The 44,662-nt window shown below is 63.9% G+C and carries 39 protein-coding genes and 2 pseudogenes; 19 read left to right on the forward strand and 22 right to left on the reverse strand.

Annotated elements, in window-relative coordinates:
- The first annotated feature begins 54 nt into the window (after nt 1–54).
- The 5 genes from K675_RS0108990 (at nt 55) to K675_RS0109010 (ending at nt 6,009) form a co-directional block, all read left to right on the forward strand.
- Nucleotides 55–435: a gamma-butyrobetaine hydroxylase-like domain-containing protein gene (locus tag K675_RS0108990; RefSeq protein WP_017903186.1), complete on the forward strand. Its 381-nt coding sequence runs from the start codon at nt 55–57 to the stop codon at nt 433–435.
- 244 nt (nt 436–679) lie between these two features.
- Nucleotides 680–2,359, forward strand: coding sequence for a class II poly(R)-hydroxyalkanoic acid synthase (phaC, locus tag K675_RS0108995; protein WP_017903187.1), 1,680 nt, complete (start codon nt 680–682; stop codon nt 2,357–2,359).
- Nucleotides 2,360–2,495: 136 nt separating this feature from the next.
- A complete protein-coding gene (phaZ, locus tag K675_RS0109000) occupies nt 2,496–3,353 on the forward strand; it encodes a poly(3-hydroxyalkanoate) depolymerase (RefSeq protein WP_017903188.1) in 858 nt (285 codons plus the stop codon).
- A gap of 128 nt (nt 3,354–3,481) precedes the next feature.
- Nucleotides 3,482–5,164: a class II poly(R)-hydroxyalkanoic acid synthase gene (phaC, locus tag K675_RS0109005; protein WP_026145049.1), complete on the forward strand. Its 1,683-nt coding sequence runs from the start codon at nt 3,482–3,484 to the stop codon at nt 5,162–5,164.
- A gap of 224 nt (nt 5,165–5,388) precedes the next feature.
- Nucleotides 5,389–6,009 carry a TetR/AcrR family transcriptional regulator gene (locus K675_RS0109010; RefSeq protein ID WP_017903190.1) on the forward strand — a complete coding sequence of 207 codons (621 nt, stop codon included), beginning with the start codon at nt 5,389–5,391 and terminating at the stop codon, nt 6,007–6,009.
- 198 nt (nt 6,010–6,207) lie between these two features.
- Here the strand turns inward: K675_RS0109010 and K675_RS0109015 are convergent, their stop codons facing one another.
- The 3 genes from K675_RS0109015 to K675_RS0109025 all read right to left on the reverse strand — a co-directional run bounded on the left by K675_RS0109015 (nt 6,208) and on the right by K675_RS0109025 (nt 7,994).
- Nucleotides 6,208–7,095 carry a phasin family protein gene (locus K675_RS0109015; protein ID WP_017903191.1) on the reverse strand — a complete coding sequence of 296 codons (888 nt, stop codon included), beginning with the start codon at nt 7,093–7,095 and terminating at the stop codon, nt 6,208–6,210.
- Nucleotides 7,096–7,105: 10 nt separating this feature from the next.
- Nucleotides 7,106–7,528, reverse strand: coding sequence for a phasin family protein (locus tag K675_RS0109020; RefSeq protein ID WP_017903192.1), 423 nt, complete (start codon nt 7,526–7,528; stop codon nt 7,106–7,108).
- A 190-nt stretch (nt 7,529–7,718) separates the two neighbouring features.
- On the reverse strand, nt 7,719–7,994 hold the full coding sequence (locus K675_RS0109025; RefSeq protein WP_017903193.1) for a polyhydroxyalkanoic acid system family protein: 276 nt from the start codon (nt 7,992–7,994) through the stop codon (nt 7,719–7,721).
- Between the two features lie 157 nt (nt 7,995–8,151).
- On the opposite strand from K675_RS0109025, the gene ubiE reads away from it, so the two are divergent.
- The 10 genes from ubiE (at nt 8,152) to K675_RS34355 (ending at nt 16,342) form a co-directional block, all read left to right on the forward strand.
- A complete protein-coding gene (gene ubiE / locus K675_RS0109030; RefSeq protein ID WP_017903194.1) occupies nt 8,152–8,922 on the forward strand; it encodes a bifunctional demethylmenaquinone methyltransferase/2-methoxy-6-polyprenyl-1,4-benzoquinol methylase UbiE in 771 nt (256 codons plus the stop codon).
- Nucleotides 8,922–9,539 carry a ubiquinone biosynthesis accessory factor UbiJ gene (locus K675_RS0109035; protein ID WP_017903195.1) on the forward strand — a complete coding sequence of 206 codons (618 nt, stop codon included), beginning with the start codon at nt 8,922–8,924 and terminating at the stop codon, nt 9,537–9,539. Before ubiE ends, K675_RS0109035 begins: the two co-directional genes overlap by 1 nt.
- Nucleotides 9,536–11,140 (forward strand): ubiquinone biosynthesis regulatory protein kinase UbiB, encoded by a 1,605-nt coding sequence (gene ubiB, locus K675_RS0109040; RefSeq protein ID WP_017903196.1) that lies wholly within the window; start codon nt 9,536–9,538, stop codon nt 11,138–11,140. The genes K675_RS0109035 and ubiB overlap by 4 nt, the downstream gene beginning before the upstream one ends.
- 80 nt (nt 11,141–11,220) lie before the next feature.
- Nucleotides 11,221–11,613 carry a phosphoribosyl-AMP cyclohydrolase gene (gene hisI, locus K675_RS0109045; RefSeq protein WP_017903197.1) on the forward strand — a complete coding sequence of 131 codons (393 nt, stop codon included), beginning with the start codon at nt 11,221–11,223 and terminating at the stop codon, nt 11,611–11,613.
- A 2-nt stretch (nt 11,614–11,615) separates the two neighbouring features.
- Nucleotides 11,616–11,948 carry a phosphoribosyl-ATP diphosphatase gene (locus K675_RS0109050; protein ID WP_017903198.1) on the forward strand — a complete coding sequence of 111 codons (333 nt, stop codon included), beginning with the start codon at nt 11,616–11,618 and terminating at the stop codon, nt 11,946–11,948.
- A 25-nt stretch (nt 11,949–11,973) separates the two neighbouring features.
- Nucleotides 11,974–12,243, forward strand: a complete 270-nt coding sequence (locus tag K675_RS0109055) for a twin-arginine translocase TatA/TatE family subunit (RefSeq protein ID WP_017903199.1) — start codon at nt 11,974–11,976, stop codon at nt 12,241–12,243.
- A 10-nt stretch (nt 12,244–12,253) separates the two neighbouring features.
- Complete coding sequence (gene tatB, locus K675_RS0109060; RefSeq protein ID WP_017903200.1) at nt 12,254–12,742, forward strand: Sec-independent protein translocase protein TatB; 489 nt, start codon at nt 12,254–12,256, stop codon at nt 12,740–12,742.
- A complete protein-coding gene (gene tatC, locus K675_RS0109065; protein ID WP_017903201.1) occupies nt 12,739–13,530 on the forward strand; it encodes a twin-arginine translocase subunit TatC in 792 nt (263 codons plus the stop codon). The genes tatB and tatC overlap by 4 nt, the downstream gene beginning before the upstream one ends.
- A complete protein-coding gene (locus K675_RS0109070; protein WP_017903202.1) occupies nt 13,527–14,234 on the forward strand; it encodes a 16S rRNA (uracil(1498)-N(3))-methyltransferase in 708 nt (235 codons plus the stop codon). Before tatC ends, K675_RS0109070 begins: the two co-directional genes overlap by 4 nt.
- A 191-nt stretch (nt 14,235–14,425) precedes the next feature.
- On the forward strand, nt 14,426–16,342 hold the full coding sequence (locus K675_RS34355) for a methyl-accepting chemotaxis protein (RefSeq protein ID WP_017903203.1): 1,917 nt from the start codon (nt 14,426–14,428) through the stop codon (nt 16,340–16,342).
- Nucleotides 16,343–16,353: 11 nt separating this feature from the next.
- Here K675_RS34355 and K675_RS0109080 read toward each other — a convergent pair whose 3' ends face one another.
- The 5 genes and pseudogenes from K675_RS0109080 to pip all read right to left on the reverse strand — a co-directional run bounded on the left by K675_RS0109080 (nt 16,354) and on the right by pip (nt 23,423).
- A complete protein-coding gene (locus tag K675_RS0109080; protein WP_017903204.1) occupies nt 16,354–17,151 on the reverse strand; it encodes a transporter substrate-binding domain-containing protein in 798 nt (265 codons plus the stop codon).
- Nucleotides 17,152–17,365: 214 nt separating this feature from the next.
- Nucleotides 17,366–19,936, reverse strand: a complete 2,571-nt coding sequence (gene mdoH / locus K675_RS0109085) for a glucans biosynthesis glucosyltransferase MdoH (protein WP_017903205.1) — start codon at nt 19,934–19,936, stop codon at nt 17,366–17,368.
- Nucleotides 19,929–21,752 (reverse strand): glucan biosynthesis protein G, encoded by a 1,824-nt coding sequence (locus K675_RS0109090; RefSeq protein ID WP_026145050.1) that lies wholly within the window; start codon nt 21,750–21,752, stop codon nt 19,929–19,931. The genes mdoH and K675_RS0109090 overlap by 8 nt, the downstream gene beginning before the upstream one ends.
- Nucleotides 21,753–22,018: 266 nt before the next feature.
- A pseudogene (gene dtd, locus K675_RS30525) lies at nt 22,019–22,455 on the reverse strand (D-aminoacyl-tRNA deacylase).
- Nucleotides 22,452–23,423, reverse strand: coding sequence for a prolyl aminopeptidase (pip, locus tag K675_RS0109100; protein ID WP_017903207.1), 972 nt, complete (start codon nt 23,421–23,423; stop codon nt 22,452–22,454). The pseudogene dtd and the gene pip overlap by 4 nt, the downstream one beginning before the upstream one ends.
- A 262-nt stretch (nt 23,424–23,685) precedes the next feature.
- Here pip and K675_RS0109105 point away from each other — a divergent pair, with 262 nt between their 5' ends.
- Nucleotides 23,686–24,606, forward strand: coding sequence for a hypothetical protein (locus tag K675_RS0109105; RefSeq protein WP_017903208.1), 921 nt, complete (start codon nt 23,686–23,688; stop codon nt 24,604–24,606).
- 68 nt (nt 24,607–24,674) lie between these two features.
- Here the strand turns inward: K675_RS0109105 and hutG are convergent, their stop codons facing one another.
- From hutG to hutC, 12 genes are all read right to left on the reverse strand, one after another.
- On the reverse strand, nt 24,675–25,478 hold the full coding sequence (gene hutG, locus K675_RS0109110) for an N-formylglutamate deformylase (protein WP_017903209.1): 804 nt from the start codon (nt 25,476–25,478) through the stop codon (nt 24,675–24,677).
- A 10-nt stretch (nt 25,479–25,488) separates the two neighbouring features.
- Nucleotides 25,489–26,694, reverse strand: coding sequence for an imidazolonepropionase (hutI, locus tag K675_RS0109115; protein ID WP_026145051.1), 1,206 nt, complete (start codon nt 26,692–26,694; stop codon nt 25,489–25,491).
- Nucleotides 26,695–26,710: 16 nt separating this feature from the next.
- Nucleotides 26,711–28,120: an amino acid permease gene (locus K675_RS0109120; RefSeq protein ID WP_026145052.1), complete on the reverse strand. Its 1,410-nt coding sequence runs from the start codon at nt 28,118–28,120 to the stop codon at nt 26,711–26,713.
- A gap of 335 nt (nt 28,121–28,455) precedes the next feature.
- Nucleotides 28,456–29,994, reverse strand: coding sequence for a histidine ammonia-lyase (hutH, locus tag K675_RS0109125; RefSeq protein WP_017903212.1), 1,539 nt, complete (start codon nt 29,992–29,994; stop codon nt 28,456–28,458).
- 112 nt (nt 29,995–30,106) lie between these two features.
- A complete protein-coding gene (locus tag K675_RS0109130) occupies nt 30,107–31,630 on the reverse strand; it encodes an HAL/PAL/TAL family ammonia-lyase (RefSeq protein ID WP_017903213.1) in 1,524 nt (507 codons plus the stop codon).
- A 176-nt stretch (nt 31,631–31,806) separates the two neighbouring features.
- Complete coding sequence (locus K675_RS30530) at nt 31,807–32,637, reverse strand: quaternary amine ABC transporter ATP-binding protein (RefSeq protein WP_017903214.1); 831 nt, start codon at nt 32,635–32,637, stop codon at nt 31,807–31,809.
- On the reverse strand, nt 32,634–33,485 hold the full coding sequence (locus K675_RS0109140) for an ABC transporter permease (RefSeq protein ID WP_017903215.1): 852 nt from the start codon (nt 33,483–33,485) through the stop codon (nt 32,634–32,636). Before K675_RS0109140 ends, K675_RS30530 begins: the two co-directional genes overlap by 4 nt.
- 71 nt (nt 33,486–33,556) lie before the next feature.
- Nucleotides 33,557–34,525: an ABC transporter substrate-binding protein gene (locus tag K675_RS0109145; RefSeq protein ID WP_017903216.1), complete on the reverse strand. Its 969-nt coding sequence runs from the start codon at nt 34,523–34,525 to the stop codon at nt 33,557–33,559.
- 103 nt (nt 34,526–34,628) lie between these two features.
- Nucleotides 34,629–36,101, reverse strand: a complete 1,473-nt coding sequence (locus K675_RS0109150; protein WP_017903217.1) for a purine-cytosine permease family protein — start codon at nt 36,099–36,101, stop codon at nt 34,629–34,631.
- Nucleotides 36,102–36,289: 188 nt separating this feature from the next.
- Entirely contained in the window at nt 36,290–37,990 is a 1,701-nt protein-coding gene (hutU, locus tag K675_RS0109155; RefSeq protein ID WP_017903218.1) for a urocanate hydratase, read from the reverse strand.
- Nucleotides 37,991–38,510: 520 nt separating this feature from the next.
- Nucleotides 38,511–39,089, reverse strand: a complete 579-nt coding sequence (locus tag K675_RS0109160; RefSeq protein ID WP_017903219.1) for a HutD/Ves family protein — start codon at nt 39,087–39,089, stop codon at nt 38,511–38,513.
- Entirely contained in the window at nt 39,086–39,796 is a 711-nt protein-coding gene (hutC, locus tag K675_RS0109165) for a histidine utilization repressor (RefSeq protein ID WP_198291627.1), read from the reverse strand. The genes K675_RS0109160 and hutC overlap by 4 nt, the downstream gene beginning before the upstream one ends.
- A 181-nt stretch (nt 39,797–39,977) precedes the next feature.
- Here hutC and K675_RS0109170 point away from each other — a divergent pair, with 181 nt between their 5' ends.
- Nucleotides 39,978–41,342 (forward strand): formimidoylglutamate deiminase, encoded by a 1,365-nt coding sequence (locus tag K675_RS0109170; protein WP_017903221.1) that lies wholly within the window; start codon nt 39,978–39,980, stop codon nt 41,340–41,342.
- Between the two features lie 185 nt (nt 41,343–41,527).
- Here K675_RS0109170 and K675_RS0109175 read toward each other — a convergent pair whose 3' ends face one another.
- Nucleotides 41,528–42,085, reverse strand: coding sequence for a lipocalin family protein (locus K675_RS0109175; protein ID WP_026145054.1), 558 nt, complete (start codon nt 42,083–42,085; stop codon nt 41,528–41,530).
- A gap of 30 nt (nt 42,086–42,115) precedes the next feature.
- Nucleotides 42,116–42,370, reverse strand: a complete 255-nt coding sequence (locus K675_RS0109180; RefSeq protein WP_017903223.1) for a hypothetical protein — start codon at nt 42,368–42,370, stop codon at nt 42,116–42,118.
- Nucleotides 42,371–42,642: 272 nt separating this feature from the next.
- On the opposite strand from K675_RS0109180, the pseudogene K675_RS34090 reads away from it, so the two are divergent.
- Nucleotides 42,643–43,677 (forward strand): annotated as a pseudogene (locus tag K675_RS34090) (HAMP domain-containing protein); the annotation flags it as partial.
- 93 nt (nt 43,678–43,770) lie between these two features.
- Nucleotides 43,771–44,535 (forward strand): methyl-accepting chemotaxis protein, encoded by a 765-nt coding sequence (locus K675_RS34095; RefSeq protein ID WP_420066331.1) that lies wholly within the window; start codon nt 43,771–43,773, stop codon nt 44,533–44,535.
- Nucleotides 44,536–44,662: the final 127 nt, after the last annotated feature.

Consider the following 44,662-nt stretch of genomic DNA (forward strand, 5'->3'; position numbering starts at 1 on the left):
CCGCTCCCACAAAAAAGAGGGGAAGGTTCTTACAACGACAGGTCCGCGCTCGTCATGACTACCCGAATTCCTACCGCCATCAACCTGCACAAGGCCTCGAAAACCCTGACCCTCAAGTACGGTCCGGGCGAGGAATATCACCTGCCCGCCGAGTTCCTGCGGGTGCACTCTCCCTCCGCCGAGGTCCAGGGCCACGGCCAGCCGATCCTGCAATTCGGCAAGCTCAACGTCGGCCTGAGCAAGATCGAACCCGCCGGCCAGTACGCACTGAAACTGACCTTCGATGACGGTCATGACAGCGGCCTGTTCACCTGGGATTACCTCTACCAGCTCGCCTGTCGTCAGGATGACTTGTGGGCCGAGTATCTTGCCGAACTCAAGGCAGCCGGAAAATCCCGCGACCCTTCCGAGTCGATCGTCAAGTTGATGCTCTAAACCGGGCATCTTGCCATTTGGGGCGTATTTTCTAATCTGTTCTGATCCAATACCCGGAAGCAGCGGCTGACGTTCGGCCCGCTTGCGAAAAAAATTAAACTCGGGTAACCAATGGACTTGGCAAGTCCCGTGCATTTAACGATGCGCAATCAACCGGTCACCCGAGCAGCAGTACTTGGCATTCGTTGTGCCTGGTCGCACAGTGTTTACCCGGTACTCGTCTCAGGACAATGGAGCGTCGTAGATGAGTGACAAGAACAGCGATGACCTCAAGCGTCAGGCCTCGGAAAACACCCTGGGCCTGAACCCCGTCGTCGGCTTGCGTAGAAAGGATCTTCTGACTTCGGCACGAATGGTACTGGCCCAGACCATCCGGCAACCCATCCACAGCGCCAGACACGTCGCCCATTTCGGCCTCGAACTGAAGAACGTGCTGTTCGGCAAGTCCGAACTGCAGCCAGACAACGACGACCGGCGCTTCGCCGACCCGGCGTGGAGCCAGAACCCGCTCTACAGGCGCTACCTGCAGACCTACCTGGCCTGGCGAAAGGAGCTTCATGACTGGATCGACGACAGCTCGCTCCCGGCCCAGGACATCAGCCGCGGACACTTCGTCATCAACCTGCTGACCGAAGCCATGGCCCCGACCAATACCGCGGCCAATCCGGCGGCGATCAAGCGCTTCTTCGAGACCGGCGGCAAGAGCCTGCTCGACGGCCTGTCGAACCTGGCCAAGGACCTGGTGCACAACGGCGGCATGCCCAGCCAGGTCAACATGAGCGCCTTCGAGGTCGGCAAGAACCTCGGCACCAGCGAAGGCGCCGTGGTGTTTCGCAACGACGTGCTGGAGCTGATCCAGTACGGGCCGACCACCGAGCAGGTGCACGAACGCCCGCTGCTGGTGGTGCCACCGCAGATCAACAAGTTCTACGTCTTCGACCTCAGCCCGGACAAGAGCCTGGCGCGCTTCTGCCTGCGCAGCCACCAGCAGACCTTCATCATCAGCTGGCGCAACCCGACCAAGGCGCAGCGCGAGTGGGGCCTGTCGACCTACATCGAGGCACTCAAGGAAGCCGTCGACGTGGTCTGCGCGATCACCGGCAGCAAGGACGTCAACATGCTCGGCGCCTGCTCCGGGGGCATCACCTGCACCGCCCTGCTCGGCCACTACGCGGCCCTGGGCGAGAAGAAGGTCAGTTCGCTGACCCTGCTGGTCAGCGTGCTCGACACCACCCTGGACACCCAGGTCGCGCTGTTCGTCGACGAACAGACCCTGGAAGCCGCCAAGCGCCACTCCTACCAGCAGGGCGTGCTGGAGGGCAGCGACATGGCCAAGGTGTTCGCCTGGATGCGCCCCAACGACCTGATCTGGAACTATTGGGTCAACAACTACCTGCTGGGCAACGAACCGCCGGTGTTCGACATCCTGTTCTGGAACAACGACACCACCCGCCTGCCCGCCGCGTTCCACGGCGACCTGATTGAAATGTTCAAGAACAACCCACTGGTACGCGCCGACGCCCTGGAAGTGTGCGGCACGCCCATCGACCTGAAAAAAGTCGACGCCGACATCTTCGCCCTGGCCGGCACCAACGATCACATCACGCCGTGGAAGTCCTGCTACAAATCGGCGCAACTGTTCGGTGGCAAGGTCGAATTCGTGCTGTCGAGCAGCGGCCACATCCAGAGCATCCTCAACCCGCCGGGCAATCCCAAGTCACGCTACATGACCAACGAGGAGATGCCGGCCAAGGCCGAGGACTGGCAGGAAAACTCCACCAAGCATACCGACTCCTGGTGGCTGCACTGGCAGGCCTGGCTGGCGGCTCGCTCGGGCAAGCTGAAGAAATCGCCGACCAGCCTGGGCAACAAGGCGCACCCACCGGCCGAGGCGGCGCCGGGCACTTACGTGCACGAGCGCTAGACCGATGTCCTTCTGGTAGGCGCGTGGCTTGCCCGCGAAGCTTTCAGCGCTTTCGCGGCCGCATTCGCGGGCAAGCCATACTCCCACAGAGGGCAGTGTCGAAGCAGAAAGCCGACTCAACCACAGGGCCCGCAGTATGCCGCAACCGTTCATTTTCAAAACCATCGAGCTGGACGGCCAGACCATCCGTACCGCGGTTCGCCCCGGCAAACCACACCTGACGCCACTGCTGATCTTCAACGGCATCGGCGCCAACCTGGAGCTGGTGTTCCCATTCGTCCAGGCGCTGGACCCGGACCTGGAGGTCATCGCCTTCGACGTCCCCGGCGTCGGCGGCTCGTCCACACCCAGTCGCCCCTATCGCTTTCCCGGCCTGGCCAAGCTCAGCGCGCGGATGCTCGACTACCTGGACTATGGCCAGGTCAACGCGGTTGGCGTGTCCTGGGGCGGCGCGCTGGCCCAGCAGTTCGCCCACGATTACCCGGAGCGTTGCAAGAAGCTGATCCTGGCGGCCACCGCCGCCGGTGCGGTCATGGTTCCGGGCAAGCCCAAGGTGCTCTGGAACATGGCCAGCCCACGCCGCTACATCCAGCCATCCCACGTCATCCGTATTGCCCCGACCATCTACGGCGGCGCCTTCCGCCGCGATCCGCACCTGGCCGCCGAACACGCCGCCAAGGTGCGCTCGGCCGGCAAGCTGGGCTACTACTGGCAACTGTTCGCCGGCCTCGGCTGGACCAGTATCCACTGGCTGCACAGGATCCGCCAGCCGACCCTGGTCCTGGCCGGCGACGATGATCCGCTGATTCCGCTGATCAATATGCGCCTGCTGGCCTGGCGTATTCCCAATGCCCAGCTACACATAATCGATGACGGCCATTTGTTCCTGATCACCCGGGCCGAAGCCGTGGCGCCCATCATCATGAAGTTCCTCGACGAAGAACGGCAGCGTGCCGTCATGCACCCGCAACCGGCGCCGTTCAAGAGCACCTGAGGCGACCGATTCGCCACGTGCCCTGCGCCAGGACGTCGACAGGGCACAACAGCGCCGGGGAGAAAGGACAGCCCCGGCCTGGCGCGAAGTATCGGTTGATCCGCCTGATGACGAAGGAGTGTTGATTCATGCCAGAAAAATCAGCAACGGGGACGCTCCCCGCCCCCGCTGCCCCCATCAACGCACAGAATGCGATTACCGGTCTGCGCGGCCAGGATCTGTTTTCCACCTTGCGCAACGTTGCCACCCACGGCCTGCGTAATCCTCTACACACGGCCCGACACGCGATGGCCCTGGGCAGTCGGTTGGGCAAGGTGCTGCTTGGCGAAACGCCGCACCAACCCTGTCCGCGCGACTCGCGCTTCACCGACCCGGCGTGGAGCCTGAACCCCTTCTACCGACGCGGCCTGCAGGCCTACCTGGCCTGGCAGACCCAGGTCCGGCACTGGATCGACGACAGCCGGATGAACGACGACGACCGTGCCCGGGCACACTTCGTCTTCAACCTGCTCAACGATGCCGTGGCGCCATCCAACACGCTGCTCAACCCGGTGGCGATCAAGGAGCTGTTCAACTCCGGTGGCAACAGCCTGGTACGCGGCATCAGCCACCTCGTCAACGACCTGCTGCACAACAACGGCCTGCCCAGCCAGGTCACCAAACACTCATTCGAGGTCGGCAAGACCGTGGCCACCACCCCGGGCTCGGTGGTGTTTCGCAACGAGGTGCTGGAACTGATCCAGTACCGGCCCATGAGTGAAAGACAATATGCCAAGCCGCTGCTGATCGTGCCGCCGCAAATCAACAAGTACTACATCTTCGACCTCAGCCCGGCCAACAGCCTCGTGCAGTACGCACTGAAGAACAGCCTGCAGGTCTTCATCATCAGTTGGCGCAACCCCGACATCCGCCACCGCGAGTGGGGCCTGTCGACCTACGTAGAAGCGGTGGAAGAGGCCATGAATGTCTGCCGGAGCATTACCGCCAGCCGCGAGGTCAATCTGGTCGGCGCCTGCGCCGGAGGCCTGACCATCGCCGCGTTGCAGGGCTACCTGCTGAGCAAGCGGCAGTTGCGCCGGATCGCCAGTGCCACCTACCTGGTCAGCCTGCTCGACAGCCGACTGGACACCCCGGCGACCCTGTTCGTCGACGAGCAGACCCTGGAGGCCGCCAAGCGCCGCTCCTACCAGCAAGGCGTGCTGGACGGTCGCGACATGGCCAAGGTGTTCGCCTGGATGCGGCCCAATGACCTGATCTGGAACTACTGGGTCAACAACTACCTGCTGGGCAAGGAGCCGCCGGCTTTCGACATCCTCTACTGGAACAACGACCACACCCGCCTGCCGGCCGCTCTGCATGGCGACCTGCTGGATCTGTTCAAGCACAACCCGCTCAGCCATCCCGGCGGGCTGGAAGTCCGCGGCACGCCGATCGACCTGCAGAAAGTCACGGTCGACAGTTTCAGTGTCGGTGGCATCAACGACCACATCACGCCGTGGGACGCGGTCTATCGCTCGACGCTGCTGCTGGGGGGAGAGCGCCGCTTCGTGCTGTCCAACAGCGGCCATATCCAGAGCATCCTCAACCCGCCAGGCAACCCCAAGGCCAACTACATCGACAACCTCAAACTGAGCAGCGACCCGCGTGCCTGGTACTACGATGGCAAGCAGGTACAGGGCAGTTGGTGGCCGCAATGGCTGGAATGGCTCCAGGCCCGCTCCGGCGCCCTGAAGGACAGCCAACTGGCCCTCGGCAATGCCAGGTACCCCACCATGGAGGCTGCACCCGGCACCTATGTGCGGGTGCGTTGACTATCACCGGACACGGCTGCCCGGCAGCCGTGGCAAATGGACGGCTAGCGGCCTGTGTGGCTAATTCGCATACTCCACTTCGGCCCACGTCTTTGCCAGGCTGCGTTGCCATTCCTCGCCGTAGCCCGGCTACGACTTGTCATGGCGCCTTGCCTGGCAAACCCTTGGACTCGAATCTGAGTATCCGAATTAACCGTACAGGCCACTAGACCTAAGAAGACTGGATGAAAACCCGCGACCGGATTCTTGAATGCACGCTGCGACTGTTCAACCAGAAAGGCGAACCGAATGTCTCGACCATGGAGATCGCCAATGAAATGGGGATCAGCCCGGGCAACCTGTACTACCACTTCCATGGCAAGGAACCCCTGGTGCTCGGTCTCTTCGAGCGTTTCCAGGCGGAGCTGACCCCGTTGCTCGACCCGCCGGCGGACGTCGAGCTGGCGCCCGAGGACTACTGGTTCTTCCTGCACCTGATCGTCGAGCGTCTGGCCCAATACCGCTTCCTGTTCCAGGACCTGTCCAATCTGGCCAGCCGCCTGCCCAAGCTGGCCCGGGGCATTCGCAACCTGCTCAACGCCCTCAAGCGCACCCTGGCCTCACTGCTCGCGCGGCTGAAAGCCCAGGGGTTCATCCTCAGCGAAACCCAGGCACTCGGGCAACTGGTCGAGCAGATCACCCTGACCCTGCTGTTTTCACTGGACTACCAACGGATCCTGGGGCGCGAGGGCGAGGTGCGGCTGGTGGTGTACCAGATCATGATGCTGGTGGCGCCACACCTGCTGCCACCGGCACGGCTGGCGACCGAGCGGATGGCCCTGCGTTATCTCGAAGACCACGAATAGAACACCGTCCCGTGAGAGCCGGATTCATCCGCGAAGACGTTGCTGCCCACTCCGACGTCCTCGCGCGCATACACGACCATTGCATGCGACTCGCCTCTGTAGGAGCCGGGCTTGCCCGCGAAGAGGCCAGACCTGAGCCCCCCAAACAAAAAAGCCCGACCTTCACAGGCCGGGCATTTTCATGACACCAGGCGCCACTCAGGACTGAGAGGTCGGCACCGATGGAGCTGGGGTCGCAGCCGGAGCGGCGGCGGCCGGAGCCACCGAGTTGGTGCTGGCTGGGGCCACTGCCGGTTTTGCGGCGGCGGGGGCCGCAGGCTTGGCTACGGCTGCCGGCTTCGCCGCCGCCGGTTTTTTCGCAGCGGCTGGCTTCGCGGCAGGTTTGGCCGCCGGTTTTGCAGCAGCGGGTTTTGCCGCGGGCTTGGCTGCCGGTTTCGCCGCAGGCTTGGCCGCAACCGGTTTGGCTGCAGGCTTCGTGGCAGGTTTGGCTGCCGCCGTCTTGGCAGCGGGTTTTGCGGCCGGCTTGGCCGCAGTTTTCGCTGCAGGCTTGGCCGCCGCGGTTTTGGCCGCTGGCTTGGCGGCTGGTTTAGCGACGGCGGCCTTGACCAGCGGTTTGGCCGCCGTCTTCGCCGCGGGCTTGGCTGCCGCCGTCTTCGTCGCCACCGGCGTCACTTTCTGACCGGTGAGTTGCTCGATCTGCTTGGTCAGGGTGTCGACCTTGCTGTGCAGCGCCTTCACCTCATGACGGCTGGGCACGCCCAGGCGCGAGATGGCGCTGTTCAGACGCTTGTCGAACGCCTCTTCCAGCTCGTCCCACTTGCCCAGCGCGCGCTCCTTGACGCCAGTGATGCGCGACTTGGCGGAACCGGCAGAGTCCTTGGCCGCCTCGACGGTCTTGCCAACGGCGCTCTTGGTCAGTTTCTCGGCCTTCTCGCCATCCTTGACCAGGCTCTCGAACAGCTTGCTGCCGTCACTGTCGATTTTCGAGTACACGCCTAAACCGGCCAGCCAGATCTTGCGGGAATATTCCTCAACCTTCCCGATCCACGAGCTGCCTTCTTTCTCAGTATTCTTTTTGCCAGCCATCCCGTTCTCCTTAATGTTTACGCGCGACACGTTCGAGCAATGCCGTCAACTCATCGAGCTTAGCAGAGAGTGCCTCAACGTCATGTTTAGACGGAATCCCGATGCGATTCAAGGCACTGGCGACACGGCTGTCGAAAGCCTTCTCGACCTTGTCCAGTTGCCCTTCGACCCGGCCCTTGAGACCACTGACATCGCCCTTCACGTTGTCGATCTGGCTGTTGGCGGCTTCGAGCTTCGCCTCGACAGCTTTTTTACCTTCCTTTTCAACGGATTGGCCGGCCTTGACGAGTTCCTGGAAGTACTCGCTGCCTTCCTTGCCGACCTTGGCGTAGGCGCCCAGACCCGCCAACCAGATCTTGCGGGCGTAGAGTTTCACTTCAGCCAGGGCGGTGGGCTGAACGTCGGTTTTTTTCTTCAGACTGACTTTGGCCATGCTGCACCTCACACGAGAACGGTTGGAGGAACTGCCCGCGCAAGCGGGGACTGGAACACAAAGTAGTGACAAAAATTAGAATGGGCACCCTAACCGATGTGGCCAAGGTTCACTTTTGGGAACCGCACTCACCCGTGGGAGCCGGACTCCCACAAGGTTGACCATCCGTGCCGGGTCGGCTCATGCCGATTCAGGCCAGCGCCTTGTCCAGCGCCTTCTCGATCTCGCTCCTGATGGTGCCGCTCATGGCCGACATCAGCATGCCCAGCTCGACATCCACCCTGATCCGGTCCTCGGCGATCGTCACCTCGCCACTGACGCCGGAGCGCTTGAGACTCACGGTATCCCCCGACCAACGCGGCGCCAGGCCATACTGGTCGGCCAGTTTCTGCACCAGCGCCTCGGCTTTCTCCCGCGCACCTGCCAAGCCGAGATGATGGGCACGCTCGACACTAATCCGGGCCATCGATTGACTCCTGTTCCATGAATGTAGGCCGGGCCGGCCTTGAACCGCGCTGCGTCAATCCGCCCCGGTCGCCCACTATACTTACATTCCGCCTTTGCCAAGACAAAGCCGGCTACCGGGATTAGAATGGCCCGCATTCTCTTCTGGTGACAGCGATATGACTGATCAGCGCAAAGGCAGCGATGCCGAACCCACCACCCACTTCGGCTACAAGAACGTGCCGGAAAGCGAAAAGGCCGGCAAAGTCGCCGAGGTCTTTCACTCGGTGGCCGCCAAGTACGACCTGATGAACGACGTCCTATCCGGTGGCATGCACCGCCTGTGGAAGCGTTTCACCATCGAACTGTCGGGCGTGCGCACCGGTAACCGGGTACTGGACATCGCCGGCGGCACCGGCGACCTGGCGGCGAAGTTCTCACACCTGGTGGGCCCCACCGGCCAGGTGGTGCTGGCCGATATCAATGCCTCCATGCTCAAGGTCGGTCGTGACCGCCTGCTCGATCGCGGCGTGGCCGGCAATATCGAATTCGTCCAGGCCGACGCGGAAAAGCTGCCGTTCCCGGACAATCACTTCGACTGCGTGACCATCGCCTTCGGCCTGCGCAACGTCACCCACAAGGAAGACGCCCTGCGTTCCATGCTGCGGGTGCTCAAGCCCGGCGGCCGCCTGCTGGTGCTGGAGTTCTCCAAGCCGACCAACGCGCTGATGTCCAAGGTCTACGACGCCTATTCGTTCGCCTTCATGCCGCTGGCCGGCAAGCTGATCACCAACGACTCGGAAAGCTATCGCTACTTGGCCGAATCGATCCGCATGCACCCTGACCAGGAAACCCTCAAGTCGATGATGGTGGACGCCGGCTTCGACCGCGTGACCTACCACAACATGACGTCGGGCATCGTTGCCCTGCACCGCGGCATCAAGCCCTGATGCTGCTCAGCGGCCTTCTCGCCGGCGTCGAACACGGCCTCAACCGTGTCCTGCGCATGGACAGCACCGCCCTTGGTCGCCTCGGCCACCTGACGGGCAAGGTCATCGAGGTCGACAGTCCGGCCTTGAAGCTGTTCATCCTGCCCAGCGACGAAGGCCTGCTGCTGGCCGCCCACTGGGCCGCCGAAGCCGACTGCATCCTCCGTGCGCCCACCTCCAGCCTGCTCAACCTGGCTCTGAGCAAGGACAAGAGCGCCGTGCTGCATGGTCCGGAGGTGCACCTGGAAGGTGACAGCGCGGTGCTGCTGGACCTCGCCGGCGTGCTGCAGGACCTGGAACTGGACTGGGAGTACGAGCTGTCGCGCTGGCTCGGCCCAGTCGCCACGCAACTGGTCAGCGGCCACCTGCGCAGCCGCGCCGGCTGGTACCGCCAGGGCTTTGCCAGCCTCAACCAGAACCTGGCCGAGTACCTCAGCGAAGAGTCGCGGACACTCGTCGGCAAACACGAGGCCGAAGCCCGTTTCGCCGAACTCGACCGGCTCAAGCTCGATCTAGAACGACTGGAGGCACGTTTCGAACGCCTCTCCCGATCCCTCAATTCCAGCGATAACGCATGAAGCTGCTTGCCGTCCGCCGCCTGTTGCGCATCCTGCGCGTGGTGATCCGCTACCGTCTCGATGACCTGCTGTTCGACCTGCCCCTGCCCTGGTTCCTCCTGGCACTGCGCTTCGCCCTGCCATGGCGCTGGTTCCCGCGCAAGCCGCTGGAGCTGAGCCGTGGAGCGCGGCTGCGCCTGGCCCTGCAGGACCTGGGACCGATCTTCATCAAGTTCGGGCAGATCCTCTCGACCCGCCGCGACCTGCTGCCCGAGGATATCGCCGACGAACTGATGCTGCTGCAGGACCGCGTGCCGCCATTCGACCCACAGAAAGCCGTGGAACTGATAGAGGCGCAGTTGGGCCGCAAGATCAGCGAAGTCTTCAGCCGCTTCGACATCGAGCCGCTGGCCTCGGCCTCGGTGGCCCAGGTCCATGCCGCGCAGCTCAAGAGCGGCGAGGAAGTCGTGGTGAAAGTCATCCGCCCGGGTCTCAAGCCGGTGATTGCCCAGGACCTGGCCTGGCTGTTCCTGCTCGCCCGCGCGGCCGAACGGCTTTCCGCCGATGCACGCCTGCTGCACCCGGTGGACGTGGTCAGCGACTACGAAAAGACCATCTACGACGAGCTCGACCTGCTGCGCGAAGCGGCCAACGCCAGCCAGCTTCGACGCAACTTCGAAGGCTCGGACATGATGTACGTGCCCCAGGTCTACTGGGACTGGTGCCGACCGAAGGTGCTGGTGATGGAGCGCATCTACGGTATCCAGGTCACCGATCTCGCGACCTTGGCCGACCAGCGCACCGACATGAAGATGCTCGCCGAACGTGGCGTGGAGATCTTCTTCACCCAGGTGTTCCGCGACAGCTTCTTCCACGCCGACATGCACCCTGGCAACATCTTCGTCAGCACCGTCAAGCCATGGAGCCCGCAATACATCGCCATCGACTGCGGCATCGTCGGCAGCCTGACCCCGCAGGACCAGGACTACCTGGCCCGCAACCTGTTCGCCTTCTTCAAGCGTGACTACCGCCGCGTCGCCCAGTTGCACATCGACTCGGGCTGGGTGCCGGCCGACACCCGGCTCAACGAGTTCGAAGCGGCGATTCGCACCGTCTGCGAACCGATCTTCGAGAAGCCACTGAAGGACATTTCCTTCGGTCAGGTGCTGATGCGCCTGTTCCAGACCGCGCGGCGCTTCAACATGGAGGTCCAGCCACAGCTGGTACTGCTGCAGAAGACCCTGCTCAACATCGAAGGTCTGGGCCGCCAGTTATACCCGGAACTGGACCTGTGGAGCACCGCACAGCCCTTCCTCGAGCGCTGGATGCGCGAACGGGTCAGCCCGAAAACCCTGCTGGGCAACCTGCAGAGCCAGGTCGAGCAACTGCCGCACCTGGCCAACATGACCCGCGATCTGCTCGAACGCCTGTCGCAGCCCCACGCCGCCGATCCCGAGCCCCCCCACAAAAAGCGCAAGGACGACTGGCTGTTGCGCCTGTTCGGTTCGCTGCACCTGGGTGGTGGCGCGTTTCTCGCCGCCAACGGGCCGCTGCACGAATTGGGTCACTGGCCGGTGGTGGTCATGCTGGCCATTGGTTTGTATCTGGTCGTGCGCCGATAGCCAGCCGGGCTCGCGGCTGGCAAACTGTTCATTCGCCGAGGCCCAACCACGCGGGTTGCGCCCGGTTGTCGGAGTCGAAAATGAAAGACTGGCTGGACGAGATCAAGTGGGACAGCGACGGCCTGGTGCCGGCCATTGCCCAGGATCACAAGACCGGGCGCGTGCTGATGATGGCCTGGATGAACCGCGAGGCACTGCAACTGACCGCTCGCGAGAACCGCGCCATCTACTGGTCACGTTCGCGTGGCAAACTGTGGCGCAAGGGCGAGGAGTCCGGCCATGTGCAGCATCTGCATGAAATGCGCCTGGATTGCGACGCCGACGTGATCATCCTGATGGTCGAACAGATCGGCGACATCGCCTGCCACACCGGCCGCCAAAGCTGCTTCTACCGCGTCTACGAAAACGACGGCTGGAAGACGGTCGACCCGGTCCTCAAGGATCCGCACAGCATCTACGCAGCAGGACACTGAACATGACTGATACCCTGACCCGTCTGGCCCAGGTACTGGAGGAGCGCAAGGGCGCAGCCCCCGACAGCTCCTATGTCGCCAGCCTGTACCACAAGGGTCTGAACAAGATCCTGGAGAAGGTCGGCGAGGAATCCGTCGAAACCATCATCGCCGCCAAGGACGCCGCCACCAGCGGCGACTGCAGCGATGTGATCTACGAGACCGCCGATCTGTGGTTCCACAGCCTGGTCATGCTCGCCCAGTTGGGCCAGCACCCACAGGCCGTACTGGATGAACTGGACCGCCGCTTCGGCCTGTCCGGACACGCCGAGAAAGCCTCGCGCCCGTCCGCCTGAACAACTTTTCGAGAGGAGAAACACCATGGGCATTTTTGACTGGAAACACTGGATCGTCATCCTGATCGTCGTCGTGCTGGTGTTTGGTACCAAGAAACTGAAGAACCTCGGCACCGACGTCGGTGAGTCGATCAAGGGCTTCCGCAAGGCCATGAACGACGACGAGAAGCCGGCCGAGCCGGTGGTTCCGCCAACCGTACAGCCTGCTCAGCCGCAACCCGGCGCGCAGCAGAACGCGCCACACACCATCGATGTGCAGGCACAGAAGGTAGAAGAGCCCCGTAATCATTCGTGAGCACTGACTAATGTTCGGTATCAGCTTCAGTGAACTGCTGCTCGTCGGCCTGGTGGCACTGCTGGTCCTCGGCCCCGAGCGCCTGCCGGGCGCCGCACGGACGGCAGGCCTGTGGGTCGGCCGGCTGAAGCGCAGCTTCAACGCGATCAAGCAGGAAGTGGAACGGGAAATCGGAGCCGACGAGATCCGTCGGCAACTGCACAACGAGCACATCATGTCCCTGGAGCAGGAGGCCCGCAAGATCCTCTCCCCGGTCCAGGAACCCGTGCCCCAGGCCCAGAACCCGGCCCAGCCGATCGCCGAACCGGCAGTCCAGCCGGCCAGTGGAACGCCACCGCCAAGCGAGCTGCCACCGGCCACCGTGCCTCCGGGCGATGCGGTACCGGTGCTCGGTGCCGTCGAACCGGCCCCGCACGTTCCGAACGAAACCGTCACTCACGCGCCGACGCCAAGTGCGCCAGCGTCTCATGACCCTACTGTGCCGCCGCGAGCCCCATGAGCGATTTTCCGGAAAACGACCAGCAGATGCCGCTGGTCTCGCACCTTACCGAGTTGCGCACCCGCCTGCTGCGCTGTGTCGCGGCAACCTTCCTGATCTTTGCCGGGCTGTTCGCCTTCACCCAGCAGATCTACACCTTCGTCTCCACGCCGTTGCGCCAGTACCTGCCGACCGGCGCGACGATGATCGCCACCGACGTCTCCTCGCCGTTCCTGACGCCGCTCAAGTTGACCATGATGGTCTCGCTGTTCCTGGCGATCCCGGTGATCCTGCACCAGATCTGGGGCTTCATCGCGCCGGGCCTGTACAAGCATGAAAAACGCATCGCCGTGCCACTGCTGATATCGAGCATCGTGCTGTTCTATACCGGCATGGCTTTCGCCTACTACCTGGTGTTCCCGCTGATCTTCAAGTTCTTCGCCGCCGCGACCCCGGCCGGCGTCGAGATGATGACCGATATCACCAGCTACCTCGACTTCGTCATGACCTTGTTCTTCGCCTTCGGCGTGGCGTTCGAGATCCCGGTGGCCGTGGTGCTGCTGGTATGGATCGGCGTGGTCGACGTCAAGTACCTGAAGAAGATCCGCCCGTACGTGATCATCGGCTGCTTCGTGGTCGGCATGATCCTGACCCCACCGGACGTGTTCTCCCAGACGCTGCTGGCTGTGCCGATGTGGCTGCTGTTCGAGATCGGCGTGCTGTTCGGCGGCCTGGTCCGCAAGCGTGGCGAGGAGGCGGAAGAAGAAACCGCCGACAACGGCCCGCAGCCGCCAGCGCCGCTCGCGTGAACCTGCTGCTTCTGGAAGAGGCCGACTTCATTGCGGCCGACCGGGTGGTACTGCGCGACCGCCGCCTGACCCATATGCAGGAAGTCCATCGTGTCGCGGTGGGCGACAGCCTGCGGGTCGGCCGGCTCGGCGGACTGATGGGCAATGCCCGGGTCCTGCACCTGGAGGCCGGTGAAGCCCAGTTGCAGGTCAGTCTCGACCAGCCGCCACCGGCCAAGCTGCCGCTGACCCTGGTGCTGGCTCTGCCCCGTCCGAAAATGCTCCGCCGGGTATTCCAGACCGTCGCCACCATGGGCGTGCCCAGGTTGGTGCTGGTCAATAGCTACCGGGTGGAAAAGAGTTTCTGGCAGACGCCTTTCCTCGAACCCGAGGCGGTTCGTGAGCAACTGGTGCTGGGCCTGGAACAGGCCCGCGACACCGTGCTGCCGGAAGTCATCATCGAGAAGCGCTTCAAGCCGTTCGTCGAGGATCGCCTGCCGGCCATCAGCGCAGGCACCCTGGGCCTGGTCGGCCATCCGGGCGCCTACCCGCCCTGCCCACGGGCGGTGGAGGAACCGGTGACCCTGGCCATCGGCCCGGAGGGCGGCTGGATCCCCTACGAGATCGACCTGCTGGGCAAGGCCGGCCTGCAACCGGTGCAGCTCGGCGAACGCATCCTGCGCGTGGAAACCGCCGTCACCGCTCTGCTCGCCCGCCTGTTCTGAACGAATCGCCCAGGCCTGCGCCAGCAGACCCGTGAAAGCCGATATCCCACACAGAAGATCAGTTCCCACGGATTCCGTGGGGCGCACTGAATGATCGCGACGCTACAGAATCGCTCTACGCCGCCGATACAACGGCAATATTGGAAATCCGTCCGCCATCAGGCGTACGAGCGCCGTCAGGAGTCCGCCCCATGTACCGTTGGCTAACCCAGAGTCTGGGCAATGTGAGCATCAACCAGAAACTCGGTATCGGCTTCGGCCTGGTACTGCTCTTGACCATGCTCATCACCTTCACCGGCTGGAGCGGCCTGGGTTCGGTGATCAACCGTGGCGACAAGTTGGGCTATATCTCCAACCTGAACATGCTGACCAAGGACCTGCGTATCGCCCGCCTGGACTACGAGATGCGCAAGGGCGAGCAGGGCCCGAGCACCGTCAATGGCCTGCTGGAAAAGCTGGAGAGCGGCCTGCAGACGGCCCGCCAGCAATTGCAGACTCCGGAAAGCATCTCGCTGATCGACCAGCAACTGGCCTCCATTACCCAATACAAACGCGCATTCGCCGACATGAACCAGGCGACGCAGAACCGCGAGGCCGCCCGTAGCAAACTCGGCGCCAGTGCCGACAATGCCGTCGCCAAGGTTTCGGAAGTGGAAAAATCGATGCTGCAGGGCGACAGCGTCATCCAGTTCAACAGTGTGATAGAACTCAGCAAACTGATCCAGCAGGCCCGTTTCCAGGTCCGGGGCTACACCTACAGCGGTCGTAGCGATGCCGAGCAGCCGGCCCTGGATGCCATCGACAACGCCCTGAAAAATCTCGAAAGCCTGCCGGCCAAACTACCCAGTGAGCACCTGGCCAACCTGCAGCAGGCCAGCGACTCCCTCAAGGCCTACCGGGCTGCCGTCAGCGCTTTTCGCGACTCGCAGATCGCCAGTGCCCAGTCACTGAAGAACATGCAGGAACAGGGCAATCAACTGCTCGAACTGAGCAACAAGCTGACCGAACTGCAGACCGCCAAACGTGACAGCGACGTGACCCAGGCCAAGAGCCTGCTCGGCATCTCCGCCGCCCTGGCCTTACTGTTCGGCATCATCGCAGCCTGGGCCATCACCCGGCAGATCGTCACCCCGCTGCAGCAGACCCTCAAGGTGGTCGAGCGCGTGGCCTCCGGCGACCTCAGTGAAGACCTGCAAGTCAGCCGCCGCGACGAACTCGGCCAACTACAGAAGGCCATGCAGGGCATGACCCTCAACCTGCGCAAGCTGATTGGCGGTATCGGCGACGGGGTCACCCAGATCGCCAGTGCCGCCGAGCAACTGTCGGCCGTGACCGAACAGACCAGCGCCGGCGTCAACAGCCAGAAGGCCGAGACCGACCAGGTCGCCACCGCCATGCACGAGATGACCGCCACCGTCCAAGAGGTGGCACGTAACGCCGAAGAGGCTTCTGAGGCCGCGGTCGCCGCCGACCAGCAGGCCCGCGAAGGCGACAAGGTGGTCGGCGAAGCCATTGCCCAGATCGAACGCCTGGCCGCCGAAGTCAGCCACTCCACCGAAGCCATGAGCCACCTCAAGGCCGAAAGCGACAAGATCGGCAGCGTGCTCGATGTGATCAAGTCGGTGGCCCAGCAAACCAACCTGCTGGCCCTCAACGCCGCCATCGAGGCGGCCCGCGCCGGCGAGGCCGGGCGTGGCTTCGCCGTGGTCGCCGATGAAGTGCGTAGTCTGGCCCAACGGACCCAGAAATCCACCGAGGAGATCGAGGAACTGATCGTTGGCCTGCAGGGTGGCACGGAGCAGGTGGCGACCATCATGGACAACAGCCGCAACCTGACCGACAGCAGCGTCGAACTGACCCGCCGTGCCGGTGGCGCGCTGGAGAGCATCACCCGTACCGTGTCGGCGATCCAGACCATGAACCAGCAGATCGCCGCCGCCGCCGAGCAACAGAGCGCCGTGGCCGAGGAGATCAACCGCAGCGTGCTGAACGTGCGCGATGTGTCCGAACAGACCGCCTCGGCTAGCGAAGAAACCGCCGCCTCCAGCGTCGAACTGGCGCGTCTGGGCAATCACCTGCAGGTACTGGTCAGCCGCTTCCGTGTCTGACCGACCCACGTTCAGTCGAGGTCAGCCAGCCAGGCCGTGTCCTTGAACCACTTGTCATGGATGCGATCGTAGGTGCCGTCCTCGGCGATCTGGTTCAGGAAGTGGTTGATCCAGTTCAGGCTGTCGTGGTCGCCCTTCTTCAGACCAAACGCCAGGCGTTCGTAGGTGAAGGGCTGGTCCAGGCATAGGAGCTTGCCTGCGCCCAGCCTGTTCACTGCCACCAGGTTGTACGGTGCATCGTGGATGAAGGCATCGGCCTTGCCGTCCAGCACATCGCGCACGCCCTCCTCCTCGGTGGCATAGCTGACCAGTTGGGCATTACCGATCAGCTTCTTCGCGACGGTCTCACCGGTGGTGCCAGCCTTGACCCGGATGCGGTAGGCGGCATCGTTCAGGTCCTCGAAACTCTCGATCTTGCCGCCCAGGGCCTGCGGGATCAGCATGGTCTGCCCGACCACGATGAACGGATCGCTGAAATTCAGCCGCAGATTGCGCTCCGGGGTCAGGGTCATGCCGCTGGCGATCAGGTCGGTCTTGCCTGCCAGCAGGTCGGGGATCAGTTGCGGGTAGCTGCTGGGCAACACTTCCAGGCGCACACCAAGGGCGTTGCTCATTTCATGCAGCAGATCGATCTCGAAACCCACCACCCGTCCCTGCCGGTCGGTCATCTGGAACGGCATGTAGGTCGGGTTGGTGCCCACCTTGAGGCTGCCCCGCCTGACCGCTTCGTCGATGGCGCCCGCCTGGAGTCCGCAGGCCTGCAGGAATACGCCAACGCCCAGCAGTATCGCCAGGTACCTTCTCGTCATGAAAACTCCTTGATCCATTTCCCGATGGGTCGCCCCGTCCGGGCCACGCGGAACGGGCGCAAGCCGGCGGGCACGATTTCGGGGCGCGATCCTAACGCACCCGAACAGGCCGTCGAGCGGATGTTTTGTTACCAAATGACAATAGGGTACAGGCGGGAGAGAAACGTCTTGCAAGAGGTCGCATCCCCCTGGAGCGCGCTCCAGGGGGACGGAATCAGGCGGGTTGACCGACCGCCACAGCAGGTTGCAGCGGCAGCAGCGGCGCATGCGGATCGGCCTTGACCGACGCACGCCAGGCATTGAGCCACTCGCCATGGGCTTCGTTCCAGACCTGTGCATGCAGGCGCCCCAGGGCTACCGGGTCGCTGAGCAATTGCAGGCGGGCGTTGTTGTCGAGGCCCGCCGGGCCGACTTTCAACGCATGCCGGACACGTTCGTTGCGCAGCCACTCGATCGGCTCGGCCTGCCGATGACGGGAAGTCGCCAGGGCACAGGCCAGAGCGTTCTGCCGCGGGTCGACCACCGCCCGGACGAAGCCGTCGTTCAGCGCGTGCCAACGATTCTCGTGGGTGTATTCGTCGGTCGCCAGCAGCGCCTGGGGCGGGTTGTATTCCTCGGGGATGAGGAACAACTGCTCATCCTTGGAACGCAGGCCCAGGTTGACCCGGCTGGAGATCACCGAAACCGGGATCGACAGCATCAGCGAACCGACGATCGGCACCAGCCACCACAGGAAGCTCGGGTTCAGCCAGATCACCAGCAGGGCCCAGAGGGCACCGAGCAGGGTCTGCGGACCATGACGGCGTACCGCCTCGCTCCAGGGCGTGGAGTCGTCGTCACGCTGCGGCGAATTCCAGGTCGCGGCCCAGCCGAGGAACGCGGCCAGGACGAAGCGGGTGTGGAAAATCATCCGCACCGGTGCCAGCAGCATGGAGAACAACATCTCCAGCAGCATCGACACGGTCACCTTGAACTTGCCGCCGAACTCTTTCGCGCCCTTGGCCCAGATCAGGATGACGCTCAGCAGCTTGGGCAGGAACAGCAACACGATGGTGGTGGAGAACAGCGCCACCGCCTTGTCCGGGTGCCATTGCGGCCACAGCGGATAGAGCTGGCGCGGCTCCAGGAAGTACTGCGGCTCCATCAGCGTGTTGACCGCCAGCAGCGCCGTCGACAGCACCAGGAAGAAGAACCACAACGGTGCCGACAGGTAGGACATCACGCCGGTGAGGAACACCGCGCGGTGCACCGGGTGCATGCCCTTGACCAGGAACAGGCGGAAGTTCATCAGGTTGCCGTGACACCAACGGCGGTCACGCTTGAGCTCGTCCAGCAGGTTCGGCGGCAGTTCCTCGTAGCTGCCCGGCAGGTCGTAGGCGATCCACACGCCCCAGCCGGCACGGCGCATCAACGCGGCTTCGACGAAGTCGTGGGACAGGATCGCACCGGCGAACGCGCCCTTGCCGGGCAACGGCGCCAGGGCACAGTGCTCGATGAACGGCTTCATGCGGATGATCGCGTTGTGGCCCCAGTAGTGGGACTCGCCCAGCTGCCAGAAGTGCAGGCCGGCGGTGAACAGCGGACCATAGACGCGGGTCGCGAACTGCTGCATGCGTGCATACAGGGTGTCCATGCCCGACGCCCGTGGCGCGGTCTGGATGATCCCGGCGTCCGGCGTGGCTTCCATCAGGCGCACCAGGCTGGTCAGGCATTCGCCGCTCATGACGCTGTCGGCGTCGAGCACCACCATGTACTTGTAGTCACCACCCCAGCGACGGCAGAAGTCGTCGAGGTTGCCGCTCTTGCGCTTCACCCGCCGACGGCGACGGCGGTAGAAGATCTTGCCGAAGCCCGAGGCCTCGCGGCAGACATCCAGCCAGGCCTGCTGCTCGGCCACGCAGATATCGGTGTCGTTGCTGTCGCTGAGGACGAAGAAATCGAAGCGATCCAGATCCCCGGTAGCCGCGACCGACTCGAAGGTCGCCCGCAGACCGGCGAACACCCGCGCGACGTCCTCGTTGCAGATCGGCATGACGATCGCGGTACGGGCATCCGCCGGGATCGGCTCGCTGCCGGCGCTGGCACCGGAGATACGGTACTTGTCATGCCCGGTGAGCAGTTCGAGGAACCCCATGAGGGCGGTCCAGAAACCGGCCGAGACCCAGCAGAACAGTATCCCGAACATCACCAGGATGGTGGTCTGCAGGACATAGGGCAGTACCTGCCGGGCAGTCTGCAGGATCGGCTGGTGCAGGACCTCGTTGAGGTCGACCAGCGACCAACCCTGGTAAGGCATGATGCCTTTCATGTACCAGCCGGCGACGATGGTCTGCCCGAGCATCAGAATCAGCAGGATATAGCGTCGGATCGAGCCTACAGTCCGCCAGCGGGCATGAGGCAGCTCGCGCCGGTCGTCCTTGGGCGCCGGCGGATTGCTGCGCCCGGTCAGGCGCCGCCAGGCACGAACCAGGATATTGGTCCGCCAGGGCTCGGGAACGACGCGGGTGCGCCGGATCGGCGGGGTGGCCTTGAGGCACACCCGGCCGCTGGCGTCGACCGAGAGCATCTCGGCGTCTTCCAGGTCGGCGGCGCTGTCGAGGGTCAGGCGACGCCCCACCGAGGCTTGCGCAGCCTCGGCGGAGTCGGTGGACGGTTGCGCACCGAGACGTTCGTGCAACTCGGCGAACGACTTGCAGTTCGCCAACTCGGCGCGCTGCTCGGTACTAAGCGGCAGGTGCGCCAGGTACTCGGAGAGAGCCTCTGGCTGGGCGATAGAATTACTCATCGGCAGGCAACTGGTAGCTCCAGGTCTCGGTCAGTACTTGTTCGGTCCTGGCCGGTTCCGGGGTGGTTGTGGCAGCCTCGGCAGCCGGCGCGGGGGCGTCGTGCTCTTTCTTGTCCTTGGCCTTGTCTTTCTCCTGGGCCTTGGCCGCGTCTTTATCCTGAGACTTGGCGGCGTCCTTCTCCTGAGCCTTGGCCGCGTCCCTCTCATGCTTCTCCTGGGACTTGGCGGCAACCTTGTCGGCCTTGACCACCTGAGAGGAAGCCTTCACCGGCTCGGCGACAGCGATCTCCTTGACCAGCGCGGCGCGCAGTTCGGTGGACTTGCCCGGGTCCTTGATCTTCAGGCGCAGGGTCAGGCGCCAGCCCTGGGTTTCCGGGTTGTAGCGCAGGCTGTTCTCGACCAGTTCGGCGTTGTCGCCGACGCTGACCTGGCTGCGCACCGGCGCATCTTCAGGCAGGGCCTTGAGGGACGGGCCCTCGAAGTCGATCAGGTAGGCCACGCTGCCATCCGGCTGGCGGATCAGGTTCGACTGCTTGACGTCGCCGGTGGACTTCAGGGTCTGCTTGACCCAGGCGCTGTCCGGCGAATGCAGGGCGGCTTCGTCCTGGGTCCAGTGCAGGCGGTAGGCGAAGTTCATCGCTTCACCCGGCTGGGCGAGCTTTTCCGGGTTCCAGAAAGCCACGATGTTGTCGTTGGTTTCGTCGGCGGTCGGGATCTCCACCAGGTCGACGGTGCCCTTGCCCCAGTCGCCCTTCGGCTCGATCCAGGCGCTTGGACGCTTGTCGTAACGGTCGTCGAGGTCCTCGTAGTGGCTGAAGTCGCGACCGCGCTGCAGCAGGCCGAAACCACGCGGGTTCTCCACGGAGAAGTTGCTCACCGCCAGGTGTTTCGGATTGTTCAGCGGACGCCATAGCCACTCGCCGTTGCCGGCGTGGATCGACAGGCCCGCGGAGTCATGCAGCTCACGACGATAGTTGAGGACTTTCGACGGCTGGTTGGCACCGAACAGGAACATGCTGGTCAGCGGGGCCACGCCCAGCTTGCCGACCTTGTCACGCAGGAACATCTGCGCCTTGACGTCGACGATGGTGTCGGCGCCCGGGCGCAGGGTCAGGCGGTAGGCACCGGTGGCCCGTGGCGAGTCAAGCAAGGCGAAGATCACCAGGTGCTTGTCGGTCGGCTTGGGCTGCTGGATCCAGAACTCGGTGAAGCGCGGGAATTCCTCGCCGGACGGCAGGGCGGTGTCGATCGCCATGCCACGGGCGGACAAGCCATAGGTCTGGCCCTTGCCCACGACGCGGAAGTAACTCGCGCCGAGCATGGTCATGATCTCGTCCTGCTTGTCGGCCTTGTTGATCGGATAAAGCACACGAAAGCCGGCATATCCCAGCTGTTCGGTGGTTTTCGGATCGAACTTCAGGTCGCCGAAGTCGAAACGGCTCGGATCGTACTTGATTTCCGTGACGTCGTTGGCGGTGATTTCGTTGATTTTCACCGGCGTGTCGAAGTGCATGCCCTGGTGATAGAACGACAGCTTGAACGGCGTCTTCTGGTCAGCCCATTCGGCCTTGTCGGTCAGGAAGCGGATTTTCTGGTAGTCCGCGAACTTCATCTCACGGAATTCGTTCGGCAGATTACTGCGCGGAGCCTCGTACTTCTGCCCGGCCAGGGTCTTCGCCTTGGCCGCCACATCGTCCAGATTGAATGCAAAGATTTGCCCGGCACTGAGCAGGCAAAGCAGTGCGGAGCCCGTCACCAGTGCTTTTCTCAACCCTTTGGCAGTCAATTTTGGTGCATTACAGGGACTAACAATCACGAGCAACCCTCGCCGAAAACAGATCAAAAAACCAACGGCTAGCTATCTATGCGCCAGGTTGGCGAGCATTGTTCCGACTCCCCCCGGGCGAAATGATTCCCCAAACGGTATCGGACAAGTCTCTACCTAATTCAAAATGGACCAACGAACGCTGATCCCCGTAGCGCGCGATTATCTAGTAGGCGGCGTTACAACGCATCAGGCGAAACAAAGTATTTATCGACAAAACGCCCTGTTTTCAGCCCGATACACGGTTTTTTTCAATTTCAGGTCTGTAACAGGAAGGTTACCGGGCCATCATTGACCAGATGAACCTTCATGTCCGCCCCGAAACGTCCCGTCGCCACCTGACCATGCAACCGCTGCGCCTGTGCCACCACGTAGTCGAAAAGCTCTTCGGCCAGCGCCGGAGGCGCCGCCGTGGAGAAGCTCGGGCGCAGCCCGCTACGGGTATCGGCAGCCAGGGTGAACTGCGACACCAGCAGCAAACCGCCGCCGGTGTCCGCCAGGGGCAGGTTCATCTTGCCCTGGGGTCGCTGAACACCCGATAGTTAAGCAGCTTATGCAGAAGTTTGTCGGCGCTGGCCCGGGTATCCCCGGGCTCGACCGCCAGCAGCACCAGCAAACCCTGGTCGATGGCTCCGACCACCTGCCCCGCCACTTCGACCCGCGCGCCACTGACGCGCTGCAACAGGCCCCTCATGCTTCTTCGGGCGGCAGGTCGAGCAGGCGTCGCGCCATCTGGTTCGCGGCGCGCACCAGCGCATCGGTGATGCCCGGCTCCGAGGCGGCATGACCGGCATCGCGAATCACCTGCAGTTCACTGTTGGGCCAGGCCTGGTGCAGCGCCCAGGCGTTGTCCAGCGGGCAGATGGCATCGTAGCGGCCATGCACGATCACACCGGGCAGATGGGCGATCCGGTCCATGTCGCGAATCAGTTGATCGGGCTCCAGGAACGAATTGTGGGTGAAGTAATGGCATTCGATCCGGGCAATGGACAGGGCCCGCTGCGGCTCGGAGAAGCGATCGACCATCAGCGGGTTCGGCCGCAGGGTCGCGGTACGCCCTTCCCACAGCGACCAGGCCTTGGCCGCGTGCATCTGGGCGATCTGGTCGTTACCGGTCAGGCGCTTGTGGAAGGCACCGAGCAAGTCCTCGCGCTCCTCCGCCGGGATCGGCGCCACGTAATCCTGCCAGTAGTCGGGGAACAGGCGGCTGGCGCCGCTCTGGTAGAGCCATTCGACATCCTGGGGGCGGGCCAGGAAGATCCCGCGCAGAATCAGCCCATGAACCCGCTCGGGGTGGGTTTGCGCATAGGCCAGCGCCAGGGTCGAACCCCAGGAACCGCCGAACAGCACCCATTTGTCGATACCCAGGTGCTCGCGAATCCGCTCCAGGTCGGCCACCAGGTCCCAGGTGGTGTTGTTTTCCAGGCTGGCGTGGGGCGTCGATCGACCACAGCCACGCTGATCGAAGGTCACGATCCGGTAGAGGGTGGGATCGAAGTAGCAGCGGCTCTGGGCATCACAGCCGGCCCCCGGGCCGCCGTGAATGAAAACCACTGGCAAGCCCTCGGGCGAGCCGCTTTCGTCGACGTACAGCACATGCGGCTCATCCACGGCCAGATCGTGCCGGGCGTAGGGTTTGATCTGCGGGTACAAAGTCTGCATCACGCGCTCCGTAAGGGTCGGGGTCATCCTTGCTGGCCTGTGTGGCCATTAGGTGGACATCTTTGATTCTGCCGTCCGGCATCATAAACCCGAATCACGCAAACGGCATGTCCTTGTCAAATGCGCGGTTGTTTGCTGGCAACTAGCCGTTTGGTCAGTGTTCAAGTCGGCTCGATGAGCGATTCAATAAGGAGCGTCAAACCGAGCGGCAGGAGCCGCTTTCCGTGGCTGCCCATAGCCAGCAAAGACAGGGAGTTCCCCCATGAACCAGCACCGTTTGCCCGATCTGCTCGCCTATCCGGAAAAAGCCGTTATCGTCGCCGACAGCGAAATGTTTGTCCGGGGCCTACGTGAACTGGGCCTGGAAGCCAGTCTCCTGAGCAGCCTGGAACGGCTGCCGGCCCAGAGCCTGGCATTTTCCTTCTCCCCCCAGGGCGCCCGGCAACTCTATCAGCGAGCGGCGCGCACCGCGCACAAGCAGACCCTGCTGTGCCCGCTGCATGCCTTCGATACCGGCCTGGAAAACGCACTCTATAGCCTGATGCTGTTGCTGCGCTGCGACTTCGTCGATTGTCTCAGGCGTCAGCAACACTACCTGGCGCTGCTCAGCGGCCTGCACCGCCTGCACCTGACCAGCGCCAACAGCCGGGCCGAGGTCTGGCTCGATGGCAACTGCGCCCCCTACGCCCTGACACGCAACGAGATCGGCGACAGCTTCGTGCTCTCGGTCACCGAACTGTTCGAAGTGCATTACGCCCACATGCGGCCCGACTGCCCGGATATTTTCCAGGTCAGCGGCATCCTGCATGTCAGTGGTCTGCTGCTGTCGCGAAGCAGCCGGGCTCGACCGTTACCCGACACGCTGGTGGACGACATGCGGCGGTTGGCCGAGCGGGTCGCCCACCAGGATGCCTGGTTGCGCATCGAACACAACCAGGTGCTCTCATTCAAGGTCGCAGGGGAGGAATATCTCGAGTTGCTGGGCCAGGCCGCCGGGCACCGCGGGCTGTATCTGAGCGAGTTCGCCATCGGTGTGAACGACGCCATCGGGCCAAACATCAGCTACCTGCGCAACTCACCGATAAACGAAGGCATCCGGGGCGTGCATGTCGCACTGGGCGATGGGCTCAACGGGTACCACATCGACTTTCTCAGCCCCGGCATCGAAGTGCTCCCCGGCTAGGCCTCCCCGCGCAAACAACACGGTCATGAGCAAGGCTGGGCGCCCACTCCCCGACTGGCACCTCCATTTCAGCGCCCGTAGCGCTCGCGTCCCCAGGCCAGCAAGCCCTCCAGCAGCTCCCTGAGCACCACCTGGGTCGGCTCGGCCAGATCGCTGCGGTAGTTGAACGGTTCGAACTCCTCCATGTAGTTGCGCTGGCCCAGTTCCAGTTGCACGGCATGGATATGCTCGGCCGGGTTGCCGTAGTGGCGCGTGATGTGCCCGCCCTTGAAGCGCCCGTTCAGCACGTGGCTGTAGGCCGGGTGTCCGGCGCAGATGCCCTCCAGCCGCGCTGCCAGTTGCGCATCGCAACTGGCGCCATTGAAGGTGCCGAGGTTGAAGTCTGGCAACTGGCCTTCGAACAGGTGCGGGATCACCGAACGGATCGAGTGCGCGTCGAACAGCAGCGCATAGCCGAACTCGGCCTTGAGCCGCGCCAGTTCCTCCTGCAGGGTCCGGTGGTACGGCGTCCAGACCTGCTTCAGATAACCCGCCCGCTCCTGCGCGGATGGCGCGCGACCGTCCTGGAACAGCGGCACGCCATCGAACAGCGTCGCCGGGAAGAGCCCGGTAGTGGCACCGACATAGAGCGGCTTGTCATCCGACGGACGATTGAGGTCGATGACGAAACGCGAGTACTCGGCCGCCAGGGTGCTGGCGCCCAGTTCCTCGGCGAAGTCATAGAGCCTGGGAATATGCCAATCGGTGTCCGGCAGGCCAAGGGCTTCGGGAACCAGCCCGTCACGGACCGCCGGTGTCAGTTTCAGCCCGGCGTGGGGCATGCTGATCAGCAGCGGCACGCGGCCTTTCTTGAAGTTCAGGACGTTATCCACCACCACTCTCCTAAATCAGTACTTCGATGCCGTGGCGTACCACGCGTTTGTCCAGGTCGCCGCCCAGCCAGTAGGCCAGGTCCGCCGGCCGATCGATCTGCCAGGCGACGAAGTCGGCCACCTTGCCGACCTCCAGGGATCCATGGGTGTCGCCCATGCCCAGCGCGGTGGCAGCGTGCAGGGTGACTCCGGCCAGGGCCTCTTCCGGGGTCATGCGGAACAGCGTGCAGGCCATGTTCAGCATCAGGCGCAGGGACAGGCCCGGCGAAGTCCCGGGGTTGAGGTCGGTGGCGATGGCGATCTTCACCCCGTGCCGGCGCAGGGCATCCATCGGCGGCAGCTGGGTTTCACGCAGGAAATAGAAGGCACCGGGCAACAACACCGCCACCGTGCCCGCCGCCGCCATGGCGATGGCGTCTTCCTCGGTCATGAACTCCAGGTGATCGGCCGACAGCGCCTGGTAGCGTGCCGCCAGGCTCGAACCGTGCAGCGAGGACAACTGCTCGGCATGCAGTTTCACCGGCAGGCCCAGGCGCTGCGCGACCCTGAACAGCCGCTCGACCTGCTCCGGGGAAAAAGCCAGGTATTCACAGAACGCATCGACCGCATCCACCAGACCCTCGGCCGCCAGGGCCGGGAGCATCTCGTTGCAGATGTGTTCGATGTAGTCATCGGCACGGTCCTTGTATTCGGGTGGCAACGCATGAGCCGCCAGGCAGGTGGCGCGTACGCTGACCGGCAGTTCCTCACCAAGGCGACGGGCCACCCTGAGCATCTTGCGTTCGTTTTCCAGGTCCAGGCCGTAGCCGGACTTGATCTCGACGCTGGTCACGCCATCGCGCAACAGGCAGCTCAGGCGCTGCCGGGCGCTGGCGAACAGTTGCTCCTCGCTGGCCGCGCGGGTCGCCCGCACGGTGCTGGCGATACCGCCGCCGGCAGCGGCGATCTCGGCATAGCTGACACCCTGCAGGCGCTGTTCGAACTCGCCACTGCGGTTGCCGCCGAACACCGTGTGGGTGTGGCAGTCGACCAGCCCCGGCGTTACCCAGGCCCCGCCCAGGTCATGGACCTGTGGATAATCCGCGGCCGGCAGTTCGGCGCGCGGGCCGATCCAGTCGATCTTCGACGCCACGGTCACGATGGCGGCATCCTCGATGATCGAATAGGTGCCTTGCGCCATGCTTGCAACGTGACAGTTCTGCCAGAGCGTTTTCATCCGGGACCTCCGTGGGCTATCGGTGAGACAGGGAAGGATCTTGTGCGACTCGTGCCGCCTGGGCGGCCGCCGGCTTGACCCAGACCAGGTACGCCAGCACCAGCAGGCCGATCCACACCGCACCGACGATCAGCGCCGGCCGGCTGTCCGGGAACCAGCCCAGCACGCCGAAGATGAAGACCATGAAGGTGATGGCGGCGATCGGCGCATACGGCCAGAACGGCACGGGGAACTTGAGCTGGGCCGCCTCTTCGCGGCTCATCGAGCGGCGCATGGCGACCTGGGTGATCAGGATCATGATCCACACCCAGACGGTGGCGAAGGTGGCGATCGAGGCGATCAGCAGGAACACGTTTTCCGGGATCAGGTAGTTCAGCAGCACGCCGAGGAGCAAAGCCGCCCCCATCACCACCACGGTCATCCACGGCACGCCGGCGCGGGACAGCGTGGCAAAGGCCTTGGGCGCCTGGCCTTGCTGGGCCAGGCCGTACATCATGCGGCCGGCGCCGAAGATATCGCTGTTGATCGCCGACACCGCCGCCGAGATCACCACGATATTGAGAATGGTCGCCGCCGAGCCGATCCCCAGGTTCTGGAAGATCTGCACGAACGGGCTGCCCTGGCTGCCGATCTGCGGCCAGGGGTAGATGCACATCAGCACCAGCAGGGTCAGCACATAGAACAGCAGGATGCGTACCGGCACCGCGTTGATCGCCTTGGGAATGACCCGCTGCGGGTCACGCGCCTCGCCTGCGGTGACGCCGATGATCTCGATGCCGCCGAAGGCGAACATCACCACGGCAAAGGAGGCGATGATGCCGGCCACGCCATTGGGCATGAAGCCGCCATGGGTCCAGAGGTTGCCGAAACCGACCTCGGCAGACGGCGTGGCGGTACTGATGCCGAAGAACATGATGCCGAAGCCGCCGAGGATCATCGCGACGATCGCGCCGACCTTGAGCAGCGACAGCCAGAATTCCATCTCGCCGAAGACCTTCACCGCGCACAGGTTCAGCGCGCCGATGAAGAACACGATGCCCAGGACCCAGATCCAGCGATCGACCTCCGGGAACCAGAAGCCCATGTAGATGCCGAACGCGGTGACGTCGGCCAGACCGACGATGACCATCTCGAAGGCATAGGTCCAGCCGAGGATGAAGCCCGACATCGGGCCGACGTAAGTACTGGCGTACTGGCCGAAGGAACCGGACACCGGGTTGTGCACCGCCATCTCGCCGAGGGCGCGCATCACCATGAACACGGCGGCGCCACCGATCAGGTAGGCCAGCAGCACGGCCGGGCCGGCCATCTGGATCGCCGAGGCGGAGCCGTAGAACAGGCCCGTGCCGATGGCGGAGCCCAGGGCCATGAAGCGAATGTGTCGGGCGGAAAGCCCGCGTTTCAAACCTTTTACTGGCTGTTGCATTACTCGTCCTTAATTATTCTTATCGGTACAGGTCGACAAGAATCAGACTTGGGGCGAAGGTCTTGCGGCCACCCGGCCGCAAAAAGGGGTCGCAGAGTACCCAACCCGACCCGCTCAGGCAAAAAGCATCTGCCCGGTGGCTATCCTGGCACATGCCTGTGTGGCGAGTGGGCTTGCCCACGCTCGGCTGCGCAGCAGCCGTAAATCAGCACTCGCGTTACCACCTGGGTAACGCGGCGCCTGACTTCAGGGCCGCTTCGCGCCCCAGCGCGGGCGAGCCCGCTCGCCACAGAAGGTCTTGCCGCCGAATAAATCAGTCTGTTCCTGTGTAACGCTTACAGGCTCGGCAGCAACTTCGCCGGAACCAGCGCGGTCAGGCAGCGCGACGCCAACAGCTCGGTGGCGGCCTCGATGTCCGGCGCGAAGAAACGGTCCTTGTCGTAGTAGGCGACCTTTTCGCGCAAGGTCGCGCGAGCGCTTTCCAGGGTCGGCGAGGTCTTCAGGCCATTGCGCAGGTCCAGGCCCTGGCAGGCGGCCAGCCACTCGACGGCGAGAATCCCACGGGTGTTCTCGGCCATTTCCCACAGACGCTTGCCGGCAGCCGGCGCCATCGACACGTGGTCCTCCTGGTTCGCCGAAGTCGGCAGGCTGTCGACGCTGTGCGGATGCGCCAGGGCCTTGTTGTCGCTGGCCAGCGCCGCCGCCGTCACCTGGGCGATCATGAAACCGGAGTTGACGCCACCGTTGGCCACCAGGAACGGCGGCAGTTGCGACATGTGCTTGTCCATCATCAGCGAGATGCGCCGCTCGCTCAGCGAACCGATCTCGGCAATCGCCAGGGCCATGTTGTCGGCGGCCATGGCCACCGGCTCGGCGTGGAAGTTGCCACCGGAGATCACATCACCCTGGGCGGCGAACACCAGCGGGTTGTCGGACACGGCGTTGGCCTCGACCACCAGCACTTCGGCCGCCTGGCGGAATTGGGTCAGGCAGGCGCCCATGACCTGCGGCTGGCAGCGCAGGGAGTAAGGGTCCTGGACCTTCTCGCAGTTCTGGTGCGAATCGGACACCTCGCTACGCTCACCGAGCAGGTGACGATAGCTCGCGGCGGCGTCGATCTGGCCGCGTTGGCCACGGGCTTCGTGGATACGCGCGTCGAACGGCGAACGCGAACCCAGCACCGCCTCGACGGTCAGGCCACCGGCGACCAGCGCCCCGGCGAACAGGTCCTCGCCCTCGAACAGGCCACGCAGGGCGAACGCGGTGGACACCTGGGTGCCGTTGAGCAACGCCAGGCCTTCCTTCGCCGCCAGGGTCAGCGGTTGCAGGCCGGCCTGCTTCAGCGCGGCCGGGGCGTCCAGCCACTGGCCCTGGTAGCGGGCCTTGCCTTCGCCGAGCAGCACCAGCGACATGTGCGCCAGTGGCGCCAGGTCACCGGAAGCGCCAACGGAGCCCTTGAGCGGAATGTGCGGGTAGACCTCGGCATTGACCAGGGCGATCAGCGCGTCGATCACCTGCCGGCGGATGCCGGAGAAACCGCGGCTCAGGCTGTTGACCTTGAGCACCATGATCAGCCGGACCAGCTCGTCGCTGATCGGCTCGCCGACCCCGGCGGCATGGGACAGCACCAGCGAACGCTGGAGGTTTTCCAGGTCGGCGCTGGCGATGCGGGTCGAGGCCAGCAGGCCGAAACCGGTATTGATACCGTAGGCGGTACGGTTCTCGGCGAGGATCTGCTCGACGCAGGCGACGCTGGCGTCGATCTGCGCGTCAGCGCTGGCGTCCAGGCTCAGTTGCACCGGCTGTTGGTACACGGTACGCAGTTGCGCCAGGGTCAACTGGCCGGGAATAAGGTTCAACGCAGTCACATTCATGCTCCTTTTGAGAGTGTTATCAACTGCCAGTCGCTCCGGAAGCTTCCGTTATCCGTCGCTATCCGCTTCTTGAGCGGATGGCGCCTTGGCACGCTGGCTATCTTTGTTTGCATCAGTTCAGGTTCGGCAATCTTTCGGGCAAGAGCCACGGGTCGCGCAGCAGCGCCGCCACGGTGGCGATGTCCGGTGCCAGCCAGCGGTCCTGCTCATAGGCCGGCACGTGCTCGCGCAGGAGTTTCCAGGCAATGTCGGTGCCGGTACCGAAGCGCTGCGCCTTGAGGAATTCGAAGGCCTGGGCCGCCAGCAGGTACTCGATGGCGAGGATCTGCGTGCAATTCTCCAGGACCTGGTGCAACTTCAACGCGGCGTTGGTGCCCAGGCTCAGGTGATCTTCCTGCAGACCCGAGGTCACGTAGTTGTCGAGCACCGCCGGCTGTGCCAACTGGCGGTTCTGCGCGCACAGGGACGCGGCGACGTACTGCACGATCATCATTCCCGAGTTGACACCCGGCTGGCTGACCAGGAACGCCGGCAGGCCACTGACATGCGGGTTGATCAGGCGGTCGAGGCGGCGTTCGGCGATCGAGCCGATCTCCGCCATGGCGATCGCCAGCAGATCCGCTGCCAGTGCCACCGACTGGCCGTGGGGGTTGGCCTGGGACATCACCCGGAAATTGTCCGGGGTGCCGAGCAGCAGCGGGTTGTCGGTGCAGCCGTTGAGTTCGATCTCGACCTGCCGGGTGGCATGGGTCAGTTGGTCGCGGGCCGCGCCATGCACCTGCGGGATCGAGCGGATGCTCAGGGCATCCTGGGTGCGGATGCCCTTGCTCGCGGCGATCACTTCGCTGCCGTCGAGCAGGCCACGCAGGTTCGCGCCGACCTGTTGCATGCCCGGATGCGGCTTGAGCGCGATGATCTCGGCATCGAACGCGGCGATCTGCCCGCGCAGGGCCTCGAAACTCATCGCCGCGGTGACGTCGGCCCATTGCACCAGGCGGTGCGCGTCGGCCAGGGCCAGGCAGCTCAGGCCGGTCATGCACGGCGTGCCGTTGACCAGGCACAATCCGTCCTTGGCACCCAGCACCACCGGCTGCAGGCCTTCCTCGGCCAGGGCCTGCGCGGCAGGCACGATACGCCCACGATAGCTGACCTGGCCGACCCCGAGCAGGGCCACACCGACGTGGGCCATGTGGGTCAGGTAGCCGACCGAGCCTTGGGATGGCACCTGCGGGGTGATGCCGCGGTTGAGCAGCGCCAGCAGCGCCTCGACCACCTGGCGATGCAGGCCGGACTTGCCCTGGCTGTAGTTGATGACCGCCGCGCAGATGATCGCCCGGGTCTGTTCGTCGGCCAGCGCCGGGCCGACGCCGCAGGCGTGGCTGAGCAGGGTATTGCGCGACAGCTGGCTCAATTGCTCGCCGGACAGCGATACATTGGACAGCGCGCCCAGGCCAGTATTGATGCCATAGGCGCGCTCGCCGCTGACGACGATGCGCTGGACGATCGCCTGGGCGTTGTCGACCCGCGCCCAGGTCTGCGGCGCCAGCTCCAGCAGCGCACCGTGACGGGCGACCGCGACCACATCCTGCCAGCGCAACGGCGCATCGGCGATAACGACTCTTTCAGCCTGGGACATTTGAAGCCTCACACAAATCCTGGTGGTTAACGCTGGTGGCGAGGGGGCTTGCCCCCGTTCGAGCGCGAAGCGGTCGCAAATATTTCAGCCCGACGACAGGCTCTGGGGCTGCGACGCAGCCCAGCGGGGGCAAGCCCCCTCGCCACAACGGCGGCACGCCAGCCACAAGGCTCGTCTCATACGGTCGCCGCCCGCCGCTGAACGAAGCGGTCCACATACTCGTCCGCCGGCGAATGCAGAATCTCCCGCGGCGTACCCACCTGAATCAGCCGGCCATCCTTGAGAATCGCAATGCGGTTGCCGATACGCACCGCCTCGTCGAGGTCATGGGTGATGAACACGATGGTCTTGTGCAGGGTCTTCTGCAGCTCGAGCAACTGGTCCTGCATCTCGGCGCGGATCAGCGGGTCGAGGGCACTGAAGGCCTCGTCCATCAGGATGATGTCGGTGTCCGCCGCCAGGGCCCGGGCCAGGCCGACGCGCTGGCGCATGCCGCCCGACAGCTGGTGCGGGTACTTGTTCTCGTAGCCCTTGAGGCCCACGGTGTTGATCCAGTGCCGCGCACGCTCTGCGCAAAGTTGCTTGCTCTCGCCACGCACCTTGAGGCCATAGGCGACGTTGTCCAGCACGGTCTTGTGGGGCAGCAGGCCGAAGCTCTGGAACACCATGCTGATCTTGTGCCGACGGAATTCGCGCAGGGCATCCATGTCGTGCTGCAGGATGTCCACGCCATCGACCAGGATCGCCCCGCTGGTGGGATCGATCAGGCGGTTGAAGTGGCGCACCAGGGTCGACTTGCCGGAACCCGACAGGCCCATGATCACGAAGATCTCGCCGGTGCCGATGCTCAGCGACAAGTCATTGACCCCGACCACGCAACCGGTCTCGGCCAGTACCTGGTCCTTGGTCTTGCCCTGGCGGATCAGGTTCAGCGCGTCACTGGAGCGCGAACCGAAGATCTTGAAGACGTTCCTGACTTCGATCTTGCTGACGATGGAATCAGTCATTTGCTCACCTCATGGCGCGGACGACCATAGGCCTGGGTAATGCGGTCGATGACCACGGCGAGAATCACGATGGCCAGGCCCGCTTCGAGGCCACGCCCGACGTTGAGGGTCTGGATGCCCACCAGCACGTCTTCGCCCAGGCCACGGGCACCGATCATCGAGGCGATCACCACCATCGACAGGGCCATCATGGTGGTCTGGTTGATCCCGGCCATGATGCTCGGCAGGGCCAGCGGCAGTTGCACGCCGAACAGTTGCTGCCAGCGGTTGGCACCGAAGGCGTTGATCGCTTCCATCACCTCGCCATCCACCTGGCGGATGCCCAGGTCGGTCAGGCGGATCAGCGGCGGCGCGGCGTAGATCACCGTGGCGAAGATCGCCGGAACCTTGCCCAGGCCGAACAGCATCAGCACCGGGATCAGGTACACGAAGCTGGGCATGGTCTGCATGATGTCCAGCAGCGGCATCAGCACCGAACGCAGGCGGTCGCTGCGCGCCGACAGGATGCCCAGCGGGATCCCGATCAGCACCGAGATCAGCGTCGCCACCAGCATCAGCGCCAGGGTCTGCATCAGCTTGTCCCACAGGCCGACCGCCCCCACCAGGAACAGCAGGCCGACGATCACCGCCGTGCTGACCAGCTTGCGGGTGGCATGCCAGGCGATACCGCCGACGATGGCCAGCATCAGCCACCACGGCACCATGCGCAGCAGGCTCTCCAGGTTGACGATGGCCCACAGCAGGGTATCGGAGATGTGGCGGAACACATCACCGTAGTTGGTCACCAGCGAATCGACCCAACCATTGACCCAGTCGGCGATGGAAAACGTGAAATTCTCGGGAAACATTGGAAACTCTCGATCAAGTGGGTGTAGCGAACTTCCCGGCCAGCCTCTCGGTTGACCGGGAGGTAGACGACCTACAGAGCCGCGTTGATTTTCTTGGCAGCGTCAGCGCTGACCCAGGCCTGCCAGACCTCAGGGTGTTCCTTGAGGAAGATTTTCGCCAGCTTCGGCGACTCGATCCGCTCCTTGCTCATGCGCCCCAGGTTCTGGTTGAGCAGGTCGATCGGCAGGTTGGCCTTCTCCAGCACGGCCACCAGCTCGGGCGCTTCGTCATGGAACGTCCTGGACAGGCCGACCTTGATGCTCACACTCTTGTCGACACCCGGCTTCTCGTCCAGCTTGATCAGGTCGACCTGGCCCATCAGCGGCGTCGGCGACCAGTAGTAGAACAGGATCGGCTCGCCACGCTTGTAGCTCGACAGCACCGCGGCATCCAGAGCCGGCCCGGTCCCTGGACGGAAGTTGGTGTAGGAATTTTCCAGGCCGTAGCTCTTGAGCATCTCGCTGTTGTCCAGCTCGCAGGTCCAGCCGGCCGGGCAGTTGTAGAAACGGCCCTTGCCCGGTTCTTCCGGATCCTTGAACACCGAGGCGTACTGCGCCAGGTCGGCGATGTTCTTCAGGTTCGGTGCCTTGGCCTCGAGCTTGCGCTTGGCGTCGCCCTCGACCACATAACGCGGCACATACCAGCCTTCGATGGCCCCGACCACCGGCGCACCGACGCCGACGACCTTGCCGGCCTTCTCGGCCTTGTTCCAGACCTCGCTGCGGCCAACCCACTCCTCGGCGAAGACCTGGATATCGTTGGTGCTCAGGGCGTTCTCCATGGTGATGGAGTTGCCCGGCAGGCTGTCGGTCTTGCAGTCGTAGCCTTTTTCCAGGACGAACTGCAGGACGTCGGTCAGCAACATGCCGCTTTCCCAATTGAGGCCCGCGAACTTCACCGGCTTGCCGGACTCGCACCAGCCGGCGGCCTGGCTGGCGCCAGCTGCGGTCAACAGGCCGAGAGACAACGCCGTGGTCAGCAGGGTCTTTTTCATTTTCATTATGTGACGCTCCTAATCATGAATGGGTTAACGGCAGTCAAGAGGCATCCGGCCCGGGTTGGCCCGCGAGGGGCCCTGTCCACGTGTTGTTCAGGCTCGGGAGTCAGGCCACCGACGACGGCTGGACCCGACCATTGGCCTTGGGTGCTGCGACCTCGCCCTGCTCTGGCGGCAGGATCAAACGATCAGGAACGGCGCCGTGCCACTTCTTCGCGGCGAAGTAGTACAGCGCTGCCGGAACCACCAGGCCGATGATCCAGGAGATATCGGTATCGCCCAGAGTCGCCACCAGGGGACCGGTGTAGAAATGCGTGGAGATGAACGGCATCTGGATCAGCACGCCGAACACATAGATGCCGATGCCCATGATGTTCCAGCGCCCGTAGCGGCCGTTGGGATCGGACAGCGCGGGAATGTCGTAGCGCTCCTTGGTGATGCAGTAGAAGTCCACCAGGTTGATCGCGCTCCAGGGCGTGAAGAACGCCAGCAGGAACAGGATGAAGGCGGAGAACTCCTTGAGGAACGAATCCTTGCCGAGCAGCGCCAGGGCCGCCGCGAGGCTGACCATGATGAAGATGTACAGCAGGCGCACGCCGCTGCCGATGTGCCGGTTGCCACGGAAACCGCTGATGATGGTGGCGATCGACATGAAGCTGCCGTAGGCATTGAGCGTGGTCACGGTGACCTTGCCGAAGGCGACGGCGAAGTACAGCGCCGCGGCGATCACGCCGGTGCCACCGAGGCTGACGATGAACGAGACCTCGTGATGGGCGAACTGCGAACCGGCCAGGGCCGCGGCGAACACGCCGAAGACCATCGACGCCTGGGAGCCGATCACCGATCCCAGGCCCACGGCCCAGAAGGTTTTCGACGCCGACGTGCTGCGCGGCAGGTAGCGCGAGTAGTCCGCCACATAAGGACCGAACGCGATCTGCCAGGACGCCGACAGCGACACCGCCAGCAGGAAACTCGCCAGGGAGAAATGCTTGTTGGCCAGCAACGCGGCAATATCGTTGCCCGCCAGCAGTTTGTAGAACAGGTAGATGAAGGCGATCACCCCCAGCACGCTGGCGACGCGGCCGATACCGTGGATCACCCGGTAGCCGAAGATGGTGAAGACCAGGATCGAGGCGGCGAACAGCACGATGCCGACCCAGTCCTCGACGTGCAGCAGTTGCGCCACCGCCTGCCCGGCCAGCAGCGAACCGCTGGCCGAGAAGCCGATGTACATCAGGCACACCAGCACCAGCGGAATCACCGCCCCGTAGACACCGAACTGCACGCGGCTGGAGATCATCTGCGGCAGGCCGAGCTGCGGCCCCTGGGCGGCATGCAGCGCCATCACCCCGCCGCCGAGCAGTTGCCCGAGCAGCAGACCGACCAGCGACCAGTACACGTCGCCACCGAGCACCACCGCCAGCGCACCGGTGACAATCGCGGTGATCTGCAGGTTGGCGCCCAACCACAGGGTGAACTGACTGAGTAGACGACCGTGTCTTTCCGCTTCCGGGATGTAGTCGATCGAACGCCTTTCGATCAACGGTTTGGTGCTTGCACGATCATTCGAAACAGCCATTTATCGTTCAACCTCTGATGGATTGTCTTTCGGTGTTCAGGCATCACTTGCGAAACACACCCCTGTGGGAGCCGGCTTGCTGGCGATGGCGTCGTGTCAGGCAACGCCTCGGCGGACCGATCCACCGCCATCGCCAGCAAGCCGGCTCCCACAGGGGACGCATTCCATTCAGCGTCCCCCGCGATACCTTATTTTCCGGTAATCATCGGCAGGTTCAGGCCCTGCTCCTTCGCGCAGTCGATAGCGATCTGATAGCCGGCATCGGCATGACGCATGACCCCGGTCGCCGGGTCGTTGTGCAGTACACGGGCGATCCGCGCGGCCGCCTCGTCGGTACCGTCGCAGACGATGACCATGCCCGAGTGCTGGGAGAAGCCCATGCCGACGCCGCCGCCGTGGTGCAGCGAAACCCAGGTCGCGCCGCTGGCGGTGTTGAGCAGGGCGTTGAGCAGCGGCCAGTCGGAGACGGCATCGGAACCGTCCTGCATCGACTCGGTTTCACGGTTGGGGCTTGCCACCGAGCCGGAGTCCAGGTGGTCGCGACCGATCACGATCGGCGCCGACAGCTCGCCGCTGCGGACCATTTCGTTGAATGCCAGGCCGAGCTTGGCGCGCAGGCCCAGGCCAACCCAGCAGATACGCGCCGGCAGGCCCTGGAAGCTGATGCGCTCGCGCGCCATGTCCAGCCAGTTGTGCAGGTGGGCGTCGTCCGGGATCAGTTCCTTGACCTTGGCGTCGGTCTTGTAGATGTCCTGCGGATCGCCCGACAGCGCCGCCCAGCGGAACGGGCCGATGCCACGGCAGAACAGCGGACGGATGTAGGCCGGTACGAAGCCGGGGAAGTCGAAGGCGTTCTCGACGCCCTCTTCCTGGGCCATCTGGCGGATGTTGTTGCCGTAGTCGAAGGTCGGGATGCCTTGTTTCTGGAACGCCAGCATCGCCTTGACGTGCACCGCCATCGACTGCTTGGCGGCCTTCACCACGGCGGCCGGTTCGGTCTGCGCGCGGGCGCGGTACTCTTCCCAGGTCCAGCCGGCCGGCAGGTAGCCGTTGAGCGGGTCGTGGGCGCTGGTCTGGTCGGTGACCATGTCCGGGCGCACGCCGCGACGAACCAGTTCCGGGAGGATTTCGGCGGCGTTGCCACACAGGGCGATGGAGATCGCCTTGCCTTCGGCGGTGTACTTGGCGATACGGGCCAGGGCGTCATCCAGGTCCTTGGCCTGCTCGTCGACGTAGCGGGTCTTGAGACGGAAGTCGATGCTGGTCTGCTGGCACTCGATGTTCAGCGAACAGGCTCCGGCCAGGGTCGCGGCCAGCGGCTGGGCGCCACCCATGCCACCGAGGCCGGCGGTCAGGACCCAGCGGCCCTTGAGGTTGTTGTCGTAGTGCTGGCGGCCGGCTTCGACGAAGGTTTCATAGGTGCCCTGGACGATGCCCTGACTGCCGATGTAGATCCAGCTGCCGGCGGTCATCTGGCCGTACATGGCCAGGCCCTTGGCATCCAGTTCGTTGAAGTGTTCCCAGGTGGCCCAGTGCGGCACCAGGTTGGAGTTGGCGATCAGCACGCGCGGGGCGTTGCTGTGGGTCTTGAACACGCCGACCGGCTTGCCGGACTGGACCAGCAGGGTTTCGTCGTCATTCAGGTGGGTCAGGCTTTCGACGATCTTGTCGTAGCACTCCCAGTTGCGCGCGGCGCGACCGATACCACCGTACACCACCAGTTCCTTGGGGTTCTCGGCCACCTGCGGGTCGAGGTTGTTCATCAGCATCCGCAGCGGCGCTTCGGTCAGCCAGCTCTTGGCGGTCAGCTTGTTGCCACGGGCGGCACGGATTTCGACGTCACGGCGCTTGGTGAAGGTGGCGGTAGGTTTCTGGGTATTCTCAGTCACGAAAAAACTCCTCTGCGATCGTCCGAACCCGCCCAGGCAGTGGGCAAGCGAGCCAGTGCCGGAGATACCCGGCACAAGCGGAAACTAGGTGGGTGCGCGACGCCTCCCTGACGACTCATACGCACACATATTTACTTGTACATACAAGCATATGCAATCAAGCGGCCAACTTGACAAACGAGCGCTGAAGAATTGTTCAGAATAGTCGCCAGGGGCCGTGGGACGTGGCTTTGAGAGGACAATGAATGTGTAGGACGAAGCGGGACTGGATGCAGGAAGCTGTTACCGAAAAAGGTTTTTGCGCCACGCTGGGGCGTTCGGTAACAAAATGGTGCACACCTGAAGTGCCTACGATCGTTCCCACGCTCCGCGTGGAAACGCAGCCCAGTGACGCTCTGCGTCACAAGAGCGGACGCCGAGCGTCCTGAGAGGCATTCCCACGCAGAGCGTGGGAACGATCGGGCCACCTACGGTGGGAGCCGGGGCGCGCCCCCCAAATAGAGTGGGGGATACAGCAGAATCAGGCAGGAATCAGTTCGATCACACAGCAACGACCAGTGACCGCCACTTCCTGAAGCCCGGCGTTACCGTCCAGCCGAAGACAGTCATGCCGGCCGAGCACTTCGTAACCATTGTCGGCCAGACCGACATGCAACTGGTCGCTGACACTGAAGATCAGCAGCACCGCCGCCGAAGTGAAGAAGCGCTTGGGTTGCGCGGCCTCCAGCCATTGCAGCCGGGCACTGTAGCGATCCGGGGCGTAGATCAGGTTGAAGTCGCGGATCGGTCCGTCAAGCAGCGTGCAACCGACCTGGCTCGCACCGCTGAAGGCAAACGGGTCCAGCGGTAGCAGCGCGCGAGTACGCTGGCCATCGACCTGCAGGGTCATGCCCGCGCCCTGCAGCACGGTAATGATCCGCTCATAACCGGCAAAGCTGGAAAAGCCACCCGACTCACCGATATCGGCGATCGACAGGCGCCAGCCGAAACCCTCCAGCCCCTCGCCTTCGTCGCGAGTGATTTCCTCGGTGCTGCCACCGCCGTTTTTCCACGGCATGCGCGGGTAGTCCGCCGCACGCAAGACTTTCAGTGAACTCATTTGGTAAAGCGTCCTTCGAGGCGATGACGGGAACCGGGGTGGATCAACCGGGCGGCCGTCACCGGCTGGCGACCGGACCAGGTGCGCCGGCGAATCATCAGGCACGGCTCGCTCCGCTCGATCTGCAGCAACTCGCACTCGCTGGCATCGGCGAGAATGGCCTCGACCACATGCTCGCCCTCGGTCAGCGGTGCGACCTGAGACAGGTAGGCGTAGGGCGTCTGCAGGGTGAAGTCCTGCTTGAGATAGTCCGGCGCCACCAGCGCGTTGACGAAACGATCCTCGATCTGCACCGGGATGTCGTTCTCGAAATGTACGATCAATGAATGGAAGACCTTCTGCCCCTCGCGCATGTCCAGGGCCACGGCGCGCTCGGAACCGGCGGTCTCCTCGTCGAGGGTGATGATCTTGCAGGTATGGCGATGGCCGCGCGAGGCAATCTCGTCGGCGATGTTGTGCACCTCGAACAGCGCCGACTGGGTCTTGGGCTCGGCGACGAAGGTGCCGACACCCTGCATGCGCACCAGCAGGCCTTCGGCGGTCAGTTCCCGCAGGGCCCGGTTGATGGTCATGCGGCTGTAGCCCAGTTGCTCCACCAGCTCGCTCTCGGACGGCACGCGGTAGTGCGGCGGCCAGTTACCGTTGTCGATCTGCTGGGTGATCATCTGTTTGACGCGGGCATATAACGGCGCCGGACTTTCGCCCATGTGGGCAGCCAGCGGGTTGTTGGCAGGCGGAGTCGGCACAGTAAATCCTTGTTCGGTTCCAGGGGTGGCTGTAGTGATGTCACAGGTGTCTGCAGGACAGGATACCAGCTTGCCGGAGTTTACCGGGCAGGCAAACGTCTGTATATGTATATACAAATAACACACGATGGGGTGCTGAACCATGTCCGCCTTCTTTGCCGAACGCGCGCTGCTGCCTAGTGGATGGGCCAAAAACGTACTGCTTGAGGTCGACGCCCAGGGCGTACTGACCCGCGTCGAGGCCGATTCCGCAGCGCAGGCCGCCGAACGGCTGGGCGGCCCGCTGCTGCCGGGCATGCCGAACCTGCACTCGCACGCCTTTCAGCGGGCGATGGCCGGGCTGGCGGAAGTCGCCGGCAACCCGAACGACAGCTTCTGGACCTGGCGCGACCTGATGTACCGGCTGGTGGGCAGGATCAGCCCGGAGCAGATGGGCATCATCGCCCGCCAGCTCTACATCGAGATGCTCAAGGCCGGCTACACCTCGGTGGCCGAGTTCCACTATGTGCATCACGACACCAACGGCCAGCCCTACGCCGACCCGGCCGAACTGGCCCTGCGCATCAGCCAGGCGGCCACGGACGCCGGCATTGGCCTGACCCTGCTGCCGGTGCTCTACAGCCACTCCGGGTTTGGCGGCCAGGCGCCCAACGACGGCCAGCGGCGCTTCATCAACAGCACCGAGAACTACCTGAAGCTACAGGCACGCTTGCAGCCCTTGCTGGCAGGACAGCCGGCCCAGGCCCTGGGTCTGTGCTTCCACTCGCTGCGCGCGGTCACCCCGCGGCAGATCAGCGAAGTGCTGGCCGCCAGCGACCGGCACTGCCCGGTGCACATCCACATAGCCGAACAGCAGAAGGAAGTCGACGACTGCCTGGCCTGGAGCGGCAAGCGGCCGCTGCAATGGCTTTACGACAACGTCGAGGTGAATCCGCGCTGGTGCCTGGTGCACGCCACTCATGCCGACGCCGAGGAAGTCGGCCGAATGGCCCGCAGCCGGGCGATTGCCGGCCTGTGCCTGACCACAGAGGCCAACCTGGGCGACGGGATTTTCCCGGCGGTGGACTTCCTCGCCCAGGGCGGACGGCTGGGCATCGGTTCCGACAGCCATGTGTCACTGAGCGTGGTCGAGGAACTGCGCTGGCTGGAATATGGCCAGCGCCTGCGCGACCAGCGGCGCAACCGCCTGTATCGGGCCGATCAGCCGATGGTGGGGCGCACGCTGTTCGATGCGGCGCTGGAAGGCGGTGCCCAGGCACTCGGCCAGGCCATTGGCGGCCTGGCAGTGGGCAAGCGCGCCGACTGGCTGGTACTCGACGGCAACAACCCGTACCTGGCGACCGCCGAGGGCGACGGCATTCTCAATCGCTGGCTGTTCGCCGGCGGTGATCGCCAGGTGCGTGACGTGATGGTGAACGGCCAGTGGGCGGTACGCGGTGGCCGACATGCGGGAGAAGAGGAAAGCGCGCGAGCCTTCGCCCAGGTCTTGCGTGAACTGCTGAACTGACGCCAAACACGCTGCCTTGTGGGTGTGGGAGCCTCTATGGTTTGGGGCAAGCCTGGCGGCCCCTTCGCGGGCGAGCCGGCTGCCATGCATGCCTGTGTCGAGCAGCTGTTTCGTGCGCGGCGCGATTCCTGGTGAGAGCCGCCCGGCCGTCTCCCACAACCATAGGTACCCGAGCAGCCCCAAACTCAGTGGGACATCTTCGAGTCCGGCGTACGCCAGATCAGCCGGGTCGTGTCATACCCCTGCTGTCGCGCCCGGCTCAGCAGGTCCTCGCGGGTATCGGCGCTGATCTTGGTACTGCGCGACAGCAGCCACAGGTAGCGCCGGCTCGGGTCGCCGACAATCGCGGTGTGGTAGTCGTCACCGACATAGAGAATCCAGTAGTTACCCTTGGCCACGCCCGGCAACAACGCGGTGAACCAGTTGTCGAAACGCACCCAGAGCTTGTCGGTCTGCCCTTCGACCTGCGGCGTCGCGGTGCCCTTGGCCTCTTCCCAGGTCCACTGCTCGGTCAGACAACGGTTGAACACCGCCATTCTGCCATCGGGCATCAGGCTGTAGCGGGCCTCGGACTGTGCACAATTGCGCTGGAAATACATCGGCATCCGCGCCAGTTCGTACCAGGTGCCCTGGTAACGCTTGAGGTCGACATGACCTGCGGTCTTGGGCGCCAGATCGTCACCGGACGTAGCGCAACCGGCTAGCAACAAGCCAGCCAAAAGAGTAACCACTAGACGAAACATTCTTCTTCTCCCGAGGGCTTTCGCCCCGGTTTACTTCAGGCCTTGCCCGGAAAACATCAGGACTTTGTCACCGGCGTACTGCACGCTGATAAAGCTGTTCTTGTCACCCCAGGTACAACTGGACATCCCCAACGCGCCGGAACAATCGGACGGCGAACCGAGCAACGCCTCGACTTCGGCCTTGGGCATGCCCGTGGACAGCTTCGAGTAGTTTGCCTGGTTGACCTTGCTGCAGGCAGCCAGCAGCACGCAGAACGACAACAGAGCGAGAGAGCGCAACGACATGGGGAGAAACTCCTGGGGACGGAAAGGTCGGCGCGGGGCCTACCGCAAGCTTAGAAGAGAAAACCGCCATCTGGTTCCCGAACCTACGACCTTTTCTTACAGGGCTTTCCTTTGCAGATCAGCAGTTTTGCGGATGGAAAAGGCATTTCGTCGGCTTTACCGTCAAGAAACTAATCTTTGACATGACTCTGTCGAGATAGAGAGGCGCGATGCCAGCAAACGTGGCAAATTGTCGCCCTTCGTTGACCCGCCTTCCTGCAGACAGCCATTTCATGACCAGAAACATCAAATTCAGCCACAAGATTCTCCTGGCTGCGGCCCTCGTGGTCGCCGTGGCGTTCGCCTGCTTCATCCTGTTCAACGACTACCGGCAGCGCCAGGCACTGCATGCCAGCACCCAGGCGTCGATGCAGGAACTGGGTAGCCTGACCACCAGCAACATCCAGACCTGGCTGGAAAGCCGCATCCAACTGTTGCAGTCGCTGTCCCAGCAGATCGCCGTGGACGGCAGCTCCGCCGACAGCCTCAAGCGCGCCGTCGGCCTGCCCGCCTACACCGGCAACTTCCAGTTGAGCTACTTCGGCAGTCAGGAAGGCGTGATGTTCTCGGTCCCGGCCGCCACCCGCCCCGCCGACTACGACCCACGCGCCCGTGGCTGGTACAAGGCGGCCAACGCCGCCCAGCGGACCATCGTCACCGAACCCTATATCGCCGCTTCGTCGGGCAAGCTGGTGATCACCCTCGCCACGCCGGTTCAGCACGAAGGCAAATTCATTGGCGTGACCGGCGCCGACATCGACCTGGGCAGTGTCAGTGCCATCATCAACTCGCTGAACTTCGGCGGCCACGGCCATGCCTTCATCGTCAGCGCCGACGGCAAGATCCTGATCCATCCGGACAGCAAGCTGATCCTCAAGAACCTCGCCGAAGCCTATCCGGGTGACACCCCGAAGATCAGCCCCGGCCTGAAGGAAGTGACGGTGGGCGGCAAGGTCCAGTTCATCTCCTTCACCCACATCAACGGCGTGCCCTCGGCCGACTGGTACGTGGCGCTGGTGCTGGACCAGGACACCGCCTTCTCGATGCTCAGCGAGTTCCGTACCTCGGCGATCATCGCGATGCTGATCGCCGTGGTCATCATCATCGCCCTGCTGGGCATGCTGATCCGTGTGCTGATGCAGCCGCTGCACCTGATGGGCCGGGCCATGCACGATATCGCCGAAGGCGAAGGCGACCTGACCAAGCGCCTGACCATCCACGGCCATGACGAGTTCGGCACCCTGGGCCTGTCGTTCAACCGTTTCGTGGAGCGCATCCACACCTCGATCCGTGAAGTGGCCTCGGCCACCGGCCAGGTCAACGAGGTCGCCCTGCGGGTGGTCAGCGCCTCCAACTCGTCGATGTTCAACTCCGACCAGCAGGCCAGCCGCACCAGCAGCGTGGCTGCGGCGATCAACCAGCTCGGCGCCGCGGCCCAGGAAATCGCCCAGAACGCCGCCCTCGCCTCGCAGCATTCGAGCGAGGCGCGCAACCTCGCCGAAGACGGTCAGCAGGTCGTGGACAAGACCATCGGCGCGATGCAGCAACTGTCGGCGCAGATCAGCGATTCCTGCGGCAACATCGAGACGCTGAACGCCAACACGGCGAACATCGGCCAGATCCTCGAAGTGATCACCAGCATTTCCCAGCAGACCAACCTGCTGGCGCTCAACGCGGCCATCGAGGCGGCACGCGCCGGTGAAGCCGGCCGCGGCTTTGCCGTGGTTGCCGACGAGGTGCGCAACCTCGCCCACCGCACCCAGGACTCGGCGCAGCAGGTGCAGAAGATGATCGAGGAGTTGCAGGTCGGCGCCCGTGCGGCGGTCACCCTCATGACCGACAGCCAGCGCCAGAGCGAAAGCAGCGTCGGTATCGCCAACCAGGCCGGCGAACGACTGGGCAGCGTGACCCAGCGGATCGGCGAGATCGACGGCATGAACCAGTCCGTGGCGACCGCGACCGAGGAGCAGACGGCGGTGGTGGAGTCGATCAACGTCGACATCAACGAGATCAACACCCTCAACCAGGAAGGCGTGGAGAACCTGCAGGCGACCTTGCGCGCCTGCGCCGACCTGGAGCAGCAGGCGGCACGCCTGAAGCACCTGGTGGGCAGTTTCCGGATCTGACGAGCGCGCCGGCGCCTTCGCGGGCGAGCCCTGCTCCTGCAGGCCTGCCAGGCAGTACCGCCTTGCGGGCACACGGATCCCCCTGTGGCGAGCGGGCTTGCCCGCGCTCGACTGCGAAGCAGTCGCA

Origin of the sequence: Pseudomonas fuscovaginae SE-1 (assembly GCF_000364705.1) — a bacterium.
GTDB classification, from domain to species: Bacteria; Pseudomonadota; Gammaproteobacteria; order Pseudomonadales; family Pseudomonadaceae; genus Aquipseudomonas; species Aquipseudomonas fuscovaginae_A.

Bases quoted from the DNA above. Each gene is read 5' to 3' on its own strand.
- K675_RS0109050 (WP_017903198.1), top strand. From the start codon at position 11,616: ATGACTGATACCCTGACCCGTCTGGCCCAGGTACTGGAGGAGCGCAAG.
- K675_RS0109010 (WP_017903190.1), top strand. From the start codon at position 5,389: ATGAAAACCCGCGACCGGATTCTTGAATGCACGCTGCGACTGTTCAAC.
- ubiE (WP_017903194.1), top strand. From the start codon at position 8,152: ATGACTGATCAGCGCAAAGGCAGCGATGCCGAACCCACCACCCACTTC.
- K675_RS0109055 (WP_017903199.1), top strand. From the start codon at position 11,974: ATGGGCATTTTTGACTGGAAACACTGGATCGTCATCCTGATCGTCGTC.
- K675_RS0109120 (WP_026145052.1), bottom strand. From the start codon at position 28,120: ATGCAACAGCCAGTAAAAGGTTTGAAACGCGGGCTTTCCGCCCGACAC.
- phaC (WP_017903187.1), top strand. From the start codon at position 680: ATGAGTGACAAGAACAGCGATGACCTCAAGCGTCAGGCCTCGGAAAAC.
- K675_RS0109025 (WP_017903193.1), bottom strand. From the start codon at position 7,994: ATGGCCCGGATTAGTGTCGAGCGTGCCCATCATCTCGGCTTGGCAGGT.
- K675_RS0109145 (WP_017903216.1), bottom strand. From the start codon at position 34,525: ATGAAAATGAAAAAGACCCTGCTGACCACGGCGTTGTCTCTCGGCCTG.
- pip (WP_017903207.1), bottom strand. From the start codon at position 23,423: ATGCAGACTTTGTACCCGCAGATCAAACCCTACGCCCGGCACGATCTG.
- K675_RS0108990 (WP_017903186.1), top strand. From the start codon at position 55: ATGACTACCCGAATTCCTACCGCCATCAACCTGCACAAGGCCTCGAAA.
- hisI (WP_017903197.1), top strand. From the start codon at position 11,221: ATGAAAGACTGGCTGGACGAGATCAAGTGGGACAGCGACGGCCTGGTG.
- hutH (WP_017903212.1), bottom strand. From the start codon at position 29,994: ATGAATGTGACTGCGTTGAACCTTATTCCCGGCCAGTTGACCCTGGCG.
- K675_RS0109160 (WP_017903219.1), bottom strand. From the start codon at position 39,089: ATGAGTTCACTGAAAGTCTTGCGTGCGGCGGACTACCCGCGCATGCCG.
- K675_RS0109140 (WP_017903215.1), bottom strand. From the start codon at position 33,485: ATGTTTCCCGAGAATTTCACGTTTTCCATCGCCGACTGGGTCAATGGT.
- K675_RS34355 (WP_017903203.1), top strand. From the start codon at position 14,426: ATGTACCGTTGGCTAACCCAGAGTCTGGGCAATGTGAGCATCAACCAG.
- ubiB (WP_017903196.1), top strand. From the start codon at position 9,536: ATGAAGCTGCTTGCCGTCCGCCGCCTGTTGCGCATCCTGCGCGTGGTG.
- tatB (WP_017903200.1), top strand. From the start codon at position 12,254: ATGTTCGGTATCAGCTTCAGTGAACTGCTGCTCGTCGGCCTGGTGGCA.
- K675_RS34095 (WP_420066331.1), top strand. From the start codon at position 43,771: ATGTTCAACTCCGACCAGCAGGCCAGCCGCACCAGCAGCGTGGCTGCG.
- K675_RS0109035 (WP_017903195.1), top strand. From the start codon at position 8,922: ATGCTGCTCAGCGGCCTTCTCGCCGGCGTCGAACACGGCCTCAACCGT.
- hutI (WP_026145051.1), bottom strand. From the start codon at position 26,694: ATGAAAACGCTCTGGCAGAACTGTCACGTTGCAAGCATGGCGCAAGGC.
- phaZ (WP_017903188.1), top strand. From the start codon at position 2,496: ATGCCGCAACCGTTCATTTTCAAAACCATCGAGCTGGACGGCCAGACC.
- K675_RS0109175 (WP_026145054.1), bottom strand. From the start codon at position 42,085: ATGTTTCGTCTAGTGGTTACTCTTTTGGCTGGCTTGTTGCTAGCCGGT.
- K675_RS0109015 (WP_017903191.1), bottom strand. From the start codon at position 7,095: ATGGCTGGCAAAAAGAATACTGAGAAAGAAGGCAGCTCGTGGATCGGG.
- phaC (WP_026145049.1), top strand. From the start codon at position 3,482: ATGCCAGAAAAATCAGCAACGGGGACGCTCCCCGCCCCCGCTGCCCCC.
- hutC (WP_198291627.1), bottom strand. From the start codon at position 39,796: ATGGGCGAAAGTCCGGCGCCGTTATATGCCCGCGTCAAACAGATGATC.
- K675_RS0109130 (WP_017903213.1), bottom strand. From the start codon at position 31,630: ATGTCCCAGGCTGAAAGAGTCGTTATCGCCGATGCGCCGTTGCGCTGG.
- K675_RS0109180 (WP_017903223.1), bottom strand. From the start codon at position 42,370: ATGTCGTTGCGCTCTCTCGCTCTGTTGTCGTTCTGCGTGCTGCTGGCT.
- K675_RS0109080 (WP_017903204.1), bottom strand. From the start codon at position 17,151: ATGACGAGAAGGTACCTGGCGATACTGCTGGGCGTTGGCGTATTCCTG.
- tatC (WP_017903201.1), top strand. From the start codon at position 12,739: ATGAGCGATTTTCCGGAAAACGACCAGCAGATGCCGCTGGTCTCGCAC.
- K675_RS0109150 (WP_017903217.1), bottom strand. From the start codon at position 36,101: ATGGCTGTTTCGAATGATCGTGCAAGCACCAAACCGTTGATCGAAAGG.
- K675_RS30530 (WP_017903214.1), bottom strand. From the start codon at position 32,637: ATGACTGATTCCATCGTCAGCAAGATCGAAGTCAGGAACGTCTTCAAG.
- K675_RS0109020 (WP_017903192.1), bottom strand. From the start codon at position 7,528: ATGGCCAAAGTCAGTCTGAAGAAAAAAACCGACGTTCAGCCCACCGCC.
- K675_RS0109105 (WP_017903208.1), top strand. From the start codon at position 23,686: ATGAACCAGCACCGTTTGCCCGATCTGCTCGCCTATCCGGAAAAAGCC.
- K675_RS0109170 (WP_017903221.1), top strand. From the start codon at position 39,978: ATGTCCGCCTTCTTTGCCGAACGCGCGCTGCTGCCTAGTGGATGGGCC.
- mdoH (WP_017903205.1), bottom strand. From the start codon at position 19,936: ATGAGTAATTCTATCGCCCAGCCAGAGGCTCTCTCCGAGTACCTGGCG.